Annotated in this window: 48 protein-coding genes and 1 pseudogene; 11 read left to right on the forward strand and 38 right to left on the reverse strand. The window is 75.4% G+C overall.

Annotated elements, in window-relative coordinates; genetic code table 11:
• The 20 genes from ABD823_RS26915 to ABD823_RS27010 all read right to left on the reverse strand — a co-directional run.
• The coding region (locus ABD823_RS26915) for an MFS transporter (protein WP_344864338.1) at positions 1-746 on the reverse strand (746 nt) is incomplete at its 3' end.
• Positions 747-750: 4 nt separating this feature from the next.
• Entirely contained in the window at positions 751-1,425 is a 675-nt protein-coding gene (locus ABD823_RS26920) for an LppX_LprAFG lipoprotein (RefSeq protein ID WP_344864340.1), read from the reverse strand.
• A 60-nt stretch (positions 1,426-1,485) separates the two neighbouring features.
• The gene (locus tag ABD823_RS26925) at positions 1,486-2,040 is read right to left on the reverse strand and encodes a MarR family winged helix-turn-helix transcriptional regulator (protein ID WP_425566664.1); all 555 of its coding nucleotides are present in this window, start codon (positions 2,038-2,040) and stop codon (positions 1,486-1,488) included.
• A 45-nt stretch (positions 2,041-2,085) separates the two neighbouring features.
• Positions 2,086-2,736: a 4'-phosphopantetheinyl transferase superfamily protein gene (locus tag ABD823_RS26930; RefSeq protein WP_344864342.1), complete on the reverse strand. Its 651-nt coding sequence runs from the start codon at positions 2,734-2,736 to the stop codon at positions 2,086-2,088.
• A 123-nt stretch (positions 2,737-2,859) separates the two neighbouring features.
• Positions 2,860-5,001, reverse strand: coding sequence for a methyl-accepting chemotaxis protein (locus ABD823_RS26935; RefSeq protein WP_344864344.1), 2,142 nt, complete (start codon positions 4,999-5,001; stop codon positions 2,860-2,862).
• A gap of 82 nt (positions 5,002-5,083) precedes the next feature.
• Entirely contained in the window at positions 5,084-5,851 is a 768-nt protein-coding gene (locus ABD823_RS26940) for a hypothetical protein (protein ID WP_344864346.1), read from the reverse strand.
• On the reverse strand, positions 5,848-7,206 hold the full coding sequence (locus tag ABD823_RS26945) for an MCE family protein (protein WP_344864348.1): 1,359 nt from the start codon (positions 7,204-7,206) through the stop codon (positions 5,848-5,850). The genes ABD823_RS26940 and ABD823_RS26945 overlap by 4 nt, the downstream gene beginning before the upstream one ends.
• The gene (locus tag ABD823_RS26950; RefSeq protein WP_344864350.1) at positions 7,203-8,237 is read right to left on the reverse strand and encodes an MCE family protein; all 1,035 of its coding nucleotides are present in this window, start codon (positions 8,235-8,237) and stop codon (positions 7,203-7,205) included. The genes ABD823_RS26945 and ABD823_RS26950 overlap by 4 nt, the downstream gene beginning before the upstream one ends.
• On the reverse strand, positions 8,234-9,244 hold the full coding sequence (locus ABD823_RS26955) for an MCE family protein (protein ID WP_344864352.1): 1,011 nt from the start codon (positions 9,242-9,244) through the stop codon (positions 8,234-8,236). The genes ABD823_RS26950 and ABD823_RS26955 overlap by 4 nt, the downstream gene beginning before the upstream one ends.
• A 149-nt stretch (positions 9,245-9,393) precedes the next feature.
• On the reverse strand, positions 9,394-10,419 hold the full coding sequence (locus tag ABD823_RS26960) for an MlaD family protein (RefSeq protein WP_344864354.1): 1,026 nt from the start codon (positions 10,417-10,419) through the stop codon (positions 9,394-9,396).
• The gene (locus ABD823_RS26965; protein WP_344864356.1) at positions 10,420-11,475 is read right to left on the reverse strand and encodes an MCE family protein; all 1,056 of its coding nucleotides are present in this window, start codon (positions 11,473-11,475) and stop codon (positions 10,420-10,422) included. It abuts the gene before it with no gap.
• A gap of 4 nt (positions 11,476-11,479) precedes the next feature.
• Positions 11,480-12,496 carry an MCE family protein gene (locus tag ABD823_RS26970; RefSeq protein WP_344864358.1) on the reverse strand — a complete coding sequence of 339 codons (1,017 nt, stop codon included), beginning with the start codon at positions 12,494-12,496 and terminating at the stop codon, positions 11,480-11,482.
• 6 nt (positions 12,497-12,502) lie between these two features.
• Positions 12,503-13,369, reverse strand: coding sequence for an ABC transporter permease (locus tag ABD823_RS26975; protein ID WP_344864360.1), 867 nt, complete (start codon positions 13,367-13,369; stop codon positions 12,503-12,505).
• A complete protein-coding gene (locus ABD823_RS26980; RefSeq protein WP_425566665.1) occupies positions 13,369-14,283 on the reverse strand; it encodes an MlaE family ABC transporter permease in 915 nt (304 codons plus the stop codon). Before ABD823_RS26980 ends, ABD823_RS26975 begins: the two co-directional genes overlap by 1 nt.
• Positions 14,284-14,463: 180 nt before the next feature.
• Positions 14,464-15,882, reverse strand: coding sequence for an aminopeptidase P family protein (locus ABD823_RS26985; protein WP_344864362.1), 1,419 nt, complete (start codon positions 15,880-15,882; stop codon positions 14,464-14,466).
• Between the two features lie 155 nt (positions 15,883-16,037).
• Positions 16,038-17,321 (reverse strand): ABC transporter substrate-binding protein, encoded by a 1,284-nt coding sequence (locus ABD823_RS26990; protein WP_344864364.1) that lies wholly within the window; start codon positions 17,319-17,321, stop codon positions 16,038-16,040.
• Positions 17,322-17,326: 5 nt separating this feature from the next.
• Entirely contained in the window at positions 17,327-18,445 is a 1,119-nt protein-coding gene (locus tag ABD823_RS26995; RefSeq protein ID WP_344864366.1) for a branched-chain amino acid ABC transporter permease, read from the reverse strand.
• Between the two features lie 22 nt (positions 18,446-18,467).
• Positions 18,468-19,358, reverse strand: a complete 891-nt coding sequence (locus tag ABD823_RS27000; RefSeq protein ID WP_344864368.1) for a branched-chain amino acid ABC transporter permease — start codon at positions 19,356-19,358, stop codon at positions 18,468-18,470.
• The gene (locus ABD823_RS27005) at positions 19,355-20,152 is read right to left on the reverse strand and encodes an ABC transporter ATP-binding protein (RefSeq protein WP_344864370.1); all 798 of its coding nucleotides are present in this window, start codon (positions 20,150-20,152) and stop codon (positions 19,355-19,357) included. The genes ABD823_RS27000 and ABD823_RS27005 overlap by 4 nt, the downstream gene beginning before the upstream one ends.
• Before the next feature lie 76 nt (positions 20,153-20,228).
• Positions 20,229-21,053, reverse strand: coding sequence for an ABC transporter ATP-binding protein (locus ABD823_RS27010; RefSeq protein ID WP_344864372.1), 825 nt, complete (start codon positions 21,051-21,053; stop codon positions 20,229-20,231).
• 182 nt (positions 21,054-21,235) lie between these two features.
• Here ABD823_RS27010 and ABD823_RS27015 point away from each other — a divergent pair, with 182 nt between their 5' ends.
• Both ABD823_RS27015 and ABD823_RS27020 read left to right on the forward strand, forming a co-directional pair.
• Entirely contained in the window at positions 21,236-22,435 is a 1,200-nt protein-coding gene (locus ABD823_RS27015) for a PucR family transcriptional regulator (RefSeq protein WP_344864374.1), read from the forward strand.
• 169 nt (positions 22,436-22,604) lie between these two features.
• Positions 22,605-23,039 carry a CBS domain-containing protein gene (locus tag ABD823_RS27020; protein ID WP_344864376.1) on the forward strand — a complete coding sequence of 145 codons (435 nt, stop codon included), beginning with the start codon at positions 22,605-22,607 and terminating at the stop codon, positions 23,037-23,039.
• A gap of 36 nt (positions 23,040-23,075) precedes the next feature.
• Here the strand turns inward: ABD823_RS27020 and ABD823_RS27025 are convergent, their stop codons facing one another.
• From ABD823_RS27025 to ABD823_RS27045, 5 genes are read right to left on the reverse strand one after another with little or no spacing between them, the layout of a single operon-like run.
• Positions 23,076-23,747 (reverse strand): ABC transporter ATP-binding protein, encoded by a 672-nt coding sequence (locus tag ABD823_RS27025; RefSeq protein ID WP_344864378.1) that lies wholly within the window; start codon positions 23,745-23,747, stop codon positions 23,076-23,078.
• Positions 23,740-24,801, reverse strand: a complete 1,062-nt coding sequence (locus tag ABD823_RS27030) for an ABC transporter ATP-binding protein (protein ID WP_344864380.1) — start codon at positions 24,799-24,801, stop codon at positions 23,740-23,742. The genes ABD823_RS27025 and ABD823_RS27030 overlap by 8 nt, the downstream gene beginning before the upstream one ends.
• The gene (locus ABD823_RS27035) at positions 24,798-25,676 is read right to left on the reverse strand and encodes an ABC transporter permease (protein WP_344864382.1); all 879 of its coding nucleotides are present in this window, start codon (positions 25,674-25,676) and stop codon (positions 24,798-24,800) included. The genes ABD823_RS27030 and ABD823_RS27035 overlap by 4 nt, the downstream gene beginning before the upstream one ends.
• A 1-nt stretch (position 25,677) precedes the next feature.
• Positions 25,678-26,787, reverse strand: coding sequence for an ABC transporter permease (locus tag ABD823_RS27040; RefSeq protein WP_344864384.1), 1,110 nt, complete (start codon positions 26,785-26,787; stop codon positions 25,678-25,680).
• Positions 26,784-28,343, reverse strand: coding sequence for an ABC transporter substrate-binding protein (locus tag ABD823_RS27045; protein WP_344864386.1), 1,560 nt, complete (start codon positions 28,341-28,343; stop codon positions 26,784-26,786). The genes ABD823_RS27040 and ABD823_RS27045 overlap by 4 nt, the downstream gene beginning before the upstream one ends.
• Positions 28,344-28,747: 404 nt before the next feature.
• Here ABD823_RS27045 and ABD823_RS27050 point away from each other — a divergent pair, with 404 nt between their 5' ends.
• The 3 genes from ABD823_RS27050 (at position 28,748) to ABD823_RS27060 (ending at position 30,333) form a co-directional block, all read left to right on the forward strand.
• Positions 28,748-29,002: a Smr/MutS family protein gene (locus tag ABD823_RS27050; protein WP_344864388.1), complete on the forward strand. Its 255-nt coding sequence runs from the start codon at positions 28,748-28,750 to the stop codon at positions 29,000-29,002.
• 162 nt (positions 29,003-29,164) lie between these two features.
• Positions 29,165-29,746: an RNA polymerase sigma factor gene (locus ABD823_RS27055; RefSeq protein WP_344864390.1), complete on the forward strand. Its 582-nt coding sequence runs from the start codon at positions 29,165-29,167 to the stop codon at positions 29,744-29,746.
• Entirely contained in the window at positions 29,743-30,333 is a 591-nt protein-coding gene (locus ABD823_RS27060) for a hypothetical protein (RefSeq protein WP_344864392.1), read from the forward strand. The genes ABD823_RS27055 and ABD823_RS27060 overlap by 4 nt, the downstream gene beginning before the upstream one ends.
• Before the next feature lie 142 nt (positions 30,334-30,475).
• Here the strand turns inward: ABD823_RS27060 and ABD823_RS27065 are convergent, their stop codons facing one another.
• The 5 genes and pseudogenes from ABD823_RS27065 to ABD823_RS27085 form a co-directional block, all read right to left on the reverse strand.
• Positions 30,476-31,036, reverse strand: a complete 561-nt coding sequence (locus ABD823_RS27065) for a DinB family protein (RefSeq protein ID WP_344864394.1) — start codon at positions 31,034-31,036, stop codon at positions 30,476-30,478.
• Between the two features lie 10 nt (positions 31,037-31,046).
• Entirely contained in the window at positions 31,047-32,393 is a 1,347-nt protein-coding gene (locus ABD823_RS27070) for a polysaccharide lyase family 8 super-sandwich domain-containing protein (RefSeq protein ID WP_344864396.1), read from the reverse strand.
• Positions 32,394-32,452: 59 nt separating this feature from the next.
• A pseudogene (locus ABD823_RS27075) lies at positions 32,453-33,496 on the reverse strand (lyase); the annotation flags it as partial.
• A gap of 102 nt (positions 33,497-33,598) precedes the next feature.
• Positions 33,599-34,345, reverse strand: a complete 747-nt coding sequence (locus ABD823_RS27080; protein ID WP_344864398.1) for an HAD family hydrolase — start codon at positions 34,343-34,345, stop codon at positions 33,599-33,601.
• 214 nt (positions 34,346-34,559) lie between these two features.
• Entirely contained in the window at positions 34,560-35,138 is a 579-nt protein-coding gene (locus ABD823_RS27085; protein ID WP_344864400.1) for a TetR/AcrR family transcriptional regulator, read from the reverse strand.
• 91 nt (positions 35,139-35,229) lie between these two features.
• Here ABD823_RS27085 and ABD823_RS27090 point away from each other — a divergent pair, with 91 nt between their 5' ends.
• Entirely contained in the window at positions 35,230-35,868 is a 639-nt protein-coding gene (locus tag ABD823_RS27090) for an NAD(P)-dependent oxidoreductase (protein ID WP_344864401.1), read from the forward strand.
• A 102-nt stretch (positions 35,869-35,970) separates the two neighbouring features.
• Here ABD823_RS27090 and ABD823_RS27095 read toward each other — a convergent pair whose 3' ends face one another.
• From ABD823_RS27095 to dhaK, 3 genes are read right to left on the reverse strand one after another with little or no spacing between them, the layout of a single operon-like run.
• Positions 35,971-36,354 (reverse strand): PTS sugar transporter subunit IIA domain-containing protein, encoded by a 384-nt coding sequence (locus tag ABD823_RS27095; RefSeq protein WP_344864402.1) that lies wholly within the window; start codon positions 36,352-36,354, stop codon positions 35,971-35,973.
• Positions 36,351-36,989 carry a dihydroxyacetone kinase subunit DhaL gene (gene dhaL / locus ABD823_RS27100; protein WP_344864404.1) on the reverse strand — a complete coding sequence of 213 codons (639 nt, stop codon included), beginning with the start codon at positions 36,987-36,989 and terminating at the stop codon, positions 36,351-36,353. Before dhaL ends, ABD823_RS27095 begins: the two co-directional genes overlap by 4 nt.
• Positions 36,989-37,981, reverse strand: coding sequence for a dihydroxyacetone kinase subunit DhaK (gene dhaK, locus ABD823_RS27105; protein WP_344864405.1), 993 nt, complete (start codon positions 37,979-37,981; stop codon positions 36,989-36,991). Before dhaK ends, dhaL begins: the two co-directional genes overlap by 1 nt.
• A 93-nt stretch (positions 37,982-38,074) precedes the next feature.
• Between dhaK and ABD823_RS27110 the strand changes: the two genes are divergently transcribed.
• The 5 genes from ABD823_RS27110 (at position 38,075) to ABD823_RS27130 (ending at position 41,842) form a co-directional block, all read left to right on the forward strand.
• Positions 38,075-38,875 (forward strand): sulfite exporter TauE/SafE family protein, encoded by an 801-nt coding sequence (locus ABD823_RS27110; protein ID WP_344864407.1) that lies wholly within the window; start codon positions 38,075-38,077, stop codon positions 38,873-38,875.
• A gap of 113 nt (positions 38,876-38,988) precedes the next feature.
• Positions 38,989-39,789: a cyclase family protein gene (locus tag ABD823_RS27115; protein WP_344864409.1), complete on the forward strand. Its 801-nt coding sequence runs from the start codon at positions 38,989-38,991 to the stop codon at positions 39,787-39,789.
• Complete coding sequence (locus ABD823_RS27120; protein WP_344864411.1) at positions 39,786-40,259, forward strand: hypothetical protein; 474 nt, start codon at positions 39,786-39,788, stop codon at positions 40,257-40,259. Before ABD823_RS27115 ends, ABD823_RS27120 begins: the two co-directional genes overlap by 4 nt.
• Before the next feature lie 166 nt (positions 40,260-40,425).
• Positions 40,426-41,169 (forward strand): lysophospholipid acyltransferase family protein, encoded by a 744-nt coding sequence (locus tag ABD823_RS27125; RefSeq protein WP_344864413.1) that lies wholly within the window; start codon positions 40,426-40,428, stop codon positions 41,167-41,169.
• A gap of 121 nt (positions 41,170-41,290) precedes the next feature.
• Positions 41,291-41,842 carry a hypothetical protein gene (locus tag ABD823_RS27130; RefSeq protein WP_344864415.1) on the forward strand — a complete coding sequence of 184 codons (552 nt, stop codon included), beginning with the start codon at positions 41,291-41,293 and terminating at the stop codon, positions 41,840-41,842.
• A 90-nt stretch (positions 41,843-41,932) separates the two neighbouring features.
• Here the strand turns inward: ABD823_RS27130 and ABD823_RS27135 are convergent, their stop codons facing one another.
• The 5 genes from ABD823_RS27135 to ABD823_RS27155 all read right to left on the reverse strand — a co-directional run.
• The gene (locus ABD823_RS27135) at positions 41,933-42,877 is read right to left on the reverse strand and encodes a glutamate ABC transporter substrate-binding protein (protein WP_344864417.1); all 945 of its coding nucleotides are present in this window, start codon (positions 42,875-42,877) and stop codon (positions 41,933-41,935) included.
• Positions 42,878-42,891: 14 nt separating this feature from the next.
• Positions 42,892-44,331: a hypothetical protein gene (locus ABD823_RS27140; RefSeq protein ID WP_344864419.1), complete on the reverse strand. Its 1,440-nt coding sequence runs from the start codon at positions 44,329-44,331 to the stop codon at positions 42,892-42,894.
• The gene (locus tag ABD823_RS27145; RefSeq protein WP_344864421.1) at positions 44,328-45,203 is read right to left on the reverse strand and encodes an FHA domain-containing protein; all 876 of its coding nucleotides are present in this window, start codon (positions 45,201-45,203) and stop codon (positions 44,328-44,330) included. The genes ABD823_RS27140 and ABD823_RS27145 overlap by 4 nt, the downstream gene beginning before the upstream one ends.
• Before the next feature lie 26 nt (positions 45,204-45,229).
• A complete protein-coding gene (locus tag ABD823_RS27150) occupies positions 45,230-46,540 on the reverse strand; it encodes a vWA domain-containing protein (RefSeq protein WP_344864423.1) in 1,311 nt (436 codons plus the stop codon).
• Positions 46,537-47,588, reverse strand: a 1,052-nt coding sequence (locus ABD823_RS27155) for a PP2C family protein-serine/threonine phosphatase (RefSeq protein ID WP_344864424.1), incomplete at its 5' end; no start/stop codon positions are given. The genes ABD823_RS27155 and ABD823_RS27150, both read right to left, overlap by 4 nt.

Raw genomic sequence — 47,588 nt, forward strand, 5'->3', positions numbered from 1 at the left:
GTGCCGGGTCCGGGGCGGGCCGCCCGCCGGGGCGGCGGCAGCACCCGCAGGCCGGCGACCGCGGCGAGGGTCACCAGCAGACGGTTCAGCCAGAAGATCGAGCGCCAGCCGCCGAGCGGGACGTCGCCCAGGCGCAGGGTGACCGGGACCAGGGCGGCCAGGCCCGCGCCGTACAGGGGGCCGAGGACGCTGCCGAGCTCCTGCAGGGCGCCGACCGCGCCGAGTGCCGCCGGGCGGCCGCGCTCGTCCCACAGGTCGCCGACCAGCGCCATGGTGATGGGCAGCAGGGCGCCGCCGGCCAGGCCCTGCAGCGTACGGCCCGCCACCAGCCAGGGGACCGTGTCGCCGAGCGCGGTGACGACCGAGCCGGCCGCGAACCCCGCCAGGCACAGCTGGATCAGCGGGCGCCTGCCGTACCGGTCGGAGAGCTGGCCCAGGAGCGGCATGGCCGCGATGTAGCCGAGCAGGAAGCCGGTGACGATCGGGGTGGCCCGCTCCAGGTGGTTGAGCGGGACGTCGACGTCCTCGGCGATGTCGACGAGGACGGTGACCACCACGTAGGCGTCCAGCGCGGCGAGCAGGACCGCGGTGCCGCCGACGCCGAGGGCGACGCGCCGCCGGGCGGCCCGGCCCCAGCCGGGGCCGGAGGAGGACCCGGCCGGGCCGCGGCCGGACCCGGTACCGGGGGCGTCATCGGGGGCGTCATCGGACCCGGGGCCGGAGGGAGTGGTGCCGGGGGAGTCCATGCCGTCACTCCGCGGGCGCGGTCACCCGGACCGGCACGTCGTAGTCGGTGAAGGAGACCGTCACCTTGCCCGCCGAGAGCGGCAGGTCCGCCTTGAGCAGGCGGGAGGTGGCCTTGTCGATCCAGAGGGTGCCGTCCACGCTCTGCGCGATCCCCGGCACCATCGCGGCGAGGATCTGCTGGGAGAGCGTGGCCGAGAGCCGGTAGGCGTCCGCGCCGCCGACCTTCTCCTCCGCCTCCGTCTTCGGGTCCAGCGCGTTGGACAGGAGCCGGACGACCCCCCGCTCGGGGTCCAGGATGGCCGACGGGTCGTAGATCGCGGCGAGCTCGCTCCGCGACATCTTCTGGAACCCGCCGGTGACCCCCTTGAAGTGCACGGTGTCCCCGGCCAGGACGAAGCTGATCTCCTGCAGGCTCCCGGCGAAGTCGAGCTGGAGCGTCCCGTCGGCGTCACCGGTCGCGCTGAGTCGGCCGGAGGCCTTCTTGACCTGGAGCTGGGGGGTGTTCTCCGTCTCCATGGCGAAGGCGGCGGACTTCACGGTCCGCATCGCCTCCGCGGACTTGCCGACCAGGTCGGGGCCGCCGGGCAGCGTGCTCCGGGGGCCGGGGTCACCGCTGCACGCGGTGACCAGGGAGAACGCGGCGGCCAGCGCGGCGATGAGGATCCGGCGAGCAGACATGGCCGGATCGTAGCGATCCCCGGGTTCCGGGAGGGAGGACCGGCCGGTATCGGTTTCGCTTCACCGCAGGCTCTTGAGGTGCTCCACCACGGGACCGTAGGCCGCCGCCAGCTCATGGAGCTGGTCGTCGGTGAGCAGGTCGATGAAGTGCCGCCGCACCCCGGCGACGTGGTGCGGCGCGACCTTCTGGATGGTGCTCCAGCCGTGCTCGGTCAGCACGGCGAAGGTGCCGCGCCGGTCGTCGGCGCAGGTCTCCCGCGCGACCAGGTCGGCCGCCTCCATCCGGGAGATCTGGTGGGACAGCCGGCTGCGGGACTGGATCGTGGCGTCGGCCAGGTCGCTCATGCGCATGCGGCGGCCGGGGCTCTCCGAGAGGTTGACCAGGATCTCGTAGTCGTTCAGCGAGAGCCCGAAGGGCTGCAGCTCGCGGTCGAGCCGGTGCGCCAGGAGCTTGTGCACGGCCAGGTGGGCGCGCCAGGCCCGCTGCTCGGCCGAAGTGAGCCATCGATGCTCCTCGCCGTCCACCGCTCGCCCACCGCTCTTCCCGCGCACCGCTCGTCCGATCTCCCGTCGCCGCCCGTCCTCCGGCCTGCCGGTCGGCGGCCTCCGGTCCATGACCTGAACCTATATCAGCCGTCGGCGGCGGCCCGGCCGCGGGCCTCAGCCCAGGACGGCGGGGTGGTCGGAGATGACGCAGACCGCCACCCGATCCTCCCCGGAGGTCCGCCATTCGAGCAGGTGGCGGCCCTGCCAGCGCAGGGTGTGCCGATCGCCCGGCGCGGGGCCCGGCGGGAGGGCGGACAGGTCGGTCGTGCGCAGGCCGTCCAGGGTCAGCTCGCCGCGCTTGACGAGCGCCTCCTTGCGGACCCAGAGCCGGATCAGCGCCTCGTTGTCGCGGACCAGGGCCAGCTCCCCGGGGCTGAGCGCCTGGGCGGCCAGTGACGTGTCCAGCGGGCCGCCGGGGACCCGCTCGGCGTCCACGCCGATCCGGCCGGGGCCCGCCGCGGCGCACACGTACCCGCGGCTGTGGCTGAGGCTGACGCCGAGCCGCGGGATCTCCGCGATGTACGGCCTGCCGTGGCCCGGACCGTGGTACTCGCAGACCTGGAGCAGGGTCAGCCGGTCCTCCGGCACCCCGGCCACCTTGGCCGCGCACCTGCGTACGAGCACGTGGGCCGCGACGAAGTCGCGCCGGTCGGCCTCCCGGGCGAACGCCGCCGCGCGCTCGCGCTCGGTCGCGGTGAGCAGGTCCATGCCGTCGGGGGAGTAGATCTCGTCGGTGAGGCCGGCCAGCACCAGGGAATCAGGCATCCGCCCAGATTAGGGCTCTCACCTGACACAGGGGACGTATTTCCGGTTTCCCGATCATTTCCGGACCGGGAGAGCCGGGAGGAGCGGGCCTGCGGACCCTTCGCCGCTCCTCCCGGACCGACCTCAGCGGTTCAGCCGGAACCGCCCGACCAGTTCGTCCAGGTGCCGGGCGGTGTCCTCCAGCTCGCGCGCGGCGTCCTGGGCCGTGCGGACGGCGTCGCGGGTCAGGCCGGCCGTCGCGGCGACCTCACCCAGGCTCTGTGCGATCTCCTCGTTTCCGGCCGCGGCTTGGCCGACGTTCCGGCTCATCTCCCGGGTGGTCGAGGTCTGCTCCTCCACCGCGGCGGCGATGGCGGCCTGGAAGTCGTTCACCCGGGAGATGGACTCCGAGATCGCCCCGATGACCTCGACGGCCCGCCGCGTGTCCTCCTCGATGGCGGACACGCGGCCGGCGACGTCGTCGGTGGCCCTCGCCGTCTCCTGAGCGAGGTCCTTGACCTCGCCGGCGACCACCGCGAAGCCCTTGCCCGCCTCGCCGGCGCGCGCGGCCTCGATCGTGGCGTTAAGGGCCAGGAGGTTGGTCTGCTCGGCGATGCTGCTGATGACCTTGACCACGTCGGTGATCTGGGCGCTGGACTCGCCGAGCCTGGCGACCGTGCGGGAGGCCTGCCGAGTCAGTTCCACACTGTCGCCGGCGACCTGGGCGGCCTGCTGGGCGTTCCCGGCGATCTCACTGATGGAGGCGCTCATCTCCTCGGAGCCGGCGGCCACGGTCCCCACGTTCCGGGACACCTCCTCGGCGGCCGCCACGGCCGCGCCCGCCTGGTCGGAGGCGCGCTCGGCCGAGCCGGACAGCTCCGCCCCGACCCGCGAGACCTGCGCCGCCGCGCCCGTCACCGCCGCCGAGCCGCCGGCGATGCCGGACAGAAGCTGCCGCAGCTCCGCGAGCGCGGTGCCGAGCGCGGCGCCCATCCGGGCGATCTCGTCCCCGCCGTCCTCGTGCACCGCGACGGTGAGGTCGCGTCCGGCGACGGCGCTCAGGGCGCCGGTCAGCCTCCCGACCCGGTGGCTCAGGCGCCGCGCCCACAGCACGGCCAGGCCGCCTCCGGCGACCGTCATCAGCAGCCCGGCGACGGCGAACGCGACGAGCATCGTCCGGCGTCCCTCGCCGATCTCGGTGACGGCCGCGTCGTAGTCCGGCCCGTATCCCATGACCGCGATCGCCCACTGGTACGGAGCGTACGAGGAGACGTTGACCGCGGTCTCCGCCGCGGGGGCGCCGCCCGCTCCCGGCAGCCTGTACTCGGTCCGCCAGATCTGGTCCGCGCCGAGCTCAGGAGCCTTCGCCGTGATCTCCTCGACGTAGCGGCGCCCGTCGGCGTCGGCGGCGTCGAGGTCCGCCGCGCCGGCGGCGGACCCCTTGGAGGAGGCGATCACCCTGCCGCGGTCCGCGGCGCCGGTGCTGTAGACCGTCACACCGCCGTTCGCGCCGACCTCGGTCCGGGCGACGGCCTCGGTGAGCTGCGCGATCGCCTCGGTCTGCGGCACCCCGAAGTACACCGCGCCGATGACGCGGCCGGAGGAGTCGCGGACGGGGTCGTACGCGGTGATGTACCACGTGTCGACGACCTTCGCGACGCCCCGGTAGGACTCGCCCGCCTTGATCGCGGCGGCGACGGCGTTGGGCGCACCGTCGGCGCCGGTGGCGGGGATGTACGTGCCGATGGCCCGCCCGCCGTCGGCGTTCGGCACGTTGGTCGCGACGCGGAGCAGGTCGCCCTCGTCGTTCATCCGCTGGAACAGCGTGATGGTGCCGCCGACCGTGTCCTGCACGTCGTCGACGAAGGGGGTGGGCCGGTCCGCGTCGTCGTTCTGGCCGAGCCAGGTGCCGCCGACCAGGGCCCGGGGCAGCGTGACGCGGCGCGTCCGCTTGGTGAGCTGGTCGGTGGCCTCCCAGGTCACCGACCCGCCGCCGAAGCGGAGGCCGCGCTCGGCGAGTTCGCCCGCCACGATCCGCATGTCGTCGTCGACGGACTGCTGGACGGACGAGCCGACGGCGTTGACGAGCCGGTTCACCCCCTCGGTCACGTGGCCGAGATCGGCCGTGGTGAGCTCCGCGACGTTCTCCGCGGCGAGGTCGCTGAACCGCGCGCTCTGCCAGGTCCCGACGCCGACCAGCACCAGTGCCGTGGCCAGCACTCCGCCCGCGCCCAGGATCAGCAACCGGTGCCGCAACTGAAGGGAGAACCGCCTCGATCCGCTCATGTACGTCTTGTCGGCAGGCAGGCACCGATGCTGAGGGGATCCGGGCGCCGGTCCCCGCGTCATGGAGCGGCGCCCTCCGGCCTCACCCGGTTTTCTTCTTCCCGGAGTCCTTCCCGGAGGGGGCCGGGGAGGCGGAGGGGGCGGCGGCCCTGCCGTCGGGGTCGGTCACGAGCTCCTCGGCGGCGCCCATCACGGTGGCGTCGTTCACCTTCCACCGCCCGCCGGTCTTGACCAGCCCCAGCTCCATGTAGGCGCCGAGCATGCGCCGGGTGCCCGAGGTGCTCTTCACCTGGGAGTCGACGACCGTGATGGCGGTGGCCCTGCCGTCGGCGACCTCGGAGACGTACACGCCGCGGACCGAGGCCGTCGAGGACGCCTTCATCGCGGTGATCACGCTCTCCAGCGGGCTGAAGGCCTCGTCGTAGGTCTTCTCGAAGTCCTCGCCCGACAGGCTGAAGACGCGGTCCCGGTAGGCCTGCAGGTCGGTGTGGTCGTAGGTCTGCAGGGCCGCGGCGAACTCCCCTGCCGTGGCGGAGACCGCGAGCCGCTCCGCCTTCTCCGCCGCGAGCCGGTCGGCCAGCCGCTCGGCGGAGACCCACTGCACCGCGCCGAACGCCACCGCGCCCGCGACCGCCGTGGCGGCGGCCGCCCCGGCGAGCCTCCTCCACCGCGTCCCGGGCCTGCCGCGGGCACCGGCCGCGGTGCCGGCCCCGCCGGGCCCGGCCTCCTCGGGTCCGGTGTCCTCGGGCCGGGCGTCCTCGGGCCGGGCGTCCTGCGCTCCGGTGCCCTCCGTACGGCCGGCGCCGGCCTCCTCGGAGGGGTCCGCGGACGTGGCGGGGGTGGGACTCATCGCTGCTCCTGTTCCCGGCGGCGGCCCGCCCGGCGGACGGCGAGCGCGGCGATCACGCCGCCCGAGACGGCGACGGCGGCGAGGACCGCGATGACGAAGGGGGTGAGGTCCTGCGAGCCGGCACCGGCGGCGCCGGGCGCGGCGCCGCCGGTGGCGCTCTCCCGCGGCGCGGCCTCGGCGGTGCCGCCGTCCTCGGAGGCCGCCGCGCCGGACGGCGTCGCGCCCGCCCCGCCGTCCGGGCCGGTGCCGTCCCCGGGGTGGGGGCCGGTGTCCTCGTCGTCGTCCCCGCGGCGGGGGCCCTGCGCGGCGGCGCCCCGGGGGCAGGAGCGCAGCTCGCGGACCTCCGGCTTCGCCTGCGGCCTGCCGTACTCCGTGGCGACCTTCGGGCCGCCCGGGACGCTGATGACGAACGTGACCCTGCCGTACAGGCCCCCGGCGTGCTTCTCGGTCACCCTGTCCAGCAGGACCCGGGCGGTGGGGACGGTCCGCAGCAGGTGGTCGACGTGCGCCCGCGACGCGGAGGTGAACACCCGGCCCGGTTCCGTGCCGAGGGCCGTCAGCAGGCAGGACAGGCCCGGGCGGGCGGTGCCGAGCACGTGGTCGACCTGGCGGAAGAAGGACGGGCCGTGTTCGAGCGCGGCGTACAGGTCCTTGCGGGAGGCCCGGATCGACCGGGTCACGGCGGCCAGGTCGGTCGCGCCCGAGGCCAGCTGCTCCCGCCTGCCCGCGAGCGTGCCGGTCAGCCGGGTCAGGTTCACCGACAGCTCGTCCAGCAGCTCGGTGTTCTCGGCGAGCGTGGCGGTGACGTCGTGCGCGTTGTCCACGACCTCGCGGATCGACGCCGCCCGGCCGTCCAGCCCGGCGGCCAGCTCGCGGGTGATGGTCCGCGCGTCCTCGACGGGCATCGCGTCCAGGACCCTGCCGACCCCGTCGAACAGCTCCCGGTAGTCCAGCGGGACCGACGTGGCCGACAGCGGGATGGTGGCGCCGGGCGCCAGGTCGCCGGGCGCGGCCCCGCGCCGCGGCGGGGAGATCTCCACGTACGGCTCGCCGATCGCGGACTTGCGGCGCACCTCGGCGGTGACGCCCCGCGGGATCCGCACCCCGCGGTCGATGTCCAGAGCCACCACGATCCTGCCGGGGGCGAGCCGCACGCCGTCGATCCGGCCGATCCGCACGCCGAGGTAGGCCACGTCGAAGCCGGGCACCAGGCCGGGGGAGGAGGCGAACTCCACGTTGACCCGGTACGGCCGTTCGATCACGTCGAGCCGGATGACGCCGGTGAACGCCCACACGGTCATCACGGCGCCGAGCACCACGAAGAACGCGAGGTTGACGCGGATGCGGTTCCTCATCGCGGCGGCTCCAGCAGCAGGCGGAAGTCGTCCACGGAGTTGGGCGTGCGGGCCCGGTCGCCGGCCTCCCGCCCGGTCGTGATCAGGCCCTTCAGCCAGACGAACGCCAGCAGTTGCCCGTTGACCACGATCGGCGGCTGGTCGATGAAGCGCTGCACCCGGCTGACGAGGACCTTCAGGTCCTCCTTGCCCCGCACCGCCGCCGAGGTGACCGCGTCGAAGCGCTGCAGCAGGGTGCGGAGCCGGGCGGCGTGCCGGGGGTAGACGGTGGTGTTGACCTCGCGGGCCAGCGCGGTCAGCTCCCGCAGCGTCTTCTTGACGTGCTTGCGGCCGTGGTTCAGCCGGGCGGCGGCGGCCTGGACGTTGCCGGGCAGCTTCTCCAGCTCCGCGGACCCCTCGGCCAGGTCGTCGCCCAGCCTCGCCAGGGCCTCGACGGTCCGGGCCAGCTCGCGGCGGGACTCGGCGTAGGCGGCGGTGATCTCGGTGGCCTGCCGCAGCAGGCGGTTGAGGTCCTCGCCCTTGCCGCCGATCCCGGTCGCCGCCGCGTCCAGCACGGCGTTCACGTCCTGGGCGCCGAGCGCGTCGATCAGCGGTCCGGCCCGCGCGGTGACCTGCTCGATGTCCGGTTCGACCGAGGTCTTCCCGATCACCGCGCCGTCCGCCAGGAACGGCCCGGTGTCCATGCCCCGGCCCTCGGGCAGCCGGAGCTCGATGTAGTTCTCGCCCAGGATCGAGGTCTTGGCGACGACCGCGGAGGTGCCCTCGGGCACCCGGTTGCCGTCCTCGATGGACATGGTGACCCTGGCCCGGTAGCCCTCCAGCCGGACGTCGGTGACGCTGCCCACCCGCACGTCGGCGATCTGCACGCTGTGCCCGGCGACCAGGCTCTGCACGTCGTCGAAGGTCGCGCTCAGGGTCAGGTCGCCGGAGGGCGCGCCCAGGGTCTGCAGGCCGCACCCCGCCAGGGCGAGCACCAGCGCCAGGAGCAGGCGGGGTCCGGCCGGTCCCGGCACCGCCCGCCGCCGGCTCACCGGCTCCTCCCCGCCGCGCAGTCGCTCAGCGCGCCCGGCAGGCACGGCACCGGGCCCAGGCCGAGGGCGTCGAAGAGCGGGGTCAGCCAGGCCCGGGTCATCGCGTTGAGCACCAGGCGGAAGGTGAGCACGTTGTTCTTCCGGTCCCAGGCCATGACCGCGCCGTCGACGAACCCGCGGGCCCCGGCGATCGCCTCGGCCGCGGACTCGCTGTTCGCCTTCAGGGTGAGCACCAGCTCCGCCAGGGCCGCCGTGCCCTTCGGCAGGCGCTCCTGGTAGGCCTCCAGCAGCACGTCGCCCCGCCGTACCAGGTCGGCCAGGCCGCTGATGAAGCGCCGGGTGCGCTCCCGCTCCTCGGCGAGGGCGGCGCTGGTCTCGGCGAAGGCGTCGATGGTCGTCTCGACCTGCTTCTCGCGCTCGTTCAGCTTGGCCGCGAGCCGGTTCAGGCCGCCGGCCAGCTCGACGAGCCTCTCGTCCTGCCCGGCGAGGGTGCGGCTGAGCGCGGCCGCGTCGGACAGCGCCCGGTTGATCTGCTCGCCGCGGCCCCGGACGCCGTCGGCCAGGCTCCCGGCCGCCTCGCCCACGGTGCCGGTGTCCAGGGCGTCGGTGAGCTTGGTGAACGCCTCCAGCGCGTCGTCGATCTCCACGGGCAGGTCGGTGCGCTCCAGCGGGATCACCGCCCCCGGGGCGATCCGCGGCCGCCCCGGCCGCCACGGCGGGTGGAGCACGACGTTCCGCTCGCCCAGCGTGTTCTGCGCGGCGACCACCGCCCGGACGTCGGCGGGGAGCGGGACCTCCCCGTCGACGAGCAGGTCCGCGCGGACCCGGTCGCGCTCGATGGTGAGCTTCTCCACGGTCCCCGCGTCCAGTCCCATCACCTTCACCTTGGCCTGCTCGTACAGGGACGGCGCGGCCGCGAAGTAGGCGGTCAGCCGGTACGGCCCGGCCCCGCCGCGCGGCGGCGAGCACCCGCCCGCCGCGGCCGGCAGCACCAGGGCCAGCAGCACCGCCACCAGTCTGCGCGGCCCGCCGGCCGCCGTGACCGGCCTGCTCGGCCCGCCGGTCCCCGCCGGGGCGCGTGTCCCGCGGCCCGCCGCGGTCCGGCCCGGGCCGGCCGCCCGCCGCGGCCCGTCCGCCGCCCGCCGCCGGTGGCCTGTCATCGCCTCCCCCTGTCCTCGCGGATGGCGCCGAGCACCTCGGGGTTGATCGGCCCGACCCCGACCGCGATCGCGTCGATCCAGTGGTTCCTCCCACCGGTGGCGGCCAGCCCGGAGAAGGTGGGGCCGACCCAGGCGAGCACCGAGTTGAGGGAGGCGTTGCTCCCGGTGTCCAGGCGGTTCGCGATCGCGGTGGCGTCGTCCACCACCGCGATCAGGTTCCTCTCGTGCTCGGCGACCAGGGTGGTGATGCCGCCGACCAGGTCGCTGCCGTCGCCGAGGAGGGCCCTCAGCTCGTCGCGGCGGCGCCTGAGCTCGTCCAGCATCACCTCGATCGAGTCGATCAGACGGCTGATCTGGGCGTCCTTGGAGTCCAGCACCTTCATGACCCGGTCGCCGGCGTCCAGCAGCCGCTGCAGCTCGGGCTCGCTCTCGCCGATCACCTCCGACAGCTCGCCGATGTCGTCCAGCAGCCTGCTCACCCGTCCCCGCGGGACGGGCTTCAGCTCCGCCAGCTCCCGCAGCAGCCCGTCGACCGCTTCGGTGTCGAGCCGCTCCACCAGCCGGGTCGCGTCCTTGAGCGCGTCCGTGACCAGCGTCGGGGTGCTGGTCCGCGCCGGCGGGATCAGCCGCTCCCGCTCGGGCAGCTCGTCCATGTAGGGGCGGGTGACCGGCCCGGTGAGCCTGATGTAGCGCCCGCCCAGCAGGTTGGAGAGGGCGACCTCGGCGCGGGTCTGCGGGCCGAGCCTGATCCCGTCGTCCACCTTCCAGGTCGCCACGACGTGGCCGCGGGCGTAGTCGGCGCGCACGGCGGTGACCTCGCCGACGGGCACGCCCGCCACCCGGACCTCGTTGCCCGGGCGCAGCCCGGCGGCGTCCCGCAGGACGGCCGACATCGTGTAGCCGCCCTCCAGCAGCCCGAGGTTGCCGACGAGGAAGGCCGCCACCAGCACGACGGCGAGGGTCGCGGCCGACACGGCGCCGACGGCCAGCCGGTCGCGGTCGCGGAAGGACTTGAGCGCCATCTACGACCCCACCAGGACGCGCTTGAGACCGGCCGTGGACGTGAGGCCGACGGCCCGCAGCGGCGGCGGGGCGTCCATGGCGTAGGGGCAGGGCAGCGGGCCGAGGGCCACGCAGGGCACCGCCGTGGTCACGAAGTGGCCGCGGCTGGTCACCTGGAACGAGCGCTGCAGCGGAGGGGTGAGCGTGGCCAGCACCTTCTCGATGTCGCCGAGGTTGCGGCGGACGCCGCCGGTGAGCCGGGTCATGCCGTCCACGACCCGGCCGAACTCGCGGGCGTTGTCGCCGAGCACCCGGTCGCCGACCCGCGCGGTGGCGGACAGCTCGACCAGGGCCTCGTCGACCAGCTTCCGGTTGCGGGCGAACGCGCCGGTCAGCTCGACCAGGTCGTCCACCAGCCGGGAGATCTGCTCGTCCCGGCGGGAGATCGCGTCGGTCACCGTGGCGTAGTCCTCCAGCAGTCCCTTGATGATCTCCTTGCGCTCGGCGACGGTGGAGGTCAGCGCGCCGAGGTCCTCCACCAGGCGCGGGATGTTCTCCTGGTTGCCGTCCAGCGCCTCGCCCGCCGCGGTGAGCAGCCGGTTGATCTGCTCGGGGTCCAGGCTGCGGGTGAGCGGGCCCAGGTCGTTGACCAGGTCGCCGATGTCCACCACGGAGCTGGTCCGCCGCACCCGCGCGCCGTCGGCCAGCACGTCCCGCGCGGTGCCGGGCTCCAGGTAGACCACGCGCCGGCCGATCGTGTCGCGCCAGCGGACCGCCGCGGCGCTGTCGGAGGGCACCCGGACCGAGTCCTGCACGCCCAGCGTCACCTCCGCCCGGCCGCCGACCACCTCGATCGCGTCGACCCGGCCGACCGGGGCTCCGGCGATCTTCACCTCGTCGCCGGTGCGGAGCCCGGAGACGTCGTCGAAGACGGCGACGAGCCGGTAGGTGCCGCCGCCGCCCACCCGGGCGATCTCCGCTCCGATCACGACGGTCAGCGTGACCGTGACCACGAGGAAGACGGAGAGCTTGGCCAGGGTGCGCAGGCGCCGCGCCTGTTCTGCGGACCGTGTCATCGGCTCACCCGCCGCCCGTCGCGCCGCAGGCGCCGACGAAGAGCGCGCACAGGTCGGTGTGCACGTAGGCGGCCATCTTCAGCTGGTTCGCCCCGTCCGGGCCGGTGCCGCCGATCAGATCGTTCAACCCGGCGATCAGCCCGTTGAGGCCGCGCACGCCGTCGCCGGCGATCCCGAGCTCCGCGTACAGCAGAGCCGCCACACGCTCGGCGGAGGTGCCCGCGGCCCTGATGTCGCGGCGGTGCGCGCGCAGGCCGTGCGCGGTCAGCGCGGACACCTCGTCGAACTCGCGCAGCAGCGCCCGCACCTTGTCGGCCCGCTCCAGCAGCCCGGGGGTGAGCACGTCGACGTCGGAGGAGACGCCCACCAGTTCGTCCCCCTTGTCGGCCAGGGCGCCGCTCAGCGCGGCGGCGTCGCGGATGAACCGGGTGTACTCCGCGCGCCGCCGGTGCGCGACGCCGACGACCTCCCCGGCGCCGTCGAGGAGCTCGCGCAGGTGCGGGCCCTTGCCGTCCAGGGCGCGGCCCAGGGTGTGCACGATGGTCGTGACGTCCGCGGGGTCCACCGCGCCGAGTCCCTCGTAGGCGTCGCCGAGGGAGTCCGACAGGTCCACCGGGTCCCGGGTCCGGGTGATGACCGCGCCGTCGCCGAGGAAGGGGCCGCCCGACTCCCCGCCGCCGGGGACCAGGTCGACGAACTTGGGGCCGAAGACCGAGGCCGGCTCGATCGCGGCGGTGGCGGTCTCGGGCACGCGGACGCCGGGGCCGACGTACAGGGAGACCACGGCCCGGCCCGCGGGGTCCAGCGTCACCGAGGTGACGCCGCCGACCGTGATGCCGCGGACCTTGACGGGGGAGTTGGTGTCCAGGCCCTGCCCGGAGCGGCCGAACACGGCCGACAGCCGCGTCCCGCTCACCTCGGGGGCGCCCCGGACGACCAGGACCAGGGCCGCGGCCACGGAGGCGATCACGGCCAGCGAGATCGCGAGCCGGACCGGCAGGGCGGGTTCACCTCTGGCCACGGGCGCTCACCCCGTCAGCGGCGTGCTGCTGCCGCCGCCCCAGAACAGGTAGGAGAGCAGGAGGTTGAGGAGGACGACGGTGATGATCGACTGGCGGATCGCCCGCCCGGCCGCGACGCCCACGCCGACCGGACCGCCGGTGGCGTGGAACCCGTAGCGGCAGTGGATGCTGATCACCGCGAAGGCGAAGACGACCACCTTGGCCACGCTGTAGACGATGTCGATCGCCGGCAGGCCGAGGTAGAAGTAGTAGTCGTACACGCCCGGCGCCATGCCGAACAGCACCGTGCACATCAGCCGGGTGGCGAAGAAGCTGGCGAACAGCGCGATCAGGTAGACCGGGATCAGCGCGGCCAGCGCGGCCACCACCCGGGTGCAGATCAGGTAGGTGAAGGCGTTGATGCCCATCACCTCCAGCGCGTCGATCTCCTCGGAGATCCGCATCGCGCCCAGCTCCGCGGTGAACGACGAGCCGACCTGGGCGGCCAGCGCGACCGCCGCGATGATCGGGGTGATCTCCCGGACGTTGGCGAAGCTGCCCACCAGGCCGATGAACGACTCGGCGCCGATCGCCTGCAGGCCCTGGTAGCCCTGGAGCCCGACGGTGGCACCGACCGCGAAGGCCATGGTGAACGTCACGAAGATCATGCCGCCGCCGATGATGGTCGCGCCGACGCCCACCACGACGTCGCTGATCTGGCGGAGCACGACCCTGGTGAACTTGGCGCGCAGGACGATGTCCCGCACGGAGTAGAAGACGACCCTCCACAGGAAGACCGGCCAGTCCGAGAGCGCGGCCAGCCGCTCCGCGCCGTCCAGGAGGGCGTCGTAGGCGCGCCGGCCCGCGGTGCGCACGCCCGGGACGGCCGCCATCACAGCGTCCTCGGCGGGTAGGCGAGGAAGTAGATCATCGTGATCACGTAGTTGACGGCGAAGACCAGCATGAAGGTCGTGACCGTGGACCGGTTCACCGCGCGGCCCACGCCGACCGGGCTGGTCTGGCAGGTCATGCCGTAGTGGCAGGACATGATCGCCGCGATGAAGCCGAAGATCCACGCCTTCAGCAGGGTCACCAGCAGGTCGCTGGTGACCAGCAGGGAGGTCGCGCCGTCGAAGTAGGCGCCGGGGGTGACGCCCTGCACGATGACGTTGAAGAAGTAGCCGCCGGCCGCCCCGGCCACGATGACCAGCGGGACGAGCAGCACCGCCACGGTGCTCGCCGCCCACAGCCGGGGGGTGACCAGGCGGTGGATCGGGTTGACCGCCATGACCTCCATGGCGGCCAGCTCGTCGCGGATGTTGCGGGCGCCGATGTCGGAGGTCATGGCCGACCCGCCGGCCCCGGCGATGAGCAGCGCCGAGGCCATCGGGGCGACCTCGCGGACCAGGCCGACCACGACCGCGCCGCCGGTGGCCGAGGAGGCGCCGAGCTGCCAGGCCAGATCGCCGACCTGCAGGGCGACGGTCGCCCCCAGCGGGAGCGAGACGAGGAGCACGGGCAGGCTGGTGACGCGGGCCAGGAACCAGCACTGCTCGACGAACTCCCAGAACCAGCTCCGCACCGCCCAGCTGCGGCGGAAGCCCTCCAGGGCGAGCACCGACATGTCGCCGATCCGGCCGAGCGCGCCGGTGCCCAGGCGGACGAGCCGCCCGCCGGCCCCGGCGGCGCCGCGGCTGAGACCCCCTGTGAGGCCCCCTCCGGGGCCGCCGGGCGCGGCACCGTCGGGGGCGTTCCCGGCGGCGCCCGGTGCGGCGCCCTGCGTGGCGCCCCGCGTGGCGTCCGCCATCGACCACCTCGGATTCCGCGGCTACGACCTTGGACCAGTCACGCTAATGACGGTTCGTCCAGTAAGTCGATGCTTCCTGCGGAATTTGCGCGAAAGCCATAACGCCCCGGCGGGGACTTGTCAGGGCCTCACACTTTCCCGTCCCGCCGGTGGCCGGCGCCGCCGGTCCGTACGGCCGGCTCAGCCCGCCAGGCCGGCCATCCAGCGCTCGACCTCGTCCGGGTGGCGGGGCAGCCCGCAGGACATGAGGCGGGCGCCGTCGGCGGTGACGACGAGGTCGTCCTCGATGCGCACCCCGATGCCGCGCAGCTCCGGCGGGAGGGTCAGGTCGTCCGGCTGGAGGTACAGGCCCGGCTCGACGGTGAGCACCTGGCCCTCGGCCAGCACGCCGTCCAGGTAGGTCTCCGCGCGGGCCCGGGCGCAGTCGTGCACGTCCATGCCGAGCATGTGACCGCTGCTGCACAGGGTGTAGCGGCGGTACAGGCCGCTGTCCGGCTCCATCGCCTCGTCCGGGCTGATCTTCAGCACGCCCCAGTCGTGCAGGCCCTCGGCGATGACCCGCATGGCGGCGAGGTGGAAGTCGCGGAAGCGCGCGCCCGGGCGCAGGGTGGCGATGGCGGCGTTCTGCGCCTGGTAGACCAGCTCGTAGACCTGGCGCTGGACCGGGCTGAAGCGGCCCGACAGCGGCAGGGTCCGGGTGATGTCGGCGGTGTAGAGGCCGTCGGTCTCCACGCCGGCGTCCATCAGCAGCAGGTCGCCCTCGTGCAGCCGGCCGTCGTTGCGGATCCAGTGCAGCACGCACGCGTTGGCGCCGGAGGCCACGATGCTGTCGTAGCCGGTGGCGTTGCCCTCCAGCCGGGAGCGCAGGCCGAAGACGCCCTCCAGGTAGCGCTCGCCGCGCCGGTGCCGCATGGCCTCGGGGAGCGCCCGCACCACGTCCTCGAAGCCCCGGGTGGTGACGTCCACCGCGTGCTGCAGCTCGGCGACCTCCCACTCGTCCTTGACCAGCCGCATCTCCGACAGGAACGCCTCCAGCTCGGCGTCGCCGTCGTGCGGGGCGACCCGGGCGTCGACGGAGGCGTCCACGCCGCGCAGCACCCGGGCGGGGCCGGCCAGCGCCGTCTCCAGCTCGCCGATCGGCGCGCAGGCGAGCTGGTAGAGCGCCTCGGCCTCGGCCAGGTCGGGGCGGCGGCCCACCCAGAACTCGCCGTAGCGGCGGTCGCGGTAGAACTCCTGCCCGGCCGCGCCCGGCGCCGAGCGGGGCGAGCGCGGGCGCAGGAAGAGCCGCGCCTCCCCGGACGGCTCGACGACCAGGACGTCGTCGGGCTCCTGGTCGCCGGTCAGGTAGGCGAAGGCGCTGTGCGGGCGGAAGCGGTAGTCGCAGTCGTTGCTGCGGACCTTCAGGGTCCCGGAGGGGATGATCAGCCGCTCGCCGGGGAAGCGGGCGGCGAGCGCCGCGCGGCGCTTGGCCGTGTAGGCCGCCACCGCCAGCGGGGCCAGGTCGGCGCGGTGGGTGTCGGCCCACCCGGTCGCCATGAAGGCCGCCAGCGCGTCGGAGACCGGCAGGTCGTGGCTGCCGGTGTTCAGCTTGTCGGTCACCCTCCGAAGGATACGGCCCGCCGGGGGACGCGGCCCGCCGGAGGACCCGCCGGGGACACGGCCCGCCGGGGGACGCGGCCCTCCGGGGTGCGGCCCGCGCCCGTCCGCCCGGCGGGACGGAGCGTCCCGCCGGGCGGACGCGGGACCGCGGCGGCTCAGCCGCCGGCGGGCACCTGGTACTCGCCGGCGATGTCGGCCGTGAACGGCTCCTTGACGACGACGGAGCCGCCCAGCGCCTCCTTGTCCGGCTTGACGATGTAGGAGCGGAGCGAGGCGGGCTTGTCGAACGCGGTGAAGTCCATGGCCCCGCCGTACTGGTCGCCCCAGGAGCTCTGGGTGCGGTGCGCGCTCACCACGCCGGCGCGGGTGAGGTCCTTGCTCTCGCAGGCCTTCTTCAGCGCGTCCACCACGATCCCGGCGGCGATGTAGCCGGAGGCGACGCCGCTGTCGACGGCCTCGTTCGGGTACTTGGCCTTGTAGTCCTCGCCCAGCTTCTTGATGGCCGGCAGGTCCGAGCTCATCGGGGCGCCCGCCGTCACGTACTCGAAGGCGGCCAGCAGCGCCTCGCCCGCCGGGGTCGCCAGCAGCTGCGGGGCGTAGGCCGAGTTGCTGCCGAGGAACGGCACCTTCATGCCGCCGGCCAGGGCGACGCCGACGAGGGAGGCGGTCTGCCGGGGGCCGACGGAGACGAGGACGGCCTTGACGCCCGCCTTCTTGAACGCCGCGACCTGGGCGGTCATGTCCTGGTCGGTCGCCTTGATCTTCTGCTCGACGAGCTTCAGGCCGTGCTTGCCTGCGGCGAACTTGGAGCCGTTGAGCGCGGTCTCGCCGTAGTCGCCCTCGAAGTACAGGTGCCCGATGGAGTCGCCGGACTTGATGCCCTTCTCCTTCACCAGGTAGTCGACGCCGTTGATCATGTCGATGTCGTAGGTGGTGCCGGTGACCTGGATCGGCTTGCTGCCGAGCAGGTGGGTGGCCCAGGCCTGCGGGATGGTCAGCATCTGGTCGGCCTCGATGCGCTGCTTGACCGCGTTGACCATGGGCGAGCCGACGACGTGGGCGAGCGCGACCGACTTCGGGCCGATCTCGGTGTAGGCGGCCACGGCCTTCTGCACGTCGTAGCCGTGGTCGCGCACGATCGACTCGAGCTGCCGGCCGCAGATCCCGCCCGCCTTGTTGACCTGCTCGAAGTAGAGCTGCTGGGCGTTGGTCAGGCTCTTGCCGAAGGAGGCGTAGGGGCCGGTCAGGTCGGTCATCATGCCGATCGTGATCGTCTCGGCGGTGACGCCGGGTCCGGTCTTCACCCCGTCGCCGGAGGCGGCGGCGCCGCTTCCGCCTCCGGTGGCCTTGTCGCTGGCGCACGCGGTGACGGCCAGGGCCAGCAGGGCGAGGGCGGCGGCCGCGCGGGAGCCTCGGGAGGAGGTGCGTGGGATTGGCATGTCGGTCATCCGTTCCTTGCTTCGGGGGTGGGCGTGAGGGAGGGCTTGGCGGGCGGGGCGGCCGGCGTCCGGCGGGCCAGGTGCAGGCGCGCGCGGGTGAACAGGCCGAACAGCCCGCCGGGGAGGAAGAGGACGACGACCACCACGGCGAGGCCGTACAGGATCTGGGCGGCCTCGGCGGCTCCGATCCCCTCCTGGCCGGTGGGGGCGACCAGGGGGAGGGCGTCGCTGTAGCGGGTGAACAGCGCGGGCAGCATCGAGACGAAGAACGCGCCGATCACCGCCCCCGCGACGGAGCCGAGCCCGCCGATGATGATCATCGCGAGGTAGGACAGGGCCAGGATGAGGCTGAAGTAGTCCGGCACGGTCTGCCGGAAGACCAGGGCGATCAGCACGCCGGCGAGTCCGCCGTACATCGACGACAGCACGAACACCCCGGCGCGGTAGCGGGTCACCGGGACGCCCATCACCCCGGCCGCGATCTCGTGGTCGCGGATGGTGTTCATGGCCCGGCCCGGGCGGCCCCGCAGCACGCCGCGGGCGAACAGCCCCGCGCCGAGCAGCGCGGCGGCGCCGAGGAACCACAGGCGCTCCAGCGCGCCGAACGGCACCCCGGCGATCACCAGGGGTTCGGGCGTGTCGGTGAAGGCGAACCCGAACAGCTCCATGGGCGGCACCGGCCGGCCGTTGTGGCCGCCCGTGACGGGCGTGGCGTTGGTCATCACGAAGTGGCCGATGTAGATCAGCGCCAGCGTGGCGATGCCCAGGTAGGCGCCCTTGAGCCGGCCCGCGATGGGGCTGAACAGGCCCCCCGCGGCGCCCGCCAGCAGCACCGCGAGCACGGCCGCCAGCGGGGTCGGCAGGCCCAGCCCGCCGAACTCGCCGTCGGGGCTCGGCGAGGAGGCGAAGTACACGTAGCCGAAGGCGCCGACCGCGAGGAAGAACGCGTGGCCCATGGACAGCTGCCCGGTGGCGCCGGTCAGCAGGTTGAGGCCGATCGCGCCGATCGCCGCCGCCATCGCGAACAGCCCGTCCTGCAGCCAGACGGCGTCGAGGTAGAACGGCGCGATGACGACGCCGGCGGCCACCGCGGCCCACCAGGCGACGGTCACGGTCCTGGACACGGTCCAGCTCCTTGCTGCCGGGCTAGACACGGGCCAGCTCCTTCGTCCCGAACAGCCCCGCGGGGCGGATGAGCAGCACGACGACCATCACCAGGAACGGCGCGACGTCGCCGAGCCCCCGGCCGAGGAAGGCCAGCTCCTCCTGGTAGCCGCCGACCAGCGACTCGGTGATGCCGATGACGAACCCGCCGGCCAGCGCCCCGGTGGTGGAGTCCAGGCCGCCGAGGATCGCCGCGGGGAAGGCCTTCATCGCCGCGGCCGTGACGTTCCGGTCCAGGCCCGGGGTGGGGAAGACGCACATGAACAGTGCCGCGACAGCGGCCAGCGCCCCGGCGACCGCCCAGGCCCCCATCGAGACCCGGCCGCGCCGCACGCCCATCAGGGCGGCGGTCTCGGCGTCCTCCGCGGTGGCGCGCATCGCGATGCCCCAGCTGGTGTACTTGAACGCCAGCAGGAACGCGGTGATCACGACGCCCGCCGCGACCAGCGCGGCGATCCGGGTCACCGGGATGTTGACCGAGCCCAGCCGCAGCACCTGGCTGCCCCACGGGTCGCCGAGGGCGAGCACGTCGGTGCCGATCCGCCGGGTCAGTTCGGTGACCAGGATGAGGTCGACGCCGATCGTCACGATCGCCAGCACGCTGTGCGAGACCACGTTCGCCCGGCGGATGACCACGAACTCGATCAGCGCGCCGAGGGCGGCGGCCCCGGCGACGCCGAGCAGCAGGGCCGGCCAGAAGCCGACCAGCGGGTGCGTCTTGGCGACGACGAAGCCGCCGACCAGCAGCAGCGAGGCGTGCGCGAAGTTCACCACCTCGGTCGCCTTGAAGATGACGACGAACCCCAGGGCGATCAGCGCGTAGACCGCGCCCACGGAGATCCCGCTCACCAGCAGTTCGATGAAAGTGCTCACGAAGCGGCCTCCTCGGTCTCGCTCGTCGCGCCCAGGTACGCCCGGATGACCTCGGGATCGTTCTGGACCTTCTCCGGAGGGCCGTCGGCGATGCGCCTGCCGAAGTCCAGGACCGTCACCGCGTCGGCGAGCCGCATCACCATCCCCATGTCGTGCTCGACCAGCAGGATCGAGATGCCGAGGCTCTCCCTGACGGCGATGACCAGTTCCGCCATGTCGCGCCGCTCGCCGCCGTTCATGCCGGCCACCGGCTCGTCGAGCATCAGCAGCTTCGGCTCCATGCACAGGGCGCGGGCCAGCTCGACCCGCTTCTGCACGCCGTACGGGAGCAGGCCCACGGGCGCGTCCAGCCGGTCGGTCAGGCCGACGAAGGCGGCGATCTCCTCCACCCGGGCGTTGTGCAGGGCCGCCTCCCTGCGGGCGGACGGCAGGCGCAGCCCGGCCGCGACGAACCCGGCGCGGGTCAGCCGGTGCCGCCCGAGCATCATGTTGTCGCGCACCGACAGGCGGGGGGAGAGCGCGATGTTCTGGAAGGTGCGGGCCAGGCCCAGCTCCGCGATGCGGTGCGGCGGCAGGGCGGTCAGCTCCGCCCCGCCGAACCGCACGCTGCCCGAGGTGGCCCGGTAGACCCCCGACAGGACGTTGAAGCAGGTGGACTTGCCCGCGCCGTTCGGGCCGATGACCGCGTGCACGCTGCCCGGCTCGACGGTGAAGCCCACCGCGTCGAGCGCGGTGAGCCCGGCGAAGCGGACGGTGACGTCGCGGACCTCCAGCCGCGGGATGGACGGTTCCATACCGTCCGGTTGGTATGTATCGCTCATGCGGACCGCCCGGGAGGTGCCGTGGAGGGGGACGGGGAAGGGGGGAGAGTCATGCCGGCCACCTGCTCAGCGCGGGGCGCCGCGAGGGCCCGCCGGTCGGCCGGGCCTCGGCGTCGCCGCCGACACCCAGGTAGCGGCGGCGCACCTCGTCGCTGGCGGCGAGCTCCCCGGCGGGACCCGACAGCACGACCTCGCCGACCTCCAGCACGTAGGCGTGGGAGGCGAGGGACAGGGCCATCGCGGCGTTCTGCTCCACCAGGAGCACCGTCGTGCCCTGCGCGTTGATCTCCCGGACGGTCTCGGCGATGCGGGCCGCCATCAGCGGCGCCAGCCCGAGGGTGGGCTCGTCGAGCAGGAGCATCTGCGGGCAGGCCATCATCGCGCGGCCCATGGCGAGCATCTGCTGCTCGCCGCCCGACAGCAGGCCGGCCCGCTGCCGGGCCCGCTCGGCGAGCACCGGGAAGAGCTCCAGCACCCGCTCCCGCGCCTCGGCGGCGGCCCTGCGGTCCCGCGCCCCGAGCGCGCCGGCCCGCAGGTTCTCCTCCACCGTCATCCGCGCGAAGACCCTGCGCCCCTCCGGCACCTGGACGACGCCGCGCGCGACGACGGCCGAGGTGCCCGCCGCGGACAGCGGCGCGCCGTCGAAGCTGATCCCGCCCGCCGTGATGCCGCCCCGCTGGAAGCGGAGCGTTCCCGAGACGGCGCGCAGCAGCGTGGACTTGCCCGCGCCGTTGCCGCCGAGCACCGCCACGACCGCCCCGCGCGGCACGTCGAGGGAGACCCCGCGCAGGGCCGTCACGGGGCCGTAGTTCACCGCCAGATCCCTGACCGCCAGCCCGGAGGCTCCGGGCGGCCGGGAGGCGTGGACGTTCATGTATGCCTCCTGACAACCGATGAACGCACCCAACCCAGGTCCTTCACCCGCGTCCAGAGGGCGGGGTGAAGTCGGGGCGGACGCCCACGGGGGGACGGCGCACGTTGTGCTCCAGCACAACGCGGGATCACGAAACGAAACAGAATCTTGTTCCGCTCGCTGTACCGGGCCACCATGGCCAGATGGGGATCCGGACCGCGGCCGACGACGAGGTGCGCAGGATCATGCGGCTGGCCGCGAGCCGGCTGCTCGGACGCCTGCACGAACTCACCGACGAACTCGTGGCCAAGACGCGCGACACCGACGAGGCCTACCGCAGGATGGTGCCCACCGACGACCACTGGCAGAGCGTGTACGAGGCCATGGAGACCGGCATCGGCGCGATCCTGCTGCCCCGGCCGGAGCGGCGCGACGTGCAGCAGGCGGAGAAGACCGCCCGCCGCCGCGCCGAGCAGGGACTGCCGATGGACTCGCTGCTGCGCAGCTACCGGATCTCCGCGGAGGTGATGTGGGACGGCCTGGTCGGCGTCGTCGCGGAGGAGGAACCGGACAGCCTGCCGCTGCTCATCCGCAGCGCCACCAAGGTGTGGCACGCCGTCGACCGGCAGGCCGTCGCCGCCGCCGAGTCCTACCGGAGAAGGGAGGCCGAGCTGTTCGGCCGGACCAACGAGCGGGTCCAGGCCCTGCTCGACGCCCTGCTGGAGGACCGCGCCGACGAGGCGCTGGTCCGCAGCGCCGCCGCCGCGCTCGACCTGCCGGAGCTGGGCCGCTACGCGGTCGTCATCACCCGGCTGCCCGGCCGCGGCGGCCAGGCCGACGACGAGTCCCGCCCGGCGGGCCTGGGCGCCGTCCGGCTGCTGTGGCGCATGCGCCCCGACTACGAGGTGGCGGTCGCCCTGCTCCAGGACAGGGAGGTCGGGGAGCTGACCGAGGCCCTGCGCCCGCACGTCACCGGCTGCGCCGGGATCAGCCCGGTGGTCGAGGGCCTGGCCGAGCTGGGGCGCGCCCGCAGGCTGGCCGAGCTGGCCCTGCGGACCTGCACGGGGGAGGGCCCGGAGATCGCCCGGCTGGAGGACCGGCTCCCCGCCGCGCTGGTGGTCAGCCAGCCCGAGCTGGCCGGCCACCTGAGCGCCGCGGTGCTCCGGCCGGTCCTGGCCCTGGACCCCGCCGACCGCGAGGTGCTGCTCGGCACCCTGGAGGCGTGGCTGCGCTGCGAGGGGTCGGCGATGCGCGCCGCCGGGCAGCTCTACTGCCACCGCAACACCGTCTTCAACCGCATCCGCCGGATCGAGCAGCTCACCGGCCGGTCACTGGCCCGGCCGCTGGACATCGTCGAGCTCTCCCTGGCCCTCGACGCGGTGCGGCTGCTGCCCGCGGGCTGACCCGCCCCGCCGTGCCCCCGGGCGGAGGACCGGTTGGCCGCCGCCCCGCCGGCCGGAGGAGCGGCTCCCGCCGTCATCCGGTGTTTGCCCGCGCGGGCGCTTAGCCGCAGGCGCGGCGGGGCACTGTAAGGGGATACCCCCCGAGCCAGGCTGAACCGAGGTGGTGCCAATGCTGATCGGCAGGATACTTCAGGCAAAGGGAACCAACGTGGCCACCGTCCACCCGGACACGAGCGTCACCCGGCTGCTGGGCGTCCTGGCGGACAACAACATCGGCGCCGTGGTGGTGTCGCCGGACGGCTCGTCGATCGCGGGCATCGTCTCCGAGCGCGACATCGTGCGGCACCTCCACGACCGCGGCGCCGCGGTGCTCGAGGCCCCCGTCTCGGCCATCATGACGACCGACGTCCACACCTGCTCGCCGGAGGACAACGTCGAGGACCTGCGCCACACCATGACCGACCGCCGCATCCGGCACCTGCCGGTGGTCTCCGGCGGCCGCATGGTCGGCATCGTCAGCATCGGCGACGTCGTCAAGAGCAGCATCGACATGCTGGAGACCGAGAAGGCGTCCCTGGTCGACTACCTGCACCGCAGGGCGTAGGCCGGCGCCCTCCCCGTCCCGGGGGCGCCGGGCCCCTCACCCCGGGGCCGGGGCCGCCTCGCCGAGTTCCGTCTCGCCGAGCCGCACCCGGCGGTGCGCCCAGCGGTCGAGCAGGGCGTCGTCGTGGCTGACGGCCAGCACGCCCGCCCCGCTCCGCTCCCGGTAGGCTTCCACGACCGCGACCAGGTGCGCCTGGGTGGAGGCGTCCAGCATGGTCGTCATCTCGTCGCAGATCAGGTAACGCGGCTCCAGCACCAGCGCCCTGGCCACGCACGCCCGCTGCAACTGCCCGTCGGACACCTCGTGCGGGCGGCGGGTGAGCAGGTCGGGGGTCAGGCCCGTCTCGGCGGCCAGCGCGGCCACCCGCTCCGGGTCGGGCCGCCCCGCCGCGGCCAGCGGTTCGGCGATGATCTCGGTCAGGGTCAGGCGGGGGTCCGCCGCCAGGCGCGGCTGCTGGTAGAGCAGGGCGACGGAGGTGCGCTGCGCCCGCGGTGCCCGCTGCCGCCAGCGCCCCACGGCCTGCCCGTCCAGCACCACCGAGCCGCCCGACGGGCGGAGCATCAGCGCCAGCACCCGCGCCAGCGTGGACTTGCCGCAGCCGCTCGGGCCGGCCAGGCCGGTCACCCGCCCCGGCTCGACGCGGAGCGAGACGCGGTCCAGCACCACCTGCCGGCCGTACCGGACGGTGACGTCGCGGGCCTCAAGCACGGCCGTCCTCCCCGGGGTGGTGGCAGGCCACGCCGTCCGCCAGCACCGGCGGCGCCGCGCAGGCCGCGTCGGCCCGGGCGCAGCGCGGCGCGAAGGCGCAGCCGTCCGGCAGGCGGGTCAGCTCCGGCGGCATGCCGGGGATCGGGACGAACGCCCGGTCGGGCCGGGCGTCCACCAGCCCCGCGGCGTACGGGTGGCGCGGCCGGTCCAGGACGCGCGCGGCCGGGCCGGTCTCGACCAGGCGCCCGGCGTACATCACGGCGAGGTCGTCGGCGACCCGCTCCGCCGCCCGCAGGTCATGGGTGATCAGCAGGACGGCCCGCCCCTCGTCGCACAGTGCGCGCAGCGCGTCCATCGCCTTGTCCACCAGCGGCCGGTCCAGCCCGCCGGTCGGCTCGTCGGCCAGGATCAGCCACGGGTCCCCGGCCAGCGCCATCGCGTTCGCCACCCGCTGGGCCATGCCGCCGGACAGCTCGTGCGGGTAGCGGTCCAGGTCGGCGGGGTGCAGGCCCTGCCGCAGCGCGAGTTCGCCGGCGCGCTCGCGCGGCCGCGGATGGCCGAGCTCCCGCAGCGCCTCCTCCAGCTGCGCCCGCGCGGTCCGCACCGGCGTCAGGTGGGTGGCCGGGCTCTGCGGGATCAGCCCGATCGCGCGCCCGCGCACCCGCCGGGCCAGTACGGCCTGCGGGGCGCCGAGCAGCTCCAACCCCTGCCCGTCCTGCTCCAGCCAGGCCCGCCCGGAGACCTCGGCGTTGCCCGGCAGCAGCCCGAGCAGCGCGTGGGCGAGCACCGACTTGCCGCAGCCCGACTCGCCCACCAGCGCCAGGCACCGTCCGGGACGCACCTCGAAGCGCACGCCGGTGACCGCCCGCACGGTCGCGCCGGGCAGCCGGAAGGAGACGGTCAGCTCCTCCACCCGGAGCCGGCGGTCCGCGGGGCTCCCGGGGGAGCCCGCGGCGTGCGCGGGAGCCGTCGCGGTCGTCGTGGCCCGCCCGGCGCCCGCGGCCCGGGCGCCTCCGGCCGGGGCGGCCGGTCCGGCGGGAACGGCTCCGGTCACAGCGTCAGCTCCGATCGCAGTCGGGGGGTGAGCCGGTCGCGCCAGTGCTGGGCGAGCACGCTCACCGCCAGGGTCGGCACCAGGATGAACACGCCGGGCACCAGGCTGGACCACCAGTCGCCGGCCAGCAGGGAGCGCTGCCCGTCGTTGATCATGTTGCCGAGCGAGGCCAGGTGCGGGGGCAGCCCGAGCCCCAGGAAGCTCAGCGCGGTCTCGTGCCAGATGGCGTGCGGGATCATCAGCACCGTGGCCAGCAGCAGGTGCGGGGCCAGGTGGGGCAGCAGGTGGCGGCGGACCACCCGGAGCCTGCCCGCCCCGCCGGAGATCGCCGCCTCCACGAAGGGCCGGGAGCGCAGTGAGAGCACCTCGGAGCGGACGATGCGGGCGGCGGTGATCCAGTGCGTGATCCCCACCGAGACCACCACCGCGACCGGGCTCGGCGAGAACAGCGCCACGATGAAGATCCCCATCAGCAGGTGCGGCACCGAGGCGAGACCGTCGACGGCCCGCATGATCAGGCGGTCGGGCATGCCTCCGAGACTGCCCGAGACCAGCCCCACGAGGCCGCCGATCACCATGCTGACCAGCGCGGCCACCAGGCCGACCAGGAAGGACACGCGCAGCCCGTAGATCGAGCGGAGCAGCACGTCCCGGCCGACCTGGTCGGTGCCGAGCGGATGGGACAGGGACGGCGGCCGACCGGCCGAGCGCAGGTCCACCAGCTGCTGGTCGAGCTGGGCCAGCGGCGGGACGAGCAGCACCGCCAGGGCGAGGACCGCCAGCACGGCGGCGGCCAGGCGCACCGGCCACCGGGCCGCGGTCCCCGCCCCGCTCCGAGCGCGGAGGCCCGCCTTCAGCCGCGGGAAGGAGGCCATGTCAGCTCACTCCCAGGGTGCGGACGCGGGGATCGGCGAGGGTGTAGGCGACGTCCGCCAGCAGGTTGCCGCCCAGCACGGCCAGGGTGCCCAGCAGGGTGAGCGCGGCCAGCAGCGGGAAGTCCGCGGCCAGGGCCGCCTGCACCGAGGCCGAGGCCACGCCCGGCCAGGAGAAGACGCTCTCCACCAGGATCGCGCCGGTCACCAGCTCCGGGACCCGGGCGCCCAGCAGGGTGAGGAAGGGCAGCAGCGCCGAGCGGAGCGCGTGCCGCAGCAGCACCGTGCGCTCCCGCAGGCCGCGGGCGCGGGCGCCGATGACGAAGTCCTCCCGCAGCACGCCGATGACGGACTCGCGCACGTACAGCACCAGCCACGACGACTGGGAGACGGCCAGGACCGTGACGGGCAGCACCATGTGCGCGGCCAGGTCGCCGATCTCCACGGTGGTGGACGCCGCGTCCGTCAGGCCTCCCGCGGGCAGCAGGTCCAGCTTCACCGAGAAGACCCAGATCGCCAGCAGGCCGAGCCAGAACACCGGGGCCGCCTCGTTCGCCAGCACGCCTCCGGTGATCAGCCGGTCGAGCCAGGAGCCGCGCCACCGGGCGGCGGCCGTACCGGCCGCCAGGCTCCCGGCGAGCATCAGCACGATCGCCGCGGAGGTGGCCAGCAGCGTCCACGGCAGCCGCTCGGCGATCACCTGCCCGACCGGCAGGTGCAGCGACCGCGACTCGCCCAGGTCGCCCTGGAGGAGGTTGCCCAGCCAGGCGGTGTACTGCTCCAGGACGGGGCGGTCGACGCCCCATTCGGCGCGGATCCGCTCGGCCACCGCCGGATCGGTGACCACGGCCCGGTCGCCGAGGTACTGCCGGACCGGGTCGAAGGGCGAGGCCTTGGCCAGGGCGAACATGCCGGCCGTCACCGCCAGCAGCAGCGGCACGGCGAAGGCCGCCCGCCAGGCCACCATGCGCCCGAGCGCCGCCGCGGTGCCGCGGGAGCGGCGCGGGGCGCCTGCGCCCGGGACCGGAGCAGGGGGCGGGGGCGGGGGCGGGGCCGCGCGCTCCGCGCCGCCGGGCGCCGGTCCGGGACCCCGGTGCTGTGTTCCGTGCTTCACGCGGCCGGTCTCCAGGTGTGGATGTCGCGGAACAGGCCGCCGAGGGCGTGCTCGTGGGCCTCCACGCCGGGCCGTACGCCCTGGTGGTCGCCGCGGATGACGTAGACGTGCTTGAGGAAGACCAGGTGGGTCCAGACCGCGTCGTCGTGCACGATCTTCTGGAAGCGGAGGTAGGCGCGCCTGCGCTCGGCGGGGTCGCCGGAGCGGCGGCCGGTCTCCAGCAGCTCGTCCACCTCGCGGCTCTCGTATCCGCCCGGGTTGAAGAAGCCCTGGCGCGCGTAGGAGGAGTGGAACAGCTCGTAGTTGACGTAGTCGGGGTCGTACGGGCTGCCGTACCCCATGATCAGGGCGTCCTCGCGCATGCGCGGCTCGATGGCGTCCCAGTCGAGCCCGGCGAGCCGGACGTCCAGCCCGACGGCCTTGGCGTCGGAGGCCACCGCCAGCGCCAGCTCCTTGCGGAGCGAGTCGCCCGCCGGGTACATCAGCGTGAACGCGGCGCGCACGCCGTCCTTGACCCGGACGCCGTCCCCGCCGGGGAGCCAGCCGCCGTCCTGCAGGAGCCGGCGCGCGGCCTCCGGGTCACCGGCGGGCGCGCCGGTCACCTCGGGGTTGTGCCAGGAGGTGTCGGGGGAGACGGGCCCGAAGGCCGGGGTGCCCGCCCCCGCGAGGATGGTGTCCACCATCGCCTGGCGGTCGACGGCCAGGCCGAGCGCCCTGCGGACCGCCCGGTCGCCGGTGACCGGGTGGTCGAGGGGGAACATGATGCCGCGGTAGTCGGCGCTGGGCACCTTGTGCACCGTGAGGCCGCGCTGCCCCTCGAACCGCGCCGCGGCGCGGGGCGGCAGGATCGTGGCGTCGAACTCCCCGGCGGACATCCGCGTCGCGCGGACGTTGTCGTCCTCGGCGAAGGCCAGCACCAGGCGGTCCAGCGCGGGCGGGCCGGACCGGTAGTCCCGGTTCGCCTCCAGCACGATCTTGTCCCCGGGGGTCCTGGACACGAACCGGTACGGCCCCGAGCCGACGGGCCGGTCACCGGTCAGCGGGGCGCCCTCGGGCACGATGCCCAGGGTGGTGCGCTGGACCAGCGGCGCGTAGGGGTGGCGGAGCCGGAACACGACGGTCGAGGGGTCGGGCGCGTCGACCCGTTCGATCGCGGCGAAGTCGCCCCGGATCGGCGAGGCGTTGGCCCCGTCCAGCACGGCCTCGTAGGTGTACTCGACGTCGGCGCTGGTCAGCGGGGTCCCGTCGTGGAACTTCAGGCCCTCGCGCAGGGTGAAGGTGACGGTCTCGCCGTCGTCGGAGACGGTCGGCGGGGCGGCCGCGACCGCCGGGGTGAGCGACAGGTCGGCCTCGCGGCTCATCAGCCCCTCGTAGATGAGGGATCCGCCGTCGGGCGCGTAGCCCATCACGGGGCTGAGGGTGTCGAACTCGGAGCCGAGGCCGATCACGAACGCGTCGGCGGACGGGGCCGCGGGGCCGTTCGAGGGGGCCGAGCAGGCGGCGGTCAGCAGGCCGGACGTCGCGGCCAGGGCGGCCAGGCACCGGGCCAGCCTCATGGGTCTCCTCCCGGGGTCGGTGGGGCGCCCCGAGAGTAACCTTGTTGCGAATAACTCGCAAGTAAGAAGAAACTGCAGCAGCCCGGAGGGTCCGGCACCCTCCACTCCGGTGGTCGGGTGGTGGCCGGAGTGCCCCGCCGTCGCGCGCCGATGGGGCGGCGACCCCCTCCGGGTCGCCGCGACCACCGGAGCCGAGAACGAGGGCGCCGACTGCGCGGTGACCCGACTGCGCGGTGACCGGCCTGCCCGACGCGGGCTCCCTGCTCGCTGACTCCAGGCTTCCCGGGGAGAGGGGCCGCGGGCGGGCTGTCCGCACCGGACCGGAGGCCGTAGCGTGGAGCGTGCCGCTCCGCGCCGGGGGCGGAAGCCGGTCCGGACACCCGCGAGCGCATGGAGGAGACACGTTGAAGCTCAAGCTGGATCTGCACCCGATCTACAACAGGGGCGGGGAGATCGACAAGGCGCTGCGCGGGATCATCGACGAGGCCATCCGGAAGCGGGCCACCGAGGTCGAGATCATCCCCGGGAAGGGGTCGGGCCAGCTGAAGAAGAAGGTCCTGCGCTTCCTGGACCAGAAGGAGATCAAGGCCCTCTACCACCGCATCGACAAGGACTCCAAGAACCACGGCCGCCTGTTCGTCTACTTCCGGCACAAGTAGGGCCACGGCACTCCGGCGTGCCCGCATCCGGTGGCCGACGGGCACGGAGGCGCGCGGAGGCGCACGCGTGCCGGGAACCGGCGGCGTACTCCGTCGACGGCCGGGAGCGGTCAGGCGGAACCGGAGGGCGCGTGCAGACAGTAGAGATGTGTGGACATGTCTATGCGCGCCCGCATTCGCGGCGGGGACCAGGCGGCCTTCGGACAACTCTTCGACGAGTGCTCGAAGGCCGTTTACAACCATGCCTTCCGTCTGACCGGCAACTGGTCCGCCGCCGAGGACGTGATGGCGCTGACGTTCCTGGAAGCATGGCGGTTACGGGCCAGGATCGACCCGGAGGGCGGCTCGCTGAAGCCCTGGCTCCTCGGCATCGCGACCAACGTGCACCGCAACGTGCGCCGGGCCGCCCGCCGGCACGACGACGCCCTGTCCAGGCTGCCGAGGGGCGAGGAGACACCGGACTTCGCCGACGAGGTCGTGGGGCGCATCCACGACGCCGAGCGGCTGGCCGCCGTACACCGGGCGTACGCCCGGCTGCGGCGCCAGGAGCAGGACGTGTTCGCGCTCTGCGTGTGGGCGGGCCTCGGCTACGCCCAGGCGGCCGAGGCGCTGGGCATCCCGGTGGGCACGGTCAGGTCCCGGCTGTCACGGGCCCGCAGGAAACTCGCCGGTGCCGGGGAACCGCCTCCCCCTCCGCGACAGGTAGTAGGTGACCGAGGCCCCGACAAGGAGGAGATCCGATGAACTGGCCGGCTGAGCGCGATCTTCCCGAGGGCCGTCACCGACTGCTCAAGGAGTTCGTGATGAGCGAGATCGACAGGGCACCGGCGAAGCGCCGCCTCCCGCGTCCCACCGTCCTGGCCCCCGCCCTGGGCCTGGCGGCCGCGGCGGCGGCCGCGGTGGTGGCGGTGCCGCTGCTGTTCGGCGGCACGCCCGCGTACGCGGTGAGCAAGGGGGCCGACGGCCTCATCCACATCACCATCAACGAGGCCAAGGACCCGAAGGGCCTCCAGGAGGACCTGCGGGAGATGGGGGCGAACGTGGTCGTCGACTACATCCCCCAGGGCAAGAAGTGCAGCCCGCAGCCGCGCGCGGCCCGCTTCCTGAGCGCTGAGGAGGCTCCGCTGACGGTGTTCCCCATGCCCGAGGGAAGCGAGCCCGGCTTCGTCATCGACCCGCGCGTGATCGGTGAGGGGCGGACGGGGGTGCTGGAGTTCAGCGTCTCGGAGAACGACGGCGGTGTGATCGCCGGCATCTGGGCCAGGGTGGCCGAGGGGCCGATCGCGGAGTGCGTGCTGGTGGACACCACGGAGGCGCCGCTGTCGCACTGACGGCGCGTCCGGTGCCCGCCGCGCGGGAGGCCTGCGTGCGGCGGGCACCGGCGTCAGCGCCCGGCCCCCCAGAGGCCGTGCGGGCTGCGCATCCGGCCCGCACGGCCGGGGCGTCCGGCGCCGCGGGGCCGTACCGCCGGGGTCAGCGCGGGGCGCCGCGGTCGCGGTACAGGTCGCGCAGGAGCAGGATCTCGGCGCCGTGGTGGAGCACCTCGCGGTTGATGTGCAGCACGAGGGCGGCCAGGGGCTCGTCGGCGAACGGGCCCTCGGCGGGGCCGCAGGGCCGGGCGAGCCTCTCGGCGCCGAGCCCGCGCACGCCGTCCCGCCACGCCGCGTACGCCTCGTCCAGCTGGCGCAGGGCCTGCTCGGCCGTGCCGGCGTAGGAGAAGGTCCGGTAGTCCACGGCGGGCCCGCCGAAGTGCGACGCGGCCCGCACGCCCAGCACGCCGACGATGAGGTGCCCGAGCCGCCAGGCGATCGTGGTCACCGGCGCGGGGTCCGGCTCGGGCAGCGCGAACTCGATGACGTACCCGCCGCTCCCGGCGGCGATCGGGGCGCTGCTCGCGCCGCGCGGGCGCACGCTCCAGCACCCGGCCACCGGCTCCCAGAAGTACTCCTCGTCGGTCAGCCCGTCGAGGCGCGGGCGCAGGTGGTTGGCCCAGTGCCATTCCAGTTGGTCGAGAAGGAGTGCGTTCCAGTCCATGCCCGAGAGCCTAGGAAGGATCGCGGACAGCCGATGTCCTGTTTCCGCGGCGTTCCCGGATCCGCGGCCCGCGGGCGGGCGAGGGACGCGGCGCGCCCGGCCAGACGGAGCGCCAGCCGAGCCGTACGGTGACCGTCAGCGAGCCGCCCTCCTGATCCGCCAGGCGCCCGAAGTGGAGCGCCAGCCGTCCGCCGGTCTCGGCGCCGGACAGCAGCGGGTGGGCGCTCAGCACCCCGGCCACCGGCCGGTGCCAGGTCACGGTCAGCCCGTCCAGGTCGCGCCGGGGGTCGGCGACGGTCAGCGCGGCCGTACCGTCGCCGTTCTCCCGGACGAGCACCGCGCACGGGGCGGAGGCGGTCAGGTCGCCGGCCGTCCCGTCCTGCCAGAAGTTGACCGCGGTGATCCCGAGCGACGGGACGCGGATCCCCTGCCGGAGGGCGGTGTTGGCGAGCACGTGCGCCCAGCCGGGGTCGGCGGCGCGTGCCCGGGTGCGCGCCCGGTCCGCGCCGGGCAGGAGGACGTAGACGTATCCCGCCGCGTCCGGGTCGACGCCGTGGTCCAGCCAGAGCGTCGTGTAGCTCCGGGCCGCCGCGTCCGGGCCGCCGGTGCGCTCCTCGCGCAGCGTGCGCAGGCGGGCGCCGCCGGGCAGCACGTAGCCGCCGTGCCCTTCCAGGTGGGCCCAGCCCACCGTGCCCGCCGCGGGGGAGGCCGGGGCGCCGCCCAGGGTGAGCGGCGCGCCGGTCCTGCGGTTGTCCACCACGGTCTCGACCGGCACGCCGTCCCGGCAGGTGATCCCGGCCCCCAGGCAGACCACCGCGTCGTCGAGGAAGAACCAGGACGTGAATGCCTCCAGCGTGCTGTCCAGGCCGTTCAGGTGCTGGCCGACCGCGGCGTACACGCCGTCGGTGGCGCCGCCCACCCAGCGGACCGGCGGGCGGGCGCCGCCCCAGGCCTCGCCGGCGCCGTCGGGCAGCCGCCGGGTGGAGACCGTCGTGCCCGGCAGGCGGTACGGGTCGACGGTCGGCCAGAAGGAGTCGGAGTACTGGTCGCCGTGGCCCTCGGCCCACCAGTAGAGCATCCCCGACCCGGTGTGCCAGCCGCGCAGGTTCTCGCCGTTGCCGTGCTCGTAGTGGCCGATCCGGCGGGAGGCCATGCTGAGCGCCGCGCACCAGCCGGGCCGGCGGTGGACGGCGCGGTCGCTCGCGGGGAACAGGCGGTGCCCGGCGGGCTCGTCCGCCGCGGGGATCGCCGGGTCGGCCAGGACCTCCGCCAGCCGGGCGTGGAATCCCAGGTCCTCGCGTTCGGCCGCCTCCAGCATGGGCACCCGGGTGCCGCGTACCGCCCAGCCCTTGACCATGCCCGCCAGCGGGCCCGCTCGGCGGCGGAGGCCGTCTCGCCGAGCAGCAGGACCGCGGAGGCGATCGCGCGGCCCCGCTCGTGGTCGCCGTACGGCCGCCTGCCGACCGCCCGGCCGCTGACGAGGTCCATGCAGGAACCGTCGTGCACGAACGGGGCGAAGGAGCACTCGACGCTGTCGAGGACGACCTGCCTTCCGGGGTCGGTCACCTCCCATGGCGTGCCGCGCAGCACCGCGAAGAGCACCGCGAGCCAGGACAGCAGCGACGCGCCGTACGTGCCCTGGTAGGGGACCGCGGTGTGCTGGAGGAAGGAGCCGTCGCGGTGGAAGCCGTCGCCCTCGCGGACGCGGCGGAAGACCGGGGAGAGCGCCGATACGGCCCGCGCGGCCCGGTCCGGGTCGGCTCCGAGGACGGCGCGCAGCAGCGTCACCGTGCACAGGTCCACCCGGTTGGCCCCGGTGCTGGTGCCGCCGTAGTCCTCCAGGAGGCATCCGGGGACGAAGTGGTCCACCGCCTCCCGCAGCGCACGGCCCTCCCGCTCCGGCAGGAGCGGGCCGATCAGCACGGCGGCGTCGAGGAGTGCCCGGGGGACGCCGATCTGCCAGTGCCACCAGTTGCCGGCGGGTTCGGCGCCCGCGGCGTACACCCGCCGCAGGTAGTGGCCGATCCCGGCGGCGACGGCCGCGGCCAGGCCCGCGTCGCCCGTCAGGCCGGTCCCGGGCAGCGCGTACGCGCGGGCCATGGCCCGCAGCCGCGCCGGGGTGGCGGCGAAGGAGGGGAACGGCAGGTCGGGCCAGAGCGATCCGCGGGCCGGGGCCAGGGCGGCCCGGTGCCGGGCGGCCGCGGCGCCCAGCCGCGCCAGCCGCGTCCGGTACGGCTCGGCCTCCGCGTCGAACCCGGAGCCCGCCGTCACCTCCCGCCAGCGGCGGCGCAGCAGGGCGAAGGGGTCTGCGTGCCCGCCGTCCGCCTCCCGGCGGCCCGCGGCGGGACCGCCCTCCGGGGCCGCCGGACGCGCGGGGGGCGCTGCGGCGGGCGGGGCCAGCGCGCCCGCCGTAGCGGCACCGCCGATCCGGAGGAACGATCGCCTGGAGCATCCGTGCACCCGTGGATTATCCGCGATGCCGGCCGGTCCGCCCGTCCCCGCGGCGTCGGCTCCCCGCTCCGGGCCGCCGCGGGTGCCGGGCCGGCCCCCCCGGGGCCGGTGTCAGGCCCGCGGGAGCCCGGCCGGTGCGCCGCAGAGCGCGGAGCGCAGCCGCGGGGCGTCGGTGAACAGCACCGATTCGATGCCGAGGGCCTCGGCGGCCCGGACGTTCTCCTCGCGGTCGTCGACGAACAGCAGGTCGCCGGGGTCCGCGCCCAGCCGCTCGCACACCTGCCGGAACATCCGCGGGTCCGGTTTGGCCAGGCGCAGGTCGGCGCTGAAGAACCGGCTCCGGAACAGGCGGGCCCAGGGGTGGCCGTCGATCAGCCGGGCCAGCTCCACCGGGGCGTTCGAGAGCAGGGCCAGGGGGACGCCGGCGCCGGCCAGCTCCTCCAGGACCGCGACGGTGTCGTGGTTCAGGTGCGTCCAGGCCCGCAGGTCGAGGGCGACCAGGACCTCCAGGAGGTCCGGGTCGAAGGCTCTGTCCAGCCGTGCGCAGACGCCGCTCCAGAAGCGGGAGGCGTCCGCGTCGCCGGTGTCGTAGTCGCGGCGCCCTGCCCAGTATTCCGGCCAGAACCGCTCCGGTGCGACGTCCAGGGTCCGGGGCAGCAGGGCGCCCGCCTGCTCGGGCGGCGGGAGGCTGATGACCCCGGCGTAGTCGAAGACGACCCACCGGGCGGTCCTCCCCCGGCCGGCGGGGGCGGCGGCCGTCCCGGACGCGGCCGGCCGGTGCGGCGCCTTCCCCCGTGCGGCGCGTTCCCCGGACCGCCGGGAGCGGCCTCCCGCCGGGACGCCTGCGCGCGGCTCCATGACCATGGCACCTCCGTCCGGGCCGACCGGCCTCCGGTCCGCCCACCCGTCGAACATCCCCGATGTTCGTACGAACGTCAACAGGGTGCGATCATAACTCCTCGGGGACGGGCGCCGCGGAAGAGGGCCGTCCCACGGCCGGTCCACGGCCGGTCCGCCGCCGGTCCGGGGTCGAGGGCGGGACGGGTGGGACGGGGGCGGGCGGTACGGTGGCTCAGACCTCCCGGACGAGCGCGCGCACGAGCGCGCGGGCCGTGTCCGCGGCCGGCTCGCGCTCGGTGAAGTTGCTCAGGAAGACGTGGTGCAGGCAGCCGCCGAGCAGCAGCGAGGCGAGCGCCTCGGGGTCGGCGTCCGGGCGCACGCGCCCCAGGGCCTGCTCGGCGCGGAGGTAGGCGGCGATCCCGGCGTTGGCGGTCTGCGGGCCCACCCCGCGCTCGCGCAGCCCTTCCCGGTAGCCGTCCAGCAGCCGCAGCTCGGAGAAGATCGAGGCGGCCATGGGGAAGCTCTCGGTGTAGAACGTGATCGCGGCCTCCGCGACGCGCTCCAGGTTCTCCCCGACCGTGCCGCGCCCCGCCGAGTCCGCCAGCGCGGCCAGCAGCGCGGGCAGGTCGCCGGGGAGGCGCTCCTGCAGCACGGCCAGGAACAGGTCCTCCTTGGCGCGGAAGTGCTTGTACAGCAGGGCCTCCGAGCAGCCCGCCGCCCTGGCGATCTCCTTGGTGGTGGCACGGGCCAGCCCGAGGGTGCGCATGACGTGCGCGGCGGCGTCGACGATCCGCTCCCTGGTGCTCTCCACGGGACCTCCCGTTGACAGGTGAGTGAGTGTCCACTAACTATATGGGTGAGCACTCACTCACCTGACGGAGCGGAAGACGGGGCGGTCGGAGATGAAACTGACGGTCTTCGGGGCGAGCGGCGGGACGGGCGCCTGCCTGGTACGGCAGGCGCTGGAGGCCGGGCACGAGGTGACGGCGGTGGCGCGGGCATCGTCGGCGCTGCCCTTCGCCGACCACCCGCGGCTGAGCGTGCTCCGCGCGGACGTGCGCTCCCCGGAGGAGGTCGGCCCGGCGGTCGCGGGCCGGGACGCGGTGCTGTCCGCACTCGGCGCGCGGAGCGCGAAGCCCCCCGTCGACGTGTGCGCCTCGGGCACGCGCTCGATCATCCGGGCCATGGCGGAGGCCGGCACGCGGCGGCTGCTGGTGGTCAGCGCCGGCGGGCTGTCCATCGACGGCGGCGACGGGCCGCTCACCCGGCTGGTCGTCAAGCCGGTCCTGCAGCGTGCGCTGCGGCACCCGTTCGCGGACATGCGGGCGATGGAGGAGCAGGTGCGGGCCTCCGGCCTCGACTGGACCGTCGTCCGCCCGCCCCGGCTGACCGACGGCCCGCGCACCGGCCGCTACCGCACCGACCGCGAGCGCAACATCCGCGGCGGAGTCACCCTCTCCCGGGCCGATCTGGCCGACTGCGTGCTGGCGAGCATCGGCGACCCGGCCGCGGTCGGGGCGGTGGTGCGGGTCGGCTACTGACCACCCGGGCCCGTGCGGTCACCCGGCCCGCACGGTCCGCCGGGTCCGCGCAGCCCGCGGCGCCCGCACGGTCCGCCGGGTCCCGCCGCCCCGGCGGGGGCCTCACAGCTTGCGGAAGGCCCGGGCCTCCTCGGCCGCGGCGAGCACGGCCTCCAGCGAGCCGCCCGCGCCCGCCGCGACGGCCGCCGCGATCGCGCCCTCCACGAACGGCACGTCGGCCACCACCACGCCCGGTCCCTCGAACAGCCGGGCGGTCAGCACCGAACTCCCCAGGTCGGGGATGAGGACCACCCCGCCGCCCCGGTCGGCCCTGCCGATCGCCGCCTCGACCAGGTCGGCGCTGGTGCCGAGCCCGCCGTCCCCGGTGCCGCCCGCGGCCTCCAGCGGGACGTCCGAACCGCAGATGCCCGCGGCCAGCGCCGCCGTCTCGGCGGCCAGCGGCCCGCTGTGGGAGACCAGCACGAGGCCCACCGTGCCGCGGCTCACCGTACCGCCACCGTGTGCAGCGCCCGGAGCAGGAGCGCGCCGGAGGCGGCGCCGGGGTCCTCGTGGCCGACGCTGCGCGGCCCCAGGTAGCTGGCCCGGCCCTTGCGCGCCTCCATCGGGACCGTCGCCTCCGCCCCGGACTCGGCCGCCGACGCCGCCGCCTCCAGCGCCGCCGCGAGGTCCCGCCCCTCCCGTACGGCGCGGGCCAGCGCACCGGCCGCCGGGGCGAGCGCGTCGACCATGGTCTTGTCGCCCTCGGCCGCGGCCCCCAGCCCCCGCACGCCGTCCACCGCCGCCTCCAGCGCCCGGGCGAGCTCGGCGGGGGAGACCTCGGCGCCCTCGCCCAGCGCCCGGCCGGCCTCCCGCAGTGCCGTACCGTACAGCGGGCCGGAGGCCCCGCCGACCTTGCGGATCAGCGTGCTCCCCGCCAGGGCCAGCACCGCGCCGGGGGCGGCGGGCCGCCGTTCGGCCAGGGCCGCCGCCGCGGCGGTCAGGCCCCGGTCGAGGTTCACCCCGTGGTCGCCGTCGCCGATCGCGGTGTCGAGCCGGGTGAGCCGGTCCTTCTCCGCCCGCACCGCGCGGGCGGCCTCCCCGATCCAGGCGGTGAAGAACTCCGCGTCCATCGGCGTGCCCATCAGCGCCCCCAGCGCAGGGCCGGGGTCTCGACCGGCGCGTCCCAGAGCCGGGCCAGCTCGTCGGACAGGCGGCAGACCGTGACGGAGAAGCCCTGCATGTCCAGGCTGGTCACGTAGTTCCCGACGAGGCTGCGGGCGACGCGCGCCCCCCGGGCCTCCAGCTGCCCGGCGGCCTCGGCGAAGGCGACGTAGAGCTCGATCAGCGGCGTCGCGCCCATGCCGTTCACCATGACGAGCAGGTCGCCGGAGACCGGCATGTCCTCGCAGATCGCGTCCACCGCGACGGCGACCAGCTCCCGGGCGCCGCGCATCGCCGCGCGGGCGCGGCCGGGCTCGCCGTGGATGCCGACGCCGAGCTCGGCCTCCGCCTCGCTCAGGTCGAACGACGGCCTGCCCGCGGCCGGGACCGTGCAGGCGCTCAGCGCCACGCCGAACGAACGGCTGCGCTCGCCGACCTCCCGCGCGACCCGCGCCACCTCGGCGAGCGGCGCGCCGGTCTCGGCCAGCGCTCCGGCGATCTTCTCGACGAAGAGCGTCGCACCGGTGCCGCGGCGGCCCGCGGTGTGCAGCGAGTCGCGCACCGCCACGTCGTCGTCGACGAGCACGCTCTCCACCTGCACGCCCTCCTCGGCGGCCAGCTCGGCGGCCATCCGGAAGTTCAGCACGTCCCCGGTGTAGTTCTTCACGACGTGCAGCACCCCGGCGCCGCCGTCCACGGCGGTGCTGGCCTCGACCACCTGGTCGGGCACCGGGGAGGTGAAGATCTCCCCGGGGCAGGCCGCGTCGAGCATGCCGTACCCGACGAAGCCGGCGTGCAGCGGCTCGTGCCCGGAGCCCCCGCCGGAGACCAGCCCGACCTTGCCGGGCCGCGGGCCCGCCGCGCGGAACACGATCCGGTTCTCCACGTCCACCCGGAGCCGCGGATGCGCGGCGGCGAGGCCGCGCAGCGCGTCCGTGACGACCGATTCGGCGCTGTTGATGAGCTTCTTCACAGTCGGAACATCTCCCCTGCGGAGGAGGAGGGCAAGCCCCGGGCGGGAAGTCCTTCCGCGGCCGCGCTCCGGCCGTGTGGTTGGGTTGCCGGTGTGACGGTGGCGGAGGTGCTCGGGCTGGCCGGGGTCGGAGTGGTGGCGGGCGTGGTCAGCACGGTGGTGAGCCTGGCGTCCGTCATCTCCTACCCGGCGCTGCTGGCGTTCGGCCTGTCGCCGCTGAGCGCGAACGTCACCAACACCGTCGCGCTGGTCTTCACCGGCCTGGGGGCGGCGGCCGGGTCGCGGCCGGAGCTGGCCGGGCAGGGCGGGCGGGTGCTGCGCCTGGGCGCGGTGACCGCGCTGGGCGGGGCGGCGGGCGCCGCGCTGCTGCTGACCACCCCGCCCGGGGCCTTCGAGGCGGTCGCGCCCTGGCTGATCGCGGGCGCCTCGCTCCTGCTGGTCCGCCCGCCGCGCCCGCGCCGGCGGGCCCGGTACGGCGGCGCGGGCCGTACCGGGGACGGCGACGGGCCGGGGGAGGGCGGTGCGGCGGAGCGGAGCCCGGGAGCGCGGATCGCGCTGTTCGCGGTGGCGGTCTACGTCGGCTACTTCGGAGCGGCCGGAGGGATCCTCGTGTTCGCGGTGCTCGGCGCCGTGCTCGACCAGTCCCCGGTGAAGGTCAACGCCGTCAAGAACGTGGTGTCGGCCCTGGCCAACGCGGTGGCCGCGGCTGGCTTCGCGCTCTTCGGGCCGGTCCAGTGGTCGGCCGCGGCCCCGCTCGCCGCCGGGTTCCTGGCCGGGGGCTGGCTCGGCCCGAAGATCGCCCGGCGGCTTCCCGGGCGGTCGCTCCGCTTCCTGGCCGCCGCCTGCGGCCTGGCCGTCGCGGTCAAGCTCGGCGTGGACACCTACCGGGTGTGATCGGCGGAGGCGCCGGGCCGGCGGGCACGCCCGCGCCGGCCGCCGCGTCCCGCCGGGGCGGCGCGGGTCCCGCAGGGCCCCTACCGGGGGCGGGCCGGGTGTAGGAGGATCCGGTGCAGGTCATCTCAGGAGGAGGCGTCATGTCGGTGCTGCGCGATCTGGTGGAGGGCATCCGGGGCGGCGGGATCGAGGTGATCGACCTGACCGCGCCGCTGTCGGAGAAGACGCCGATCCTCCGGCTGCCCGAGCCGTTCGGCAACACCGTGCCGTTCACCCTGAAGGAGATCAGCCGCTACGACGACCGGGGACCCGCCTGGTACTGGAACGACATCTCCACCGGCGAGCACACCGGCACGCACTTCGACGCCCCGGTCCACTGGGTCACGGCCCGCGACGGCGAGGACGTCTCGCAGGTCCCGGCGGACCGGCTGATCGCACCCGCCGCGGTGCTCGACTTCTCCGCCGAGGCGGCCGAGGACCCCGACTTCCTGCTCCGGGTGGAGCACGTGGAGGCCTGGCAGGAGGCCCACGGGCCGCTGCCGGCGGGCGGCTGGCTGCTCTACCGGACCGGGTGGGACGCCTACGCCGACGACCCGGAGCGCTTCCTCAACGCCGACGCGACCGGCTCGCACACCCCGGGCGTCTCGGCCGAGTGCGCGCGCTGGCTGGCGGAGGAGACGCCGATCGCCGGGCTCGGCGTGGAGACCGTGGGCACCGACGCGGGCGCCGCGCACGGCTTCGACCCGGCCTTCCCCTGCCACTCGTTCCTGCTCGGCGCGGGCAAGTACGGCCTGACCCAGCTGCGCAACCTCGACCGGCTCCCGGTCACCGGGGCGGTGGTCGTCGCGCCGCCGCTGCCCATCGTCGGCGGCTCGGGCAGCCCGGTGCGGGTCCTGGCCCTGGTGGAGCGGTGAACGTCGCCGAGGCGGTCGGCGCGGTCCCGCTCCGGGTGTCGGGCGCGGACGGCGCCGTGCGGGAGGCGGCGCTGGCGGCCCGGATCGCGAGGGAGGGCCGCTGGCGGGACGTGCCGTACGCCGACGCCGGCGGCGGCGGGCGGATCGATCCGCGGACCCTGTCCATCGCGCTGGACGACCTGCTCCCGGCCGAGCGGACCGTCTGCACCGACTCGGGCAACTTCGGCGCCGAGGTGCACCACTTCGGGCCGGGCGGCCACCGGCTGGACACCGTGGTCTTCCCGCCCGCCGACTTCGCCGCCATCGCGCGCGGGTACGGCTGGCAGGCGCTGAGCGTGCGGGAGCCGGCGGGCCTGGCGCCGGTGGCCGCGTGGCTCGCGGGGCCGCGGGAGCGGCCGCTGCTGGTCCACGCCCGGGTGGCCGGGGAGCGGGGGTCGTGGTGGCTGGAGGAGGCGTTCCGGGGGCACTGAGGCCCGGCGCGCCCGCCGGGTCCCGGCCGGCGGGCGCGCCGGGCCGCGGTCCCGCGTCCGGCGGGCGGCCCGGACAGGCCCCGGTCCCGGTCGGCGGCGCGGCGGGAGCGATAAATCTACAGCGTAAAGGGGCGGGGCGGGGAGCGGCCTGATGTACGGTTCAGCCATGGCTGAGATCGTGTATCCCCCGGTCATCGCGGCGGCGAAGACCATGTTCCGGCTGCTGGATCTGAAGATCCGGGTCGAGGGCGCCGACCGGATCCCCCGGACCGGCGGAGCGGTGCTGGTCAGCAACCACATCAGCTACCTCGACTTCATCTTCGCCGGGCTCGCCGCGAACCCCTCCGGGCGCCTGGTGCGCTTCATGGCCAAGAAGGAGGTCTTCGACCACAGGATCTCCGGCCCGCTGATGCGCGGCATGCACCACATCCCGGTGGACCGGGCGGCGGGCGCCTCGGCGTTCGGCTCGGCGCTGAAGGCGCTGCGGGCGGGGGAGGTCGTCGGCGTCTTCGCCGAGGCCACGATCAGCCGGTCCTTCACCGTCAAGGACATCAAGAACGGCGCGGTGCGGATGGCCGTCGCGGCGGACGTGCCGATGATCCCGGTCTCGCTCTGGGGCACCCAGCGGCTGTGGACCAAGGGCCGCCCGAGGAAGCTGCTCCAGCGGCACGTGCCGATCAGCATCACGGTGGGCGAGCCGATGCACCCCAAGCGCGGTGACGACTACGACGCCGTCACCAAGGAGCTGCGCGAGCGGATGTCCGACCTGCTGGACCGGGCGCAGCGGAGCTACCCGGAGATCCCGCCGGGGGTCTGGTGGCAGCCGCGCCACCTGGGCGGCACCGCGCCGACCCCCGAGGAGGCGGCGGCGATGGACGCGGCGGAGGCCGAGTCCCGGCGCAGGGCCTGAGCGGACCGGCCGCGCCGCCGGGCCGTGACGCCGCCGGTGCCCGTCCGTGCCATGGCGCCGCCGTGACCTGCTGCAAGCCGCGGACAGGTGGGTTGCAAGTGGCGTAGTGCACGATATGTCCATGAGTGACTCGTTCGGCGACCTCGTGGGCGCCCTCCAGCCGGGCCCCACGCCCCGGCCCGGCAACCTGCCGGGACGCGCGGCCCAGGTGCTGCTCGTCGGCTGCTGGCTGCTCGTCTGCCTGCTGCCGGTCTTCCTGGCCGTGGAGGACCTGAAGCTGGCGACCGGCAGGATCGGCACCCCCGGCACGCTCACGGTCGTCTCCTGCGAGGCGCTGGGCAAGGGCCGCTACGACTGCAGGGGCGAGTTCACCCCCGACGCGGGAGGAGCCGCGATCCCGGTGGACGCCTCCCCGGACTCCGAGGCGGGCGACGTCGTCCGGGCGCAGCTGACCCCCGAGGGGGACCGCGCGGTGAAGGCCGGGACGGCCGGCGTGATCGCCGCGCTCACGCTGCCCTCCCTCGGCATCGGGGGCCTGGGCTTCCTGCCGTACGTGGTCATGTACTTCCTCGGCGTGCGCAGGGGGCGCGGCGCGGCGGTGCTCTTCGGCTGGGTGCTCACCGCGGCCGGCACGGCGGGCACGGTCGCCGGGATGGTGGCCGCCTACTCGTGACGCGGCGGTGCCGCCCGGTGGTCCGGTGCGGCCCGGGGTGGCCCGGTGCCGCACCGGGGCGGGTGGGGTGCCGGGGGCGCGGGCGCCGGGTCAGTCGCAACCCTCGAACTGGGGGACGGTGAAGGTCAGGTCCAGCCCCGACGTGCCGAACCACTTGCGCAGCAGCCTCTCGGCGGTGCCGTCCTGGTACATGGCGGTGATGGCCCGGTTGACGGCCTCGCAGCCGTCGAGGTCGCCCTTGCGCATGCCGATGCCCAGCCGCTCGTCGGTGAAGGGCGCGTTGACGATCCGGACCTCGGATCCGGCCTCGGCGGCGAAACCGGCGAGGATCAGGTCGTCGGTGGAGACCGCGTCCACCGTGCCGGCGCGCAGCTTGGCCAGGCAGTCGCCGTAGGAGGACGCCGGGACGAGCTCGACGGCGACCCGCCGCTCCTCGGCCACCCGGCGCCAGGAGTTCGACCCGGCGGCCTGGCAGAGGCGGCGCCCCTTCAGGTCGCGCACGTTCGTCACGGCCCGGTCGCCGCCGCGGACCAGGGTGTCCTGGTGGGCGACGTAGTACGGCCCGGCGAACGTCACCTTCGCCCGGTTCTCCGGGGTGATCGTGTAGGTCGCGACGACCATGTCGACCCGGCCGGTCTCGATGAGCGACTGGCGGGTGGACGACAGCGCCGTGACGAACCTGACGTCGGCCGCCCCGATCCGCCGGGCCACCTCGGTGGCGACGTCGACGTCGAAGCCCTCGTAGCGGCCGTCGGCGCGCCTGACGCCCAGGCCGGGCTGGTCCGGTTTGACGCCGATCACCAGGGTCTCGCGGTCGAGGATCGACCCGGGGCCGTCGTTCCCGAAGACCGCCGTGGCCGCGGCGGCCAGCAGCGCCGCCACGGTCAGCAGGGCCGCCGCGGCGGTCAGGATCCCCGGGAGCGCGCCCCGGGTCCGGCGCGGGCCGCCGGCGGCGACCGCCGCGGGCACGCCCGGAGCCTGCGCGGCGCTCCCCCCGGCGGGGGACGTCCCGGCGGGGTCGGTCACAGGGCGCATGGCGCTCCTTTCCGTCAGCGGTACTCCGAGAGCCGGGGCCGGACCCCGGCGGCGATCAGCACGGCGGTGGAGGCCATGGCGACGGGGAGCAGGAACCACAGCTCGCGGATCTGCTCCTCGCCGCCGCGGATCTCCCCGGCGAAGGAGGCCCGGTGCAGCTCGGCCAGCTTCACCAGCGCGGCGTCGTAGCGCTCGAACTCCGCCTCCAGGCGGGTCATCCGCTGCTCGACGGCGCGGCGCGGCCCCAGCTCCCGCATCCGGCGGTCGGCCTGCTGGAAGTCGCGGTACCGGTCGAGCACGTCGGCGACCGCGGGCCCGCTGCCGGGCAGGTCCGTACGGGCCGCCGCCTGGCCGACGAGCCCGAGGAAGGCGGACGGGCCGTCGTCCGCCTTCCCGGCCACGGCCTTCTGGTAGGCGGCGAGGTGGCCGGCCGGCGTGTACAGCACCGACTGGGCCTTGTCGAGGTAGGTCTGCTCGTAGGTGTCGGCCCGCTCGGGGTCGAGCAGCCAGCGGCTCTGGTCGCCGTGCATGCTGGAGCCGACGGCCCGGGCCCGGGCGAGGGTGAGGACCGAGTCGAACCCGTCGCGTTTGGCGGCCTCCAGCACGCGGGCCTCGTTCCCGAGGACCGTGACCCCGGTCAGCGCGTACATCCCGGCGATGGCCGTCGCCACCAGCAGGGCGGGGTTGAAGACCCGGCGGAAGCGGCGCGCCAGGAACACCTGGAGCCAGACCAGGCAGCCGACCGCGGCGGCCCCGGCGGCCCCGGTCAGCGCCTGGCCCGCCCGGACGGACAGGCTCCGCTCGGCGTGGGCGCGGCGCACGACGGTCCCGCTCTCCAGGGTGAGGTTGTAGGCCATGGGCAGCAGTTCCAGCCGCATCAGGTCGGTCGCCCGCCGGTAGACCTCCAGCACCGGTGCGGGCGGCGGTCCCGCGGGATGGCCGGCCTGCTCGTCGAGGAGCAGGGCGCGCGCGGCGAGCCGCTCGTAGCGGCCCAGGCCGTCCAGCACGGCCTGGACGGTCCGCCGTTCGGAGGGGTCGTCGCCGGCCAGCGCGGAGGCCTGCAGCACCGCCCGGCCGGCGTCGCTCCTGCGCCGCTCGTAGATCTCCAGCGCGCGGGCGCGCCCCTTGCCCAGCCGGTGCTCGTCACCGATCAGCAGCACGTTGGCGACCTGGGCGTCCATGTCGCTGAGCGCGAAGTACAGGTCGGCGGTGGCCACGACCTGCGGCCCGGCGTCGTGGCCGATGACGTCCAGGCCCTCCCGGACGCTCTGCGCGGCGGTGAACAGGGTGCCGAACAGCACGGTGAGCGCCAGGACGGACACGGCCGTGACGAGGCGGATGCGGCCGGGCACGCTCCGCGCGCGGTACGGCCGGGGCGCGGGGCCGGGCGGGCCCGGCGGGGCGGCCGGTCCGGCGGGGTCCGGCGGGGTCCGGTGGGCCTGGGCGAGCGTCATGGGGTCCTCCCGCGCCGCAGGGTGATGAGGGTCCACGCGCCGACGTGGATGCGGGCCCCGTCGCCCACCGGGACCGGCCGGTTGGCCTCGACGGGCCGCCCGTTGACGACGGTGCCGTTGGCGGAGCCGGGATCGACCAGCGTCCAGGTGCCCGAGGGCGCGGGGAGCAGGACGGCGTGCAGGCGGGAGACGCCGGGGTCCTCGGGCGGGCCGCTCAGGTCGATCTCGGGGGCGGGTGCCCGGGAGCGGCCGGGCCGGCCGATGCGGATCTCCGTCCCGGTCAGGGGGATATCGCGCCGGGGGCAGTACGGCGGGAACACCACCCGGGCGGCGTCCGGGCCCCCCAGCGCGACCATCTCCTCGTAGTGCGCGCGGTCGGCCTCGACGGTCGCCCACCACCCGGTCTCCTGCCCCGCCGCGGGGGCCGCGGGCCCGCTCCCGCCCGCCGGGCCGTCCCCGGGCGGCACCCCGGTCCCGGGTGGCACCCCGGTCCCGTACGGTGACCCGGTCCCGGGCGGCGTTCCCGCTCCGCCCGCCGGGCCGCTCCCGTGCGGCGGGCCGCCGCCCGCCCCGGGGGCGGGCGGGGCCGCCGTCTGGTCGTGGCCGCAGTCCTCGCAGAACCGGCCGCTGACCGGTGCCCGGCAGACCGCGCACTCCTGCGGCCGTCCGGCGGGCCCCGCGGCGTGCGCCCCGCCCGCGGCGGACGGCGGTCCTGGAGGCCCCTGTGCTCCCCGGGCCCCCGGCGGGGGCGGCGCGGACGGCGAGCCGCCCGCCGTACCGGGGGCACCGGTCAGCCGGCGGCCGCAGACGCCGCAGTAGCCGTCGGCGATCCCGGCCTCACCGGGGTCGTGTCCCTCGGGGCAGGTGACCATGGCGCTCCTCTCCTCGGCCCGTCCGCTCAGTTCGCGGCGTCCCGGCCGCCGGGGCCGGGCTCCCTCCTCATGCGCGCGGTCCGGACCGACCCGGTGTCCAGTGCGATCTCGTCCGCGCGGTCCACGACGCGGCGGAGCCGGGCGGTGCCGGTCGCCGGGTCCACCTCGACGACCTTGGCGAGCAGCTTGGCGGTCTCCTCGTTGCCGGACCGCTCGGCCAGCTCCCTGGCCCGGCCGAGCCTGGCTGTGGCGGTGCCCAGGTCACCCGCGGCGCGTGCCCCCAGGCCCTCCTGGATGAGCGAGAACAGCTCCGCCTGCCCGGTGTAGTGGGCCACCCCCGGGCTGACCCGGGTGGACAGGGCGAGGTCGTCGGTCCACCGGGCCAGGACGTTCCCGCGCGCCAGGACGTCGCCCCCGCCGGGCACGACCAGCCGCACCCAGGCCGCCCGGACCTCCTGGCCGACCGCGCCGGCGGGGACCTCGACGCAGAGGTGGTACTCGCGGGTCTCCTCGCCCCAGGCGCCGGTCGGGTAGTCGCCGGTGAGCGCGTCCACCTCGGTCCGCAGGCCGGTCAGGTCGGCCAGGGCCGGCGACACCTGCTTGAGGAACCGCACCCGGCCGTGCTGCGGGGTCCAGATCCGCAGCGCGACCTCGGCCACGGCCTTGCCCATGGTGCCCTCGACCATCGCGCGGAAGTCGTCGGCCAGGTCCTCGGGGTCGCGGATGAAGCCGGAGCCGCCCAGCAGGGCCTCGGCGATCCGGCGCAGTTCGGCCGGGGCCCAGTCGGTGCCCACGCCCCGGCAGTCGCAGACGAACCTGCCCGCGCAGTCGGCCAGGGTCGCGGCGAAGGCCCGCTCGTTGTCGTTGTTGCGGCCGTCGGTCAGCAGGATGGCGTGCCGGACCGCCTGAGGGTGGTCCCGCAGCAGTTCGGCGGCGAGCCGCAGCCAGGCGCCGATGGACGTGCCGCCGCCGGCCTGCAGGCCGCGCAGGGCCTTGGCGGCCTCCGCCCTCGTGCGGTCGTCGGCCCGCGCCAGGCCCGCCCGTCCCGCGGGGTAGATCTTGTTCGCCTCGTGGGTGCCGGCGACCACGGCGAAGTGCACGCCGTCGCGGAGCGTGTCCACCGCGACCTGCGCGGCCCGCCGGGCTTCGGTGATCTTGGCGCCGGCCATCGAGCCGGACGCGTCGACGATGACCACCTCGGCCGCCTCGACGTCCCGCGCCGCCCGCAGCGCGGGCCCGGACGCCTCGACGGTGAGGACGGCGTGGACCTCCTGCCCGCCCGCGGGCAGGTGCTCGTTCTGGTCGACGCTCAGTGTGAACAGGGGCCGGTCGTTCATGCCGTCTCCTCCTCCGCGGGCCGCCCTCGCGGCGCCGGCGTGTTCGTGGTCCGTCCGCCCGGCTCGCGCACAGGCCCCTCCTCCGGAGGCGGGCCCGCCGGGATCACCAGGACGGTGACGTTGTCGCGGCCCCCCGCGTCCAGGGCGTGCCGGACCAGGGCGCGGGCCGCCTCCGGCGGCGTGCTCCCCGCCAGGAAGGGGGCCAGGGCGCCGGCCCGGGGCAGGTAGCCCCAGAGGCCGTCGCTGCACACCACCACCACGCCGGGGACCCGCGGGGCGAACGTGCGCACGCGCGCCGCGACCTCGCCGGCGTCCGCGCCGAGCCAGGCCGACAGCACGCCGGGGGCGGCGGTGTCGTCCTCGGTGAGCAGCGCGGCACCGGTGAGCGGCAGGGCGTGCCCGGGTACGGCGGGCCCGGCGGGCGGCACGGGGGCCGTGGCCTCCGGGTCGCGGTCCGGCAGGGCCGCGGGGCGTCCGTCCCGCGGGGGCGGGGCTCCGGGCGGGAGCGGTTCCCCCGGCCGGGGAGGGGCGGGCAGCCAGTAGGCCCGGCTGTCGCCCACCCAGCCGACGGTCACCCAGCCGGGTCCGGCCACGGCGGAGACGTAGGTGCAGGCGGGCGCGTCGTGCACTCCCGAGCCCAGCGCGGCCACCGCGGCCGCGGCGCGGGCGGCGGCCGTGCGGGTGGCGGTCTCCGGGTCCGCCCCGGCGGCGAGCTCGAACGGCAGCACGGCGGCGCAGGCCCCGGCCGCGGCGGCCGACGCCTCGTCCGCCCGCGGCGAGGAGGACACCCCGTCGCAGACCACGCCGACCACGCAGGACAGGGGGGCGCGGGCGCCCCCGCCCGCCGTGCCCGCCGCCACGCCCGCCGCGGCGCCCAGCGCGACCGGCGCCATGGCGTCCTCGTTGCGGGCGTGCCGCAGGCCCCGGTCGGTCACCCCCGCCGCGCCGCCGGCCTCCGTCTCGGCGTGGTCGCGGCCGGTGGGCTGCCGCAGGCCGCAGCGCTCGCAGTACCCGTCCGGGTCCACCGGGGCGGGACCGCACCGCGCGC

The organism is Planomonospora alba (assembly GCF_039534085.1).
Taxonomy (GTDB): Bacteria; Actinomycetota; Actinomycetes; order Streptosporangiales; family Streptosporangiaceae; genus Planomonospora_B; species Planomonospora_B alba.

Coding starts and splice junctions, on each gene's coding strand:
- ABD823_RS26920 (WP_344864340.1), bottom strand. CDS start 1,425: ATGTCTGCTCGCCGGATCCTCATCGCCGCGCTGGCCGCCGCGTTCTCC.
- ABD823_RS26925 (WP_425566664.1), bottom strand. CDS start 2,040: ATGGACCGGAGGCCGCCGACCGGCAGGCCGGAGGACGGGCGGCGACGG.
- ABD823_RS26930 (WP_344864342.1), bottom strand. CDS start 2,736: ATGCCTGATTCCCTGGTGCTGGCCGGCCTCACCGACGAGATCTACTCC.
- ABD823_RS26935 (WP_344864344.1), bottom strand. CDS start 5,001: ATGAGCGGATCGAGGCGGTTCTCCCTTCAGTTGCGGCACCGGTTGCTG.
- ABD823_RS26940 (WP_344864346.1), bottom strand. CDS start 5,851: ATGAGTCCCACCCCCGCCACGTCCGCGGACCCCTCCGAGGAGGCCGGC.
- ABD823_RS26945 (WP_344864348.1), bottom strand. CDS start 7,206: ATGAGGAACCGCATCCGCGTCAACCTCGCGTTCTTCGTGGTGCTCGGC.
- ABD823_RS26960 (WP_344864354.1), bottom strand. CDS start 10,419: ATGGCGCTCAAGTCCTTCCGCGACCGCGACCGGCTGGCCGTCGGCGCC.
- ABD823_RS26965 (WP_344864356.1), bottom strand. CDS start 11,475: ATGACACGGTCCGCAGAACAGGCGCGGCGCCTGCGCACCCTGGCCAAG.
- ABD823_RS26975 (WP_344864360.1), bottom strand. CDS start 13,369: ATGGCGGCCGTCCCGGGCGTGCGCACCGCGGGCCGGCGCGCCTACGAC.
- ABD823_RS26980 (WP_425566665.1), bottom strand. CDS start 14,283: ATGGCGGACGCCACGCGGGGCGCCACGCAGGGCGCCGCACCGGGCGCC.
- ABD823_RS26990 (WP_344864364.1), bottom strand. CDS start 17,321: ATGCCAATCCCACGCACCTCCTCCCGAGGCTCCCGCGCGGCCGCCGCC.
- ABD823_RS27005 (WP_344864370.1), bottom strand. CDS start 20,152: ATGGAACCGTCCATCCCGCGGCTGGAGGTCCGCGACGTCACCGTCCGC.
- ABD823_RS27010 (WP_344864372.1), bottom strand. CDS start 21,053: ATGAACGTCCACGCCTCCCGGCCGCCCGGAGCCTCCGGGCTGGCGGTC.
- ABD823_RS27015 (WP_344864374.1), top strand. CDS start 21,236: ATGGGGATCCGGACCGCGGCCGACGACGAGGTGCGCAGGATCATGCGG.
- ABD823_RS27020 (WP_344864376.1), top strand. CDS start 22,605: ATGCTGATCGGCAGGATACTTCAGGCAAAGGGAACCAACGTGGCCACC.
- ABD823_RS27035 (WP_344864382.1), bottom strand. CDS start 25,676: ATGGCCTCCTTCCCGCGGCTGAAGGCGGGCCTCCGCGCTCGGAGCGGG.
- ABD823_RS27045 (WP_344864386.1), bottom strand. CDS start 28,343: ATGAGGCTGGCCCGGTGCCTGGCCGCCCTGGCCGCGACGTCCGGCCTG.
- ABD823_RS27055 (WP_344864390.1), top strand. CDS start 29,165: ATGCGCGCCCGCATTCGCGGCGGGGACCAGGCGGCCTTCGGACAACTC.
- ABD823_RS27060 (WP_344864392.1), top strand. CDS start 29,743: ATGAACTGGCCGGCTGAGCGCGATCTTCCCGAGGGCCGTCACCGACTG.
- ABD823_RS27065 (WP_344864394.1), bottom strand. CDS start 31,036: ATGGACTGGAACGCACTCCTTCTCGACCAACTGGAATGGCACTGGGCC.
- ABD823_RS27070 (WP_344864396.1), bottom strand. CDS start 32,393: ATGGTCAAGGGCTGGGCGGTACGCGGCACCCGGGTGCCCATGCTGGAG.
- ABD823_RS27080 (WP_344864398.1), bottom strand. CDS start 34,345: ATGGAGCCGCGCGCAGGCGTCCCGGCGGGAGGCCGCTCCCGGCGGTCC.
- ABD823_RS27090 (WP_344864401.1), top strand. CDS start 35,230: ATGAAACTGACGGTCTTCGGGGCGAGCGGCGGGACGGGCGCCTGCCTG.
- dhaL (WP_344864404.1), bottom strand. CDS start 36,989: ATGGGCACGCCGATGGACGCGGAGTTCTTCACCGCCTGGATCGGGGAG.
- ABD823_RS27125 (WP_344864413.1), top strand. CDS start 40,426: ATGGCTGAGATCGTGTATCCCCCGGTCATCGCGGCGGCGAAGACCATG.
- ABD823_RS27130 (WP_344864415.1), top strand. CDS start 41,291: ATGAGTGACTCGTTCGGCGACCTCGTGGGCGCCCTCCAGCCGGGCCCC.
- ABD823_RS27135 (WP_344864417.1), bottom strand. CDS start 42,877: ATGCGCCCTGTGACCGACCCCGCCGGGACGTCCCCCGCCGGGGGGAGC.
- ABD823_RS27140 (WP_344864419.1), bottom strand. CDS start 44,331: ATGACGCTCGCCCAGGCCCACCGGACCCCGCCGGACCCCGCCGGACCG.
- ABD823_RS27145 (WP_344864421.1), bottom strand. CDS start 45,203: ATGGTCACCTGCCCCGAGGGACACGACCCCGGTGAGGCCGGGATCGCC.
- ABD823_RS27150 (WP_344864423.1), bottom strand. CDS start 46,540: ATGAACGACCGGCCCCTGTTCACACTGAGCGTCGACCAGAACGAGCAC.